Genomic DNA, 56,628 nt, shown 5'->3' on the forward strand with positions numbered 1-56,628 from the left:
GTAGGAGCCGGCTTGCTGGCGATGGCGTCCTTGAAAATGCCATCGCCAGCAAGCCGGCTCCTACGAAAGCGACACTGGCGCCATGTTTTTGAGGAAAAAAAAACGCCCCGAACCAGTCGGGGCGTTTTCATGTGCGGTTCAGCAGCGGGAAATTACTTGCCTTCCCAACGCTTCAGTACCAGCGTGGCGTTGGTGCCACCGAAACCGAAGCTGTTGCTCATCACGGTGTTGATGGTGGCGTTTTCGCGGGTCTTGGTCAGCACCGGCAGATCGGCCACTTCAGGGTCCAGTTCGTCGATGTTGGCGGAACCGGCAATGAAGTTGCCTTCCATCATCAGCATGCAGTAGATCGCTTCGTGAACGCCGGCGGCGCCCAGGGAGTGACCCGACAGGCTCTTGGTGGAGCTGATGGCCGGAGCCTTGTCGCCGAACACTTCACGCACACCTTTCATTTCCGCGACGTCGCCGACCGGAGTCGAAGTGCCGTGGGTGTTCAGGTAGTCGATCGGGGTGTCGACGGTGGACAGCGCCTGCTGCATGCAGCGGATCGCGCCTTCGCCACTCGGGGCAACCATGTCGTAGCCGTCGGAGGTCGCGCCGTAGCCGACGATTTCCGCGTAGATTTTTGCGCCACGGGCCAGAGCGTGTTCCAGCTCTTCAACCACGACCATGCCGCCACCACCGGCAATGACGAAACCGTCACGGTCAGCGTCGTAGGCACGGGAGGCTTTTTCCGGGGTGTCGTTGCGCTTGCTGGACAGGGCGCCCATGGCGTCGAACAGGAACGACTGGCTCCAGTGCTCTTCTTCACCGCCACCGGCGAAGACGATGTCCTGCTTGCCCATCTGGATCTGTTCCATGGCGGTACCGATGCAGTGAGCACTGGTGGCGCAGGCAGAAGCGATGGAGTAGTTCAGGCCCTTGATCTTGAACGGAGTGGCCAGGCAAGCCGAAACGGTGCTGCTCATGGTCCGCGTGACGCGGTATGGGCCGACGCGCTTGACGCCTTTCTCGCGCAGGATGTCCAGCGCTTCCATCTGGTTCAGGGTCGATGCGCCACCGGAACCGGCGATCAGGCCGGTACGCGGGTTGGACACCTGCTCTTCGGTCAGACCGGAGTCGGTGATGGCGTCTTTCATGGCCAGGTAGGCATAAGCTGCCGCGTGGCCGACGAAGCGATAGATCTTGCGATCGATCAGTTCTTCAAGGTTGAGGTCGATGGAGCCGGAAACCTGGCTACGCAGACCCATTTCGGCATATTCCGGGTTGAACCGGATGCCAGGGCGGCTTGCACGCAGGTTAGCGGAGACGGTCTCTTTGTCATTGCCCAGGCAAGAAACGATGCCCAGACCAGTGATAACGACGCGGCGCATGCGGATAACCCTTAGAAGTTGTCAGTGGAGGTGAACACGCCGACCCGGAGGCCTTCGGCGGTGTAGATTTCGCGACCGTCGACAGTCACCGAACCGTCGGCAATGGCCAGGTTCAGCTTGCCCTTGAGGACGCGCTTGATATGAATGTTATAGGTGACTTTCTTGGCGGTCGGCAGGACCTGGCCGAAGAATTTCACTTCGCCCGAACCCAGCGCACGGCCACGGCCCGGCAGGCCTTGCCAGCCCAGGAAGAAGCCGACCAGTTGCCACATGGCGTCGAGGCCCAGGCAGCCCGGCATCACCGGATCGCCTTCGAAGTGGCAGGCGAAGAACCACAGGTCCGGATTGATATCCAGCTCGGCGACCAATTCACCTTTGCCGTACTTGCCACCTTCTTCGCTGATCAGGGTGATGCGATCAACCATCAGCATGTTCGGGGCGGGCAGTTGCGCGTTACCTGGGCCGAACAGCTCACCGCGACTGCAGCGCAGCAGGTCTTCCCGGGTAAAGGCGTTTTGTTTGGTCATGCGAGCTCCTCAATAGTCCCATGCGGCAGGTGGGGCAAATCTTCCCGGCCGATCGAAGCGTTCATGCCTCGAACCGGCAGCCTACTCATAGACTATTGCGTTGTGGTGAAAGTCACAGCACCAAGGACATGAATGTACACTTGTGCACTGAAATTTTTATTCAAGCCCCTTTTCGGGCCTGTACGGGTGCCTAAGACTGCCGCACTTTCGCCTTTCACGCCAGTCGCAGATGGTCGAAAGGCCTGCACTACTGCACCCAACGTTGCAGAATTTGCTGCAGATCAGTGCGTTTGAACGGCTTGGCCAGGTAATCGTTCATCCCTGCCGACAGGCAGGCTTCGCGATCGCCCTGCAGGGCGTTGGCAGTCAGCGCGATGATCGGCAGGTCGGTGCAACCGGGCAGCTTGCGGATTTGCCGGGTGGCTTCGTAGCCATCGATGACCGGCAAGCGGCAATCCATCAGGATCGCTTCGAAAATCAGGCTCTCGGCACTGCGTACCGCCTGGGCGCCGTCGGCCACGACACTGACCTTGAAACCCAGGCTGCGCAACATGGCTTCGATGACCGTCTGGTTGACCGGATTGTCTTCGACCAGCAGCACATTGCGTCCTTCGCCGTTGCTGTTGCGCGGTTGCGCGCGTGGCGCCAGCGGCGGTTGTGTCTGCTGGTGCAGTGCCAGGGGAATTTCCAGGGTGAACACCGAACCGCGGCCTTCCTCACTCTGCGCACGCAGGGTGCCACCCATGCGTTCGGCGAGGGTGCGGGCAATCGGCAGGCCCAGCCCGGTGCCGCCGTAGCGCCTTGAAATGGAGCTGTCGGCCTGCTGGAACGCGTTGAACATCAATTCCAGGCTTTGCGCCGGAATGCCGATGCCGCTGTCGCGCACGGTGCAGGTGAACCACAGCAACTCGTGATCCAGCGATTGCCACTGTGCCTCGATGGTGACGCGGCCCTGTTCGGTGAACTTCAACGCATTGCCGACCAGGTTGACCAGAATCTGCCGGATACGCGTCGGGTCGCCCTTGACCTGCAGGCTGCGCATGTCGTCGGGGATCATCAGTTGCAGGTCGAGACCGCGTTGTGCGGCGCTGTGCTGGAACGACTGGGCGCAACTGCCGATCAGGTCGCTGAGGTTGAACGCAATGTGCTCCAGCTCCAGTTCCGAACGTTCGATCCGCGAGAAATCGAGGATGTCGTTGATGACCTTGAGCAGGTGCTCGGTGGATTCCGAGGCCAGCGCCGCGTACTCCACCTGTTCCTCGGTCATGTCGGTGGTTTCCAACAACTGCAGCATGCCCAGTACGCCATTCATGGGCGTGCGCAGTTCATGGCTCATCATGGCGAGGAAGTCGGACTTGGCGTTGTTGGCCTTTTCCGCTTCTTCGCGTGTCTGGATCAACTGCGCCATGGCTTGATGCTGTTCGCGGCTGGCCTGTTCGAGACCGCTGGCGAGGTTGTTGATGTGTTGCGACAACGCCCCCAGTTCGGCGTCGTCGACAATGGGCAGCGGTGTTTTGTAGTCGCCGTCCTGAATCGCCTTGACCGCATTGCCGATATCACGGATCGGTTGCGACAGGCTGCCCGCCAGACGCCGGGCCACGATGAAGGTAAACAGCAGGGCGAACAGCGCCAGAATCGCAGCCTTGAGGACGATTTCCTGCTGGCGACGGCTGAAGGCATCGTTGGACAGGCCGACGATCACCCGGCCCAGATAGTCTTCGGCGGGGGCCGCGCTGACGGTTTTGCTGCTCTGGAAAAAGTCATTGTGCAGCGCGATGCGCTGGAGCCGGATCGGTGCCTGGAATACTTCGAGTTGTTGCGCGCGGTTGTGGTGTTCGTTCGGTTGTTCGACGTACACCAGAACCCGGTTGGCGCTGTCCTGGATCTCCAGAAAGCTCACGTTGGGCGTGGCCAGCGTTGCCTTGAGCAAGGTTTCGAGCACTTCGCTGTTGCCCGAGATCACCCCGTATTCGGTGGCGGGGGCCAGTTGGTTGGCGATCAATTGGCCGGTGTGAGTGATTTCCTGACGCAGATCCTGAATGCGTACGAAGGTGAAGAAGCTGATCAGCAACAAGGTCAGCAGCAGGGCAGGGCCGAGGCTGATGAGTTGGGTGCGGGTGTTGATGTCCCAGCGACGGCGAAAGTTCATGGGCGGCGTTCTCCTTCAGCCAGCAACGTGGCGACAGACGCTTCGTTGATCTGCTCGATACCCAGGGAGCGCGCTACTTGCGGGTTGCTCGCGACTTTGAATCGCTGGGGATAATGGCTGCGCGGCCAGGTGGCCGGGGGCCGGTCGAGCAATTCGTTGAGTACCGCCAGCCAATCGTCCTGATCGCTATAGGTGCTGGCCAGGCTCCCGGCCTTGACGAATCCGGCGTTGGGTCCGATCAGCGCCACTTGGCGCGAGTAGCTGCTCAGCAGCAGGTTTTTTGCGGTTTGCGGGTTGTACAGGTCGGCGTCGTCCAGGCCCAGCAACACGTCGCTGTTCTTCAGCAAGGCCTGCAACGGACGACTGTCGTGAATGTTGTCCCAGCGCTGGGTGACCACCTCGAGACCCAGGGGGCGGGCGGCTTCACGCAGCTCAGCCAACAGGAACTCACTGTGGTTGTCGTAGAGCACGCCGATGCGTTTGGCTTGGGGTAACAGGGTGTGGGTCAAGCGCAACTGGCGATCCACGGGTGGATCGCTCCATAGCAGGCAAAGACGCGCAGGCAGCGTGTTGTTCAAGCGTTGCCGGGCTTGCAGGCGGCTGATGCGCAGCACCAGTGTCGCCGGGCCCTCGGCGTCCTGCAGGCGCCAGTCGAGGCTGGGCAGGTCGAGCAGTATCAAACGGATGTTTTCCGGCAACCTGTCGGGGATCGGCAAACTGGCCAGTGCCTGGAATCGTACGTTGTCGCTCGGTCGCAACTCGCTCAAGGCCTGGGTAAACGCCCGCACACCGGGGCTGTCTTCGGCCCCCGTGAGCAAAATGTCGGCGGCGTTACCCGCCGGGCTGCCGAACAACAGGCACAGCATGGCCAGCAACCGACCCAGGGACGGCATTTTCCAGGCCGGGCGATAACGCATCCTAAAGCTCCAGCTCCGCGCTGAAATACATCACGTGGCGCTGGTCATAGTTGTTGTCGTTGAAGGTGGCTGGCTGATTGTCCAACCGCTGCTGGAGCACTCCGGCCAGTTCCAGGCTGGCCTTGCCCAAGGCGATGCGTTTGGCAATGCGCGCATCGACCCGTTCGAAGCGATAGCCGTTGAGGGCGTCATCGCCATAATAGAAAAGCGCACTGTTCCAGCCTTGTCCCCAATCCCTCAGCCATCCGGCCGAACCGCTGTTGCGTGCGGTCTGCCTGGCATCCAGCGGGTTGCTGGCGTCGGCATCGACGTAGGCATAGGTCAATCGCAGGCGATCGAGGTTGCCGACACGCCAGTCCAGCTGGGTTTCGGCTCCCGTAAAACGCTCTTTGTTCGCATTGCTGGCGATGTACTGATTGTTGCGCAGTGGTTCGCTGATCATGCCGGTGATTTCGTCGTGGAACAGCTTCACGTCGAGCGCCAGCCCAGGCTCCGGAAAGTAGCCGTTGTAGCCCAGTTCCCGGGAGCGCATGTGCTCTTGATCAAGGTCGCCGGGGCCGCGGGTCCTGACGAAATAGCGGGCGCTGGACTGGCCAAAGGCGCCGGGCCTGAGGTTGGAGACCTGATAGCTCCAGTTGACGTTGTTCTCGAACATGTCCGGCGAACGCACAGCCTCGGAATACACCGCACGCAAGCCGTGGCGCGGATTGATCAGGTAGTTCACGGCCATGCGAGGTGTCAGCGAGCTGCCGATCAAGCGGGTGTCCTCGAACATGGCACCGCCCTGCAGCAGCCAGTGTTCGCTGGCGCGCCACTCGAACTGGCCGAACGCCCGCCAGATCGTGTCATCGAGAGTGCCATTGAAGTAGGTCTCGGAATCCGCCCGGTCGTAACGATAGTTCATGCCGCTGACCAGCCGCAGGTTATCGGCAAGGCTCAGGGTGTCCTGCAGTTCGAGGTCGTAGCGCGATTCCCGGGTGCTCTGGTCGATGTCGCCACAAACGGTCTGGCTCGCGCCGTTGCGCCATTGATCGAGTACCTGGTTGGCCACCGCCTGCTCGGCGGGTGTGCCGGCCGGCGCGCCACGGCCGATGAAGCGTGTGATGTTGCGGGCCAGCCGTTCGGTGTAGTTCGGGTTCAACTGCCAGAGTTCGGTCAGTTGCGGGCTGAACGACACTTCTGCGTCGCAGGCACGCCAGGTTTGCTGGCGATCCCAGTGTTGGGCCGAGCCCTGGATATAAAGGCTGTGGTCGGGATTGATGTCCAGATTCCAGCGCAATGAGCCGGCGTAGTCCTTGGCCGTGACGTCGGAGTCGTCGCCCGCGCGGGTAATCCCCGGGAACACCGGTCGGTAGGTATAGGGTCGCTGGTTGGTGCCGTCCTTGGCATTCAATTGCCAATCGAGGCTTTGCCGTTCGTCGAGGGCCTGGCTGACGGCCAGGTTGAAGCGATCGAGGCGGCGACTGTCATGATAGTCGGCTCCGGTTCGGTCAGTGTCGAAGCCGTCGTCCTGCTGGCCGGACAGGGACAGGCGCAAGTCACCGTCTTCCCAACCCATGCCCTGGCTGGCGTAAAAGTCGTTGATGCCGCGCTGGCCCCGGGTGACTTTCAGGCGCGTGCCGTGACTGTCGGCCGGCCGCCGGGTGATGATATTGACCACCGCCATCAGGGCGTTGGCGCCGTAGCTGACGGTATTCGGCCCGCGAAAGACTTCGATGCGCTCGATGTCCTCCATGGCCACCGGAATGTCACTCCAGTCCACCGTGGCCAGGCCGGCGCGATACACCGAGCGCCCGTCGATCAGCACTTGCATGCGCCGCGCTTGCGTCGCATTGGTGCCGTGGTAGTTCACCGCCGCCTGATTGCCGCTGATGTTGCCGACCATCATCCCCGGCACCAGTCGCAGCAGCTCGCTGATGTCGCGGGCACCACTGGCGTGGATCAGGGCGCTGTCGATCACCGTCATGCTTCCGGGAACCGCGGCCGGCGATTGCTTCAGGCGCGTGGCCGTGAGCACCTGCGGCAGCTGTTCGCTGTCCAGGAACAGATCGTCGGCCAGCAATGGCGAGCTGAACATCAGCGCCAGTACCAGAGGCGAATGCGGTGAAGGAGCCGACACAACACATCCCTGTCCATGATTGATGGCGCGCATGTTAACCGAGCCGAACGACTTTTCCATTCACGATGTCTGCATTTTCCTCGGCTTTATTGGTCTTCTTCCTACGGGTAGCTGTATTTGATGTCGGGGCTGGCCGCCGATGGGCTGCCCCGTATAATGCCGAGATCGCCACTGGTATGGATTAACGGATTGCATATGACTGAACAGCGCCCGATTGCGGTCCTGGGAGGCGGAAGTTTTGGAACCGCCGTGGCTAATCTGCTGGCCGAGAACGGGCATCAGGTCCTTCAGTGGATGCGTGACCCCGAACAGGCCGAGGCCATTCGGGTCAATCGCGAAAACCCGCGTTACCTCAAAGGCATCAAGATTCTGCCTGGCGTCACAGCGGTGACCGACCTGCAAGCCACCCTGGATGCCTGTGACCTGTGTTTCGTCGCATTGCCGTCCAGCGCACTGCGCTCGGTGCTGGTGCCGCACGCCGATCGCCTGACCGGCAAGATGCTGGTGAGCCTGACCAAGGGCATCGAAGCCCACACGTTCAAGCTGATGAGCGAAATCCTCGAAGAGATCGCCCCGCAGGCGCGCATCGGCGTCCTGTCCGGCCCCAACCTGGCCCGTGAAATCGCCGAGCATGCGCTGACCGCCACGGTGGTCGCCAGTGAAGACGAAGCGCTGTGCCAGCAGGTCCAGGCCGCGCTGCATGGCCGCACCTTTCGTGTGTACGCCAGCGCCGACCGTTTCGGCGTGGAGTTGGGCGGGGCGTTGAAAAACGTCTACGCGATCATTGCCGGCATGGCGGTGGCGCTGGGCATGGGGGAAAACACCAAGAGCATGCTGATCACCCGGGCATTGGCGGAAATGACCCGTTTTGCGGTGAATCAGGGCGCCAACCCGATGACCTTCCTGGGCCTGGCGGGCGTGGGCGATCTGATCGTGACCTGTTCGTCGCCCAAAAGCCGCAACTATCAGGTCGGCTTCGCCCTCGGCCAGGGCCTGAGCCTGGACGAAGCCGTCACACGCCTGGGCGAGGTCGCCGAAGGGGTCAACACCCTTAAAGTACTCAAGGCCAAGGCTCAGGAGGTTGGCGTGTACATGCCGCTGGTCGCCGGGCTTCACGCGATCCTGTTCGAGGGGCGCACGCTGGAGCAGGTCATCGGTCTGTTGATGCGTGGCGAGCCGAAAACCGACGTCGACTTTATTTCCACCAGTGGTTTCAACTAATCACGCTTGCCAGAAAAGCAGGGAGTTGCGCATGAACGATCCAAAAGTAGAAGCCCAATACGAGTCCATCCTCCTGCGCGCGTTGTGGATGATCGTCTTCGTGCTGGTGTGGCAAGTGGCGCAGTTCATCCTTGGCGCCGTCGTGCTGGTGCAGTTGATCTATCGTTTGTTCTATGGCGCCCCGAGCGCCAGCCTGATGAACTTCGGCGACAGCCTGAGCCAGTTTCTGGCGCAGATCGGCCGGTTCGGCAGCTTTCACAGCGACCAGAAGCCCTGGCCGTTCGCCGACTGGCCGACGCCGCGTACGCCGGAAGGTGAAGCGCCGCATGTCGTGGCACCGGCACCGCATCCGGCCCGAGATGAGGAACCCAAGCTATGAAACTCTGGGTATTGCGTCATGGTGAAGCTGTACCGCACGGCTCCCGTCCCCACGATTCGGAGCGGGAACTGACGGAAAACGGTCGCAAGGAAGTATTGAAAGTCGCCGCAGAGCTGGTGGGGCAGCCGCTGACCGGCATTTACGCCAGCCCGTACCGGCGAGCGCAGCAAACCGCGCAGCTGGTACGGGATGCATTGGGTTTCGAACCGGAAATCCGTACCGTCGAGTGGCTGACACCGGACACGGAGCCGGACAAGGTGGCCGAACAGATGGTCGCGGTCAGCAACGTGTTGCTGGTCAGTCACAACCCGCTGGTGGGGAATCTGCTGAGCTACCTGCAACATGGTGCCGGACATCCGCCAGAGAGGGTCAGCACTGCCGGTCTGGCGGAGCTCAAGGGTGATGAGCTGCTGGTCGGGTCGATGAAACTCGACAGCATCAAGCACCCGTAGCGCCGCTTTTCTGTGGGAGCGTGGCTTGCCCGCGAAGGCATCGACTCGGTTTACCTGAGGAACCGTGGCGCCTGCATCGCGGGCAAGCCACGCTCCCACAGGTACGACTCACCCCGAAGGTTTTGAATAAAATAGTCAACCAAGCACTTGCTTGGTTGACTACGCTTGCTCCAGACCAAAATCACAGGAGCGAGTCGCATGTCTGCTGCTTTTCGTTTGCCACTGGACGTTTTCTACGAGCGTGAGGCCCGTCATCCCCGCCAGCGCTTTCTGGTCCAGCCTGTGGGAGGCGGCCAGGTCGAGACCTTGACCTGGGCCGACGTCGGTCATCAGGCCCGTTGCGCGGCCCATTGGTTGCGGGCGCGGGAACTGCCGCAGGGCAGCCATATCGCCCTGATCTCGAAGAACTGTGCGCACTGGATCATTGCCGACCTGGCGATCTGGATGGCCGGCCACGTGTCGGTGCCGTTGTACCCCAACCTCACCGCCGAGTCGGTTGCCCAGGTGCTCGAACACTCGGAAGCGGCGCTGGCGTTCATCGGCAAGCTCGACGACTGGCCTGGCATGTCCCGTGGCGTCAGCCCCGACCTGCCGACCGTCAGCCTGCCCCTGCATCCGCCGGGCATGTTCGATTTCAGCTGGGCCGACCTGCAACGCAGCTCGCCGATCCAGGACAATCCCAAGCCTGGCGCCGATCAACTGGCGACCATCATTTACACATCCGGCACCACGGGCATGCCCAAAGGGGTGATGCACAGCTTCGGCAATCTGGGGTTCGCCACCACGCGTGGCACTTCGTTGTTCGGCCTCAACGAGTCGGACCGGTTGCTGTCCTACCTGCCGCTATGCCACGTTGCCGAGCGTATGTTCGTCGAACTGGCGTCGATCTATACCGGCCAGACGGTGTTTTTCGCCGAGAGCCTCGACACCTTTCTCACCGACCTGAAGCGTGCGCGCCCGACCGCGCTGTTTGGCGTGCCACGCATCTGGACCAAGTTCCAGATGGGCGTGTACAGCAAGATCCCGGCAAAACGCCTCGACTTCCTGCTCGGCCTGCCGATTATCGGCAAACGGGTCGGGCATAAGGTTCTCGCCGGATTGGGCCTGGATGCATTGCGCATTGCGCTGTCCGGCGCTGCGCCGGTGCCGCAGACCTTGTTGCTGTGGTACCGCAAGCTGGGGCTGGACGTGTTGGAGGTCTACGGCATGACAGAGAGCTGCGGTTATTCGCACATCTGCATGCCGGGCCAGAACAAACCGGGCTGGATCGGCAAGCCGTGCCCGGAAGTCGAAGTGCGGATCGCCGAGACGGGAGAGGTCATGGTGCGCAGTGGCGCGACCATGCTCGGCTATTTCAAGGAGCCGGAAAAAACCGCTGAAACCATTACCGAGGACGGCTTCCTGCGCACCGGCGACAAGGGCGAGGAGGACGCAGAAGGCAATCTGCGCCTGACCGGGCGCCTGAAGGAAATCTTCAAGACCAGCAAAGGCAAATACGTGGCGCCGGCACCGATCGAAAATCGCCTGGCCGTGCATTCGCGCATCGAACAGGTCTGTGTGGTGGGCGATGGCTTGAGTGCACCGCTGGGGTTGTGCGTGTTGTCGGCGGTCGGCCAGCAGGATGCCGGCGGGGTCGGGCGCGTCGGCTTGCATTCGAGCCTGGAAAAACTGCTGGAAGAGGTCAACGGCGCCCTCGACAAGCATGAACAACTGCGGCGCCTAGTGGTGGTCAAGGACAGCTGGGCCGTGGAAAACGGCTTTCTTACGCCGACCTTGAAGATCAAGCGCAACGTGATCGAAGCCGCTTACGGTGGGCGCTTCGAGGAATGGAGCGAGCGCAGCGAAGCCGTGCTGTGGCAGGATTGATCCACGAACAAAACCAACAAGGAAACTCTGCGATGAGCCTGTGGCGCACCACCCCGAACATCGAACAGTTGAACGCAATCCAGAAAAACACCATCGGCGAAGTGCTGGACATCCGTTTCGAAGCCTTCGACGAGGAGTCCCTGACCGCCAGCATGGTCATCGATCACCGCACCCATCAGCCTTACGGCTTGCTGCATGGCGGCGCCTCGGTGGTGCTGGCCGAATCGGTCGGCTCCATGGCCAGCTACCTGTGCATCGATGCCAGCAAGTTCTATTGCGTGGGCCTGGAAATCAACGCCAACCATTTGCGCGGCCTGCGCAGCGGCCGGGTGACGGCGGTGGCCAGGCCGATCCACATCGGCCGCACGACCCATGTCTGGGACATTCGCCTGACCAGCGATGAGGGCAAGGCCAGTTGCGTGTCGCGGCTGACCATGGCGGTGGTGCCGTTGGGTGAGGCACCGCCAGCGCGTTAAGGCAAGCTCGAAGCACGGGACCTGAACGCTATCATTGGAAGTGCGTTGTCAGTGGGTATGTCCGGGTGCCCGTTCCACAGGCTGTTCGCCTGGGTGAAGTGGTCCAGCACGAAGTCTGCATCGTCATATCTGAACAATGCGGCGATGCCGCGTTGAACATGTTGCCCCAAATACGTTCGCAGTTCTGTGAGGGTAGCCATTGCAGCAATGGCGCCCATCCGCAGATTGGGGTTGGCAATCGCGCCGGTCAGCGGGGTGGACATGAATGTCAGCGAGGCGGTCAAGCCTGAGCCGGCCGTGCGCGTAGCCCAGCCATACAGCACTTCCAGGCCATTCGGTCTGCTCAATGCATTAGTGCCCCGGGTGAAGGTGCCTCCGCGCCAGGCATTGATAATGACGATGGATACGCCATCAAGACCCTCGACGGCGGCATTGATGGCGACGTCTGACAGGGGCGGAAGCTCTTCGCGAATCATGCCGCCAGCGAACAGCAATCCGCCATAGACGCCTGTGCGCAGGGCACTTGCGACACCTGACGGCGGGAGTGAAAGTCTGGGGCCCAGTTCTGCGCTGATGCGTTGCCCTGTTTCCCGTGTCAGATTGCCGACCGCGCTGGTGATGAGGCTGACGGCTACTGCATTGAGGCTTTCAGGGTTGCTCCAATAGGAATAGAGCGGGGTAGCGGCACCTGCTGCCGCGCCGACCAACCCGCCGATGGCTGCGCCTGCCCACTGCGCAGCGCGGTTGTTGCTGTATCGGGAGGCGATGTTGCTTCCCGCGCCCACCCCCATGGATCCACCCGCGAATGCCCCGACCGTAGCGCCTGCAAGGGTCAGCGCCAGATTGGCGGCGGGGGCAACCGACCGGGCATCCGGATCATCCGTGGACGTGCTTGCCAGCTGCTCCAGTCCTTGTCCTGCAAAGTACCGGACAAAGCCACCGGCCAGGGCACTCACACCGTCGCGGCCAAGCGTCGCGGCGGCTGCACCGAACACCTCTCCCACGGTGATCAGCCCCTGAAGATCCACGTGCCCGATCGGATTGCCATGCACCATGGCATACAGGTTCAACCCATCGGCAATTCCCGCCGGGTCCGCGTTGAGCCAGCGTTGGCACCAGGGTACGTAATAGCGCAACCCGTAGTAGTACAACCCGGTGGCATCCCGCTCTTGACCGCAATAGCGCAGCGTCTTGTAGCTGGCTTCGAGCTTGTTGCGCCCGGTCCACCAGCAGGTCCCGCCGTAGGGGTAGTAACTTTCCCGGGAGATGAGCAGGGCTGTTTTGTCCAGCTCCAGAGCGCTGGAACCCAAATGATCGGTAAAACTGTAGCGATGCTGGTCCTGGGAGATTCCGGCTGGCGGTTCGGCCTGCCAGTGCAGGATTTGCACCGTACAGCGTCCGGCCTTGATCGTCAGGACGTGGAGCGTCTCTTCGGCAGAAATGCGCACTTCCATACCTGGCAAGTATCGTGTTTCGTGGGTGCGGATCAATGTGCCGGTGTAGGCCCGACGGATTTTTCGTTGACGCTGACCAGTGCCGTCGTACACATAGAACTCGCAATCGTCCGGTTCATCTTCACGCACCACCTGATCGACCTGCCGCAGTTGATTGCGCAGATCCCATTGCAGCGTTTGCCCCGGTTGAAGGCCGGTACGGTTGCCATTCGGGTCATGACCGAAGGCGATTTCCTGTTCGTCGGGCAGCTCGCCATTGGCTTTTTCGGGCAGGCTGCGATTGCTGAACCGTGCCACAGCCGTCAGTTCGGTGCGGCTGGCGCTGTCGGCCTGATGCTGCATGATCGTCAGGTTGCCGGCTTCATCGTAGGTGTACAAACGCGTGTAGTTCTCCAGCTGACCGGGGTCGGCAGCGCACTGGAAATCCGGCAGCTGTGGTCCACCCGCCGCGTTGCGTAGTTGCCGGCCACTGGCCTCGATCAGGCGGTAGAGGCTGTCGTAGCGATAGCGACTGACGGGTTCGATGCGCTGGTTGCGATGATAGTGAGTCGCTTCGGCGGCGTCGGTGATGCCTGTGACATTGCCCACCGCGTCATACTCATAAGTCAGATCCTGCAGGGCCGGTTGACCTGTTACATGGGCTTTCAGGTGTTGCAGTCGACCGTCCTCGGGCCGATAAGTCGCACATGAAACAACGCCGTTTCCCGCACGTTGCAGTTCGATCTGGGCGAAGGCGTTGTACCGGATATCCCGGACCAGTGTCGTTTCATCGGCCGGTCCGGCAAGCTTCACGCGGATTTCGCGCAGTTCGCCTGCGCAGGTATGAATGAACGTTTGCCGGTTGCCCAATGCATCGGTCTGGCTGACAGGCTCGCCGGCGGCGTTGCACTGAAGGCGCGTGATGGCTCGCTCGCTCTCCAGCAAGGCGTCGCGTTCAGGCTCTGATTCGGGCCAGTCCACCAGCCATTGCGGGTCGGCGATGAAGGCGCGGCCGTGTTGCAACGGCGTAGCGTTGAGACTGAACCCGGTGAAGAGCAGGGTGCCTGCGGTGTCGTCGTGCCGAATCAACTGACCGCGCAGGTTTCGGACGGCATCGGCCTCGGTACTGGCATAGGTGAACCGTGCGATACAACGTTCCGGTCCTTGCCACCCGCGCTCGAAACTGGCGACCGGGCGACACTGGAGATCATAGGCGACGCGACTCTGACTGAGTTTCTGATCCCATCCTTCAACACTTTGCCCATGGGCGCCGCGCAATCCCAGGCGCCAGCCCGCGTCGCTGTTTTGCGCAAGGATGACCGCGTCCGACAAACTGAAAACGTTCTGCTGATTGACTGCCGTTTGGCCGTCCTGATGTAAACGGAACAGGCGTGGATCACGACTGAGAATGGCGCGACCGGCGCCGTCATATTCCTGCTGAGTGATGCAAGGCTGCGGAGTCGACGCATTCTCGCGCCGCAGATACCCCACACCACGCACGCTCAGCCCGCGAGGGTCAAAAACCTGGATGGCCGGAGTGTTGGCGTGGGTCATCCTGAATGTGCTCATGGCTCGACAAATAGCCCTTCTTATCCACTTGATGCCGGTTGACAGTCAACTGTCAGAAGTAACAGGTGGCGCCCACGGTGGTGCCATAGCCACGGCAGGTCTGTCATCATTCCTGGCAGTTACGGTCATTGCTGCAAGATGTTTCTTTGCGGACAATCAGCCTTTGTTTCGCTCATGGATTTGCAGGTATGTCGCAACAGATCTTTTTCGCCCACGCCAACGGTTTTCCTTCGGGGACCTATGGCAAGTTGTTTGCGGCGCTGGCACCCGAGTTTCAGGTGACGCATCTGGAGCAGCACGCCCACGACCCGCGTTTCCCGGCGGACGACAACTGGTACAACCTGGTGGATGAGCTGATCCATCATCTGCAACAACAGGCCGAGCCCGTGTGGGGCGTCGGTCACTCCTTCGGTGGCGTGTTGCACCTGCATGCGGCCTTGCGCTGCCCCGAGTTGTATCGCGGGGTGGTGATGCTCGACTCGCCAGTGCTGACCCGAGCCGATCGATGGGTCATTCGTGCGGCCAAACGCTTCGGTTTCATTGATCGCCTGACCCCGGCCGGGCGCACCCTGGGCCGCCGAGAGGAGTTCGCCGACCTGGACAGCGCCCGCAAGTATTTTGCCGGCAAAACCCTGTTTCGCGGCTTCGACCCGGAGTGCTTCGATGCCTACCTGCAACATGGCTTGCACCGGGTCGACGACAAGCTGCGCCTGCGGTTCGATCCGGCCACGGAAATCAGCATCTATCGCGGCGTGCCGCACACGAGTCCAGGCAGCACCCGCAAGTTGCAGGTGCCACTGGCGGTGGTTCGCGGGCACAACAGCCGTGTGGTGATGCGCCATCACGCCAGTTCGGTCGACCGCCTGCCGTTGGGCGAGTCGTTGACCATGCCCGGCGGCCACATGTTTCCGCTCGAACGTCCCCTTGATACCGCACAAATGCTCAAAGGCCTGTTCCATCGTTGGGGCGGCCGTCGACAACAGGATTGCGCATGAGTCACGTCGTCGAAGAAGTCCGCCTGAGCCTGCCGCACATCGAACTGGCGGCGCACCTGTTCGGGCCTGAAGACGGTTTGCCGGTCATTGCCCTGCATGGCTGGCTGGACAATGCCAACAGCTTTGCCCGTCTGGCGCCGAAACTCAAAGGCCTGCGCATCATCGCCCTGGACATGGCCGGTCACGGTCATTCCGGCCATCGCCCGCCGGGCGCCGGCTACGCCATGTGGGACTATGCCCACGATGTGCTGCAGGTCGCCGAACAGCTGGGATTGAAGAAATTTGCGCTGATGGGACATTCGATGGGCGCGATCGCTTCGTTGATCATCGCCGGATCGATGCCCGAGCGGATCACCCACCTGGCGTTGATCGACGGCATCATTCCACCGACAGACAAGGGTGAAAACGCTGCCGAGCGCATGGGCATGGCTCTGCAGGCGCAACTGGATCTGCGGGAAAAGCGCAAACCGGTCTACGACACCCTCGACCGTGCCATCCAGGCGCGCATGAAAGGGTTGGTGGCGGTCAGTCGCGAAGCTGCCGAACTGCTGGCGCAGCGGGGGCTGATGCCGGTGCCGGGCGGTTACACCTGGCGCACCGACAATCGCCTCACGCTGCCGTCGCCACTGCGCCTGACCACGGAACAGGCCATGGCCTTCGTCCAGCGGATCAAATGTCCAGCAACACTGGTGGTCGCGGCTGACGGCATGCTCGCCAAACATCCTGAATTGCTGGAGCGTCTACCCTTTAGCCGTGTACAGCTGCCTGGCGGCCACCATTTGCACCTCAATGACGAAGCCGGTGCCGATCTTGTCGCAGACTGTTTCAATCGGTTTTTCGCCATTCCTTGACTTGCGCCGGGCAACTGTCGAGGCTTGGCGGGTTGAAAAGGGAGACAACCATGATAGATCTCTACACCGCTGCGACCCCGAATGGCCATAAGGTCTCTATCGTGCTCGAGGAACTCGGCCTGCCCTACACGGTGCATGCCCTGAGTTTCGACAAGAAGGAACAGAAGTCCGCGGACTTCCTCAAGATCAACCCCAATGGCCGGATTCCGGCGATTGTCGACCGTGCCCAGGCCATGCTGATCCGATGAGTCTATCCATGCGTTCATTCAGTCTGCTGGTGCTGTGCAGTTTCAGTCCCTTGTTGTTCGCCGCCGATGTTCCAGGCAGTCAGGACCTGCCGATAGTGCCGCGCATGGTCGACGCGCAGATTGTCGATTATCGCCCCGCCGCCGAGCTGGAGCGGATCTACCCCTTGGGTTCGATCCGCAAGATCAGTGGCCAGTTACGCTTCGACGGTCAGGTCAGCGCTCGCGGCAACGTCACGTCGGTGACCTACGAGTTGCCGCCGGAGCATTCTTCCCTCGAGGCGTTTACCGTTGCCCGTGAGGCTTTACAAAAGCAGGACGCCGGGTTGCTCTTCTGGTGCCAGGCGCGTGATTGCGGCGAAAGCAGCCTCTGGGCCAATGAAGTCTTCGGCAATGCCAAGCTGTACGGCGCCGACGATCAACAAGCCTATCTTCTGCTGCGCCTTGCCGCTCCACGGGAAAACACGCTCGTCGCGCTGTACGGCATTACCCGCGGTAATCGCAAAGCCTACCTGCATGTCGAACAGTTCGACGCTTCGGCACCGCTGGGCGAGTTGTTGCCGACCTCCGCGACTTTGCTGCGTGAACTCAAGAGCACCGGCGAGCTCGATTTTTCCACGTTGAACAGCGCCCCTGACGCGACCTGGCTGCGTTTGATTTCTCGCGGACTGAATCTGGACACCACTTTGCGGGTCAGTATTTCCGGAGCGAACGCCGAAGCCTGGCGTCAGGCCCTGATTACCCAGGGCGTGCGTGCCGCGCGGTTGGAAACCGGCAGTGCCGAAGGCTCTGGCCTGCACATCGAGCTATTGCGCTAGGCTGTACCGGGCGAACGTGCAGGCTGCGTTCGCCTACTCTTTTGCTGACTGACATTTTCGGGATTCTTGATGATCAATAACGATCGCCTGTTGGTGCAGATCCTGCTCGTGGTGCTGTTCGGCGCGAGCTTCTGGGTGATGGCGCCGTTCTGGTCGGCGATGTTCTGGGGCGCGGTCCTGGCATTTGCCAGTTGGCCGTTGATGCGCTTGCTGACCCGTTGGCTCAATGGCCGCGAGTCGCTGGCGGCGGCATTGTTGACGCTGGGCTGGATGGTGCTGGTCGCGGCACCGCTGGTGTGGCTGGGGTTCAACCTCGCCGATCATGTGCGTGATGCCACCGCATTCATCAAGGATGCGCAGGTCGAGGGGCTGCCCGAAGCACCGCACTGGTTGGGGGCGATTCCCCTGGTGGGCGAGCGGCTGGTCGGGATCTGGAACAGCATCGATGAGCAGGGCGCGGCGATGATGGTGTCGCTCAAGCCTTATCTGGGGCAGGTGGGTAACTGGTTGCTGGCGCGCAGCGCGCAGATCGGCGGCGGTATTCTCGAACTGACCCTGAGCATCGTCTTCGTGTTCTTTTTCTATCGTGACGGGCCGCGCCTGGCGGCGTTTGTCCACACGTTGCTGGAGCGGCTGATCGGTCAGCGGGCCGGCTACTACATCGAGCTGGTGGCGGGCACTGTACAGCGGGTGGTGAACGGCGTGATCGGCACGGCGGCGGCCCAGGCGATCCTCGCGCTGATCGGCTTCCTGATCGCTGGCGTACCGGGTGCGCTGGTGCTTGGCATCGTGACCTTCATGCTCAGCCTGATCCCGATGGGCCCGCCACTGGTATGGATTCCGGCGACCGCGTGGCTGGCCTGGAAAGGCGATTACGGGATGGCCATATTCCTCGGCATCTGGGGCACATTCGTCATCAGCGGCGTCGACAACGTGCTCAAGCCGTACCTGATCAGCCGTGGCGGTAACCTGCCGCTGGTCATCGTGCTGCTCGGGGTGTTTGGCGGGTTGATAGCCTTTGGTTTTATCGGCCTGTTCATCGGCCCGACATTGCTGGCGGTGGCCTACAGCCTGTTGATCGACTGGAGCAAGACTCAGGCACGGGTCGAGGATCGCCTGCCCTGAAACCTCCTTGCATCCATCAATGTAGGAGCCGGCTTGCTGGCGATGGCACTTCAAGACCGCCATCGCCGGCAAGCCGGCTCCTGCAATCCGATTCGCGAGCTTTTTGACTCAGGTCGCCACGTTCAGGTGTTTGCCCACGCTCGCCACGTTGTCCAGTGAGTATTGCTTGCTCAGGTTGGCGATCATTTTCTGCAATGCATCGTTGACGCGCGCCTGATCGGTGGTGCTGTCGGTGTTCTGTTCGCGACCGGCCTGCAGGGCCGCCTTGAGTTCGTCACTGCTGACGTCACCGCTGCTATCGCTGTCCAGCGCCTTGAGCAGCGCGGCACTGGTGTCGGTACTGGTCGACGAATTGCTGCTGGCACTGCTCAGGCCATTACTCAGCTCATCGCTGCTGATAACGCCATCGCCGTCGGCATCCAGCGCGCTGATCAGTGCGTCAGCGAGGTCGGTATTGGGTGCCATATCGCCCGGTGGAGGCGGCGGGGGCGCCATCGTGGCCATTTCTTCGCTACTCAGGCTGCCACTGCCATCGCTGTCGAGGTCGGTGAAATTCTTGCTCAGGCTGACCAGCAATCCGTCGTCGGATTTCTGCGACAAGGCACTTTCGAGTTCATCCTGATCGACCGTACCGTCGGTGTTGCTGTCGAGTCTGGCCAGCAGGTCCTTCTGGAATTGCTGGCTGCGAGCGCTATTGGATGTGCTGTTGGTGCTGGTGTAGTTCGAGTAATTGCTGCTGATGCTACCGATCATCGGGCTCACTCCCTGGAAAGATAAACCGGTGGTGTACCGGCTGATCCAGACTCAAGGGGCGAGTTGTCGCGGGTATGTGGAGTTTGTACCGAGTGGTACACACAAAAAAGTCGCTGAACCTGTGGGTGGCTCAGGTTCGCGGCAGGCGAATCAGCGCTGTCAGGCCACCACCGGGGGTTTCTTCCAGTGTCAGTTGGCCGCCCATTCGTTGCGCGGCTTCGCGGGCAATGGTCATGCCCAGTCCAACGCCACCGGAGTTGCGATTACGCGAGCCTTCAAGGCGAAAGAAGGGTTCGAACACGGCTTCACGTTGTTCGGCGGCGATACCCGGGCCATGGTCGATGACCCGAATCACCAGTTGTTCGCGCTGGTCCTCCAGAGTGATCAGCGCCTGTCCGGCGTAGCGCAGGGCATTGTCCATCAGGTTGTTGATGCAAGAACGCAAGGCCATCGGCTGAACCTGCAGGGGCGCGCAGTGGCCGCTGGCCTGGACGTTTGCGCCCTGGTCCTGGGCGTTTTCGCTCAGGGACTCCACCAGTGCCTGCACGTCCATCCACTGCGGGGCTTCGCTGGTGCGCTGTTCATGCAGGTAGGTGAGGGTGGCGTCGAGCATGCTGATCATGTCGTCGAGGTCCTGGCGCATCTGGCCTTGCAGCTTGTCGTCGTCGATTTTCTCCAGCCGCAGTTTGAGCCGTGACAGCGGCGTACGCAGGTCGTGGGACACGGCGCCGAGCATGCGTGAGCGCTGCTTGACCTGTTCCAGGATGCGCCGCTGCATTTTGTTGAACGTGTGCGCCGCCTGCCGTGCTTCCCGTGGCCCGGACTCTTCCAGTGGCGGGCTGTCGAGGTTTTCGCTCAAGCGCTCGGCCGCATCGCTCAGACGCTGGATCGGTCGACTCAGGAGTTTGGCGCCGTACCAGGCGGCAATGATCAGCGAGACCAATTGAAAGGTGAGCGGCACCAGGGGGCCGCCGAACCATGGCCGTGGTGGCCGCTTCTCGAAGCGCGGGTCCAGTGGCGGACGTGGCCCGTCCAGGCCTTCGGAAAACTCCGCAGGAGGCGGCGGTGGCGGTGGGCCGTAATGATGAAACCAGGCGAACGCCAGCAGGTGCGCGAGGATAATCGCCAGCAACAGCACGCCAAACAGGCGGCCGAACAGCGTATCGAAGCGCCCGCGCATCAGCCGATGTCTCGGGCATCGAACAGGTAGCCCTCGCCGCGAACGGTCTTGATCAACTGCGGAGCCTTGGGATCGTCGCCGAGTTTCTGGCGCAGGCGCGACACCAGCAGATCGATGCTGCGGTCGAAGGCTTCGATCGAACGACCGCGAGCGGCGTCCAGCAGTTGTTCGCGGCTGAGCACGCGACGCGGACGCTCGATAAATACCCAGAGCAGGCGGAATTCGGCGTTGGACAGCGGCACCACCAGGCCATTGTCGGCAATCAGTTGGCGCAATACGCTGTTCAGGCGCCAATTGTCGAAACGAATGTTCGCCCGCTGTTCGCTGCGGTCATCGCGCACCCGACGCAGGATGGTCTGGATTCGTGCGACCAGCTCGCGAGGCTCGAACGGCTTGGCCATGTAGTCGTCGGCACCGAGTTCGAGGCCGATGATCCGGTCGGTCGGTTCGCAGCGGGCGGTGAGCATCAGGATCGGAATGTCCGACTCGGCACGCAGCCAGCGGCACAGCGACAGACCGTCTTCACCGGGCAGCATCAGATCGAGCACCACCACGTCGAAATGCTCCGCCTGCATCGCCAGGCGCATCGCGGCACCATCGGTGACGCCGCTGGCGTGGATGTTGAACCGAGCCAGGTAGTCGATCATCAGTTCGCGGATCGGGACGTCATCGTCGACGATCAGGGCGCGAATGCTCCAGCGTTTGTCGTCGCCTGGCGTTTTTTGGTCGTCGTTCACGGGTGCTGGGGTGTTGTGCATGCGTGCGTTCATCTGCCAGATAGGCTGCCAACCACAAAGATAGGCTGCGAGGTTGTGGTTCCAGCATAGGCGTCCGGCCCTGAGGCGGGAAGTGCTGTTGTAAGGACCCGTTGCGGTTGCCGAGGGTAGCGGGCGCGGGTGTTGCGGGCGTGTCATGTGTGTATCGAACTCGACACAATGGCTTCAGGGGCTAGTCTTGCCTGAGCCGTCTCGACGATTTACCGATCATCGGGTCCCGCAGCGGCGCTGGTTCCGCTACAATGCGCGCCGATTTCGACTTGCCTGAGAGCCCACTCATGTCCGCCTGCCAGACTCCTATCATCGTCGCCCTGGATTTCCCTACCCGTGACGCCGCACTGAAGCTGGCCGATCAGTTGGACCCGAAGCTGTGCCGGGTCAAAGTCGGTAAGGAACTGTTCACCAGCTGCGCCTCGGAAATCGTCGGCACCCTGCGCGACAAGGGCTTCGAAGTGTTCCTGGACCTCAAGTTCCACGACATCCCGAACACCACCGCGATGGCCGTCAAGGCGGCTGCGGAAATGGGCGTGTGGATGGTCAACGTGCATTGCTCCGGCGGTCTGCGCATGATGGCCGCGTGCCGTGAAGTGCTGGATCAGCGCAACGGTCCGAAACCGCTGTTGATCGGCGTGACCGTATTGACCAGCATGGAGCGTGAAGACCTGGCGGGCATCGGCCTGGACATCGAGCCACAAGAGCAGGTGCTACGCCTGGCCGCCCTGGCGGAGAAAGCCGGGATGGATGGCCTGGTGTGCTCGGCCCTGGAAGCCCAGGCGCTGAAAACCGCGCACCCGTCGCTGCAACTGGTAACTCCGGGGATTCGCCCGGCGGGCAGCGCCCAGGACGATCAGCGTCGTATCCTCACCCCGCGTCAGGCGCTGGATGCCGGTTCCGACTATCTGGTGATCGGCCGTCCGATCAGCCAGGCGGCAGATCCGGCCAAGGCACTGGCTTCGGTTGTGGCCGAATTGGCTTAAACACCAACCCTGTAGGAGCGAGCCTGCTCGCGATGGTCGTCAACGATGGCGCGCATATCATGGATAAACGCGGTGTCTTTGAGTTCTTCGCGAGCAGGCTCGCTCCTACAAGGGCTGTGTCAGACCTTCAGTACCAGCTTTCCGAAATTCTCCCCGCTGAACAATTTCATCAGCGTTTCCGGGAAGGTCTCCAGTCCTTCGACGATGTCTTCCTTGCTCTTGAGTTGGCCCTTGGCCATCCAACCGGCCATTTCCTGAGCGGCGCTGGCGTATTGGGCGGCGTAGTCCATCACCACAAAACCTTCCATGCGCGCACGGTTGACCAGCAGTGACAGGTAGTTGGCCGGTCCCTTGACCGCTTCCTTGTTGTTGTACTGGCTGATGGCTCCGCAAATCACCACGCGGGCTTTCATGTTCAGACGGCTCAACACCGCATCAAGGATGTCGCCACCCACGTTATCGAAATACACGTCGACGCCTTTCGGGCACTCGCGCTTGAGGCCGGCGAGGACGTCCTCGTTCTTGTAGTCGATAGCGCCATCGAAACCCAGTTCATCGATCAGGAACTTGCACTTGTCCGCGCCGCCGGCGATGCCGACGACACGGCACCCTTTGATCTTGGCGATCTGCCCGGCGATGCTGCCCACGGCGCCGGCCGCACCCGACAACACCACGGTGTCGCCGGTCTTCGGAGCGCCGACGTCGAGCAGGGCAAAGTACGCGGTCATCCCGGTCATGCCCAATGCGGACAGGTAACGTTCAAGAGGTGCCAGTTTCGGATCGACCTTATAGAAACCTCGTGGCTCGCCGAGGAAATAATCCTGCACACCAATGGCGCCATTCACGTAGTCCCCGACCGCGAACCCCGGGTTGTTCGAGGCAATGACCTTGCCTACACCCAAGGCGCGCATGACTTCACCCAGGCCTACCGGCGGGATGTAGGACTTGCCTTCGTTCATCCAGCCGCGCATGGCCGGGTCCAGGGACAGGTATTGGTTTTCGACCAGGATCTGACCCGCCGCCGGTTCGCCGACCGGTACTTCCTGGTAAGTGAATGTCTCGCGGGTCGCCGCGCCAACCGGACGTTTGGCGAGCAGGAATTGGCGATTGGTCAGGGAGGTCATGGGGCAGGCACTCAAAGTGAATGAAGCCTTGTTGATAGCCCGTCAGCGCCGATGCCGCAAGTTCGGCTGATGCGGCGAATGCATGCTGATCCAGTGCAGTGATAGTTGGTACGGAAGTTCCATCACTGCAACTCATGGGGGCCCAACCGGAGTCTTGATAGTGCTGCCGTGTTCAAGACCGTCATGGCTAGACTGGTCCTGCGCGATCTTCCGCTTTCATCTCTTCGAGGACATAACAATGAGCATGACGTTTTCCGGCCAGGTGGTCGTGGTGACAGGCGGGGCCGCCGGTATTGGCCGCGCGACCGCACAGGCATTCGCCGCCGAGGGCCTGAAGGTCGTGGTTGCCGATATGGACGCGGCGGGCGGAGAGGGCACGGTGGAGCTGATTCGTACGGCCGGTGGCGAAGCGACCTACGTGCGCTGCAACGTTACCCTGGAAAGCGATGTAAAAAACCTGATGGATGAGGTGATCAATACTTACGGTCGTCTCGACTATGCCTTCAACAATGCCGGCATCGAAATCGAGAAAGGCAAGTTGGCCGAAGGTACGCTCGATGAGTTCGACGCGATCATGGGCGTCAACGTCAAAGGCGTGTGGTTGTGCATGAAATACCAGCTGCCGTTGCTACTGGCGCAAGGGGGCGGCGCGATCGTCAATACGGCATCGGTGGCCGGCCTTGGGGCCGCGCCGAAAATGAGCATCTACGCAGCCTCCAAGCATGCGGTGATCGGTCTGACCAAGTCGGCAGCCATCGAGTACGCGAAGAAAAAGATCCGGGTCAACGCCGTGTGCCCGGCGGTGATCGACACCGATATGTTCCGTCGTGCTTATGAAGCCGACCCGAAAAAAGCCGAGTTCGCCAACGCCATGCACCCGGTCGGTCGCATCGGCAAGGTCGAAGAGATCGCCAGCGCGGTGCTGTACCTGTGCAGCGATGGCGCGGCGTTCACTACCGGCCATTCGCTGGCGGTGGATGGTGGCGTTACTGCCTTTTAACAAGTGACGCACCGCCGCTCCCGCAGGTTTTTTGGTTTCACAAAGGGATCGGGCAATGTGTTGCAAATGATTAGTTCGAATGTTTTTGGCGGCGTTGTCGCACATGCCTTCGAATACTCCTGTGATTAACTGTTTGTCGCAAAAAAAACAGGAGTTTGCTTGCTCATGGAGTTGAGAATCGACCGACAGGCGCTGGTGCCCGTCGTACAGCAAATTGTCGATGCGCTGACCTGCTGGCTTCAGTCCAGTGGGATGTCGCCCGGTACGCGCCTGCCTTCGGTGCGACAGATAGCTCGGATCAATTTGCTCAGTCAGTCAGCCGTCGCTCAGGCGTGTGAGCGTCTGGTGACGCAGGGAGTGCTGGCGTCAGGCCATGGGCCTGGCTATAGGGTTGCCAATCCGGCATTGGCCACGGGGGCAAGGCGAGAGTCTGCGTGGTTCGAGGGGACGGAGCCCGAGTGTGGGGCTTTGTCGGATGGGTTGAGGCTGGGCTGTGGCGGGCTGCCTGAAAGCTGGCGCGAGACCGACGATTTGATTTACGCGATCCAGCAAGTCAGTCGTACCGATACGGCCAGCCTGTTCAACTACAGCACGCCGCTGGGTTCGCCAGCCTTGCGACAACAGATACTCAAGCGCCTCAGGCAGCTGGACATCCGCGTGCAGGACAACCGGATCATGACCACCGCAGGTGCCAGTCAGGGCCTGGACCTGATTGTGCGGACACTGTTCAAGCCCGGTGATTGTGTGGTCGTGGAGAGTCCCGGTTATCCGGTGTTGTTCGATCTGCTCAGGCTGCACGGCATTCAAATGGTCCATGTGCCGCGAACGCCGCGCGGGCTGGACGTGGAGGCGCTCGAATCGGTGCTGGTCGAGCACCGGCCTCAAGGGTTGCTCATCAATAGCTTCTATCACAACCCCACCGGAACCAGTCTGGCGCCGGTGGTGGCGCGCCGCGTGCTGCAGTTGGCGAGGAGTTTTGGCGTGCAGGTGATCGAAGACGACGTTTATGCGGACTTGCGCAGCGGTTCCGGTACGCGACTGGCTGCGCTGGACGACAGCGTGATTTATGTGGGCAGCTATTCCAAGACCCTCAGCAGTTCGCTGCGGGTCGGTTTTGTGGTGGCCGGTTGCGCAGTCATTGCGCGGCTGGCCGAGGTCAAGATGATCACCGGCATGGGAGCCTCGCGGTTTTGCGAGTCGGTGCTGGCGTGCCTGTTGGCCAATGGTGCCTACGGCAAACTGGTGCAACGCCAGCGCCAACGTTTGAACAACGACCGGCTGGCGGTGCTGCAAATGCTCGAGGACGCCGAGTGGGAGGTTTTCGGCAAGCCGGCGGGAGGCTTGTTCATCTGGGCGCGTTCACAAATGTCGGACTACGATCAGGTGCGGGCCCAGGCGCGGCGTCTGGGTGTATTGCTGTCGTCGAAGACGGCCTTCAACCCCTCGGGTGAAGCCAGTGACTGGCAGCGTATCAACGTGGCCTATGCCTGCGACTCGCGTGCCCGTGCGTTCTTTCAGGCCACTGCTCGGGATCGACCTCAAGCGTTCTGAAAACGACGCTGGCGTAGCTTTTTGCCATTATTCCGGCGTCAGAGCCTTGTGTTGCTACTGGCCCGTTGCGAATCTGCGTCTACAGACTTTGGCAGGGGACTAAGTGCAAATGATTTCGGCCGTGCAAGGACGTTTTGCCAACCTCGGTATGGCGAAAAAACTGGGTGTCGGGTTTGTCCTGGTGCTGTTGTTGACTGCACTGGTGGCAGGCATTGGCGTCTGGTCCCTGCAAACCATCAGTCAGCGCTTCGACGGGCTCAAGCAGATGTCATCGCTCAACAGCGGTTTGCTCAAGGTACGGCTGCTGGAGCAGGAGTACGCCTTGCACGGCAATCCGAAAACCGTCGATGCCCTGCACGAGGGCGTCGATGGTCTGATCGCCCTGGCCAGCCAGCTCAAGGCCGCGTCGGCGGCCAACGTACCGGTGATGAATGATGTCGAACAGTCCCTGGGGGCCTATCGCAAGGCCTTCGACGAGTTTGTCTCGCTCACCCAGGCCAAGGACCTGGCGCTGGAAATGGCCAGTTGGTCGGTGTCCAGCGTGGCCAACAATCTGGATGTACTGCAATCCGGGCTCGCCGATGACGGCGCCTATACGCTCAAGGACTCCGAGGGCAAGGACGGTGCGCAATTCATCGAACAGGCCAGTCAGGTCAGCCAGGTTTCACGCCTGATGCTGCAAGCCATGAATGAAGCGCGCGTGCGTCTGGATCAAAGCCGCAAGAGCGACGACAGCGCCGGGCAGGGCAAGATCGAACAGGCCAGCCAGGCCCTGGCCCAGGCCGAGCAGCTCAAGACCACGGTCAAGGACGAGGGTTACCAGACCGTGCTCAACGAGGTGGCGGGTCATATCGCCAGTTTCAGTGAAAAACTCTCCGAGTACACCGGCCTGCTGGAACAGGAAAAAACCGTCTATCAACAATTGCACCAGCGTGCCGCCCAAGTGGTCGAGCGCGTGGATCAGGCTTATGTCGCGCAAGACCAGGCGATGCAGGCCGAACTGAAAAAGAACTCGATGCTGATCCTGGCCTCTTCCGCCCTGGCGTTGCTGGTCGGGCTGGTTGCCGCGTGGTTCATCACCCGCGTGATCGTGGCACCGCTGCGCAGTGTGATTCATGTGGCGCAGCAGATTGCCTCGGGGGATTTGAGTGCGACCATTGACGTGACCCGGCGTGACGAAATCGGCCAGTTGATGCAGGCAATGCAGCAAATGGGCGCGGGTCTGAGCCAAATTGTCAGTGGCTTGCAGGCGGGTATCGAACAGTTGGCCAGTTCCGCCCAATCGCTGTCGGCGGTCACTGAACAGACCAACCTCGAAGTCAGTACGCAGAAGGAAGAAACCGAACAGGTCGCCACCGCGATGAATCAGATGACGGCCACGGTGCATGATGTCGCGCGTAACGCAGAGGAAGCCGCCCAGGCTGCGCAAACAGCTGACGGCAAGGTTGAAACGGGTCAGCAGGTGGTGCGCCAGAGCATGGCGCGGATCGAACAGCTGGCGGATTCGGCGTCCTCGGCCAGTTCGAGCATCGAAAGCCTGAGTGCAGAAATCCAGAACATCGGCACGGTCTTGAGTGTGATCAAAAGCGTGGCGGAGCAAACCAACCTGCTGGCGCTGAACGCCGCAATCGAGGCGGCCCGGGCTGGCGAGCAGGGCAGGGGCTTTGCGGTGGTGGCCGATGAAGTGCGCGCACTGGCCAGGCGAACCCAGCAATCGACCGAGGAAATCGAACGCTTGGTCAGCGCTTTGCGCTCGGCGGCGCACTCGTCGGTGCAGCAGATCCAGAGCAGTGGCGAGTTGGTGAAGCTGGCGGTCAGCGATGCCTTGCAGACCGAGAGCGCGCTGGGCAGCATTGCGGCGGCGGTCTCGTTGATCCAGCAGATGAACCAGCAGATTGCCGCGGCGGCCGAGGAGCAGAGCTCGGTGGCTGAAGAGATCAACCGCAGTGTCACCAGCATTCGCGCCAGTGCCGATCAGTCATCGCTGGCAATGCAGGGCAATGCGGCGTCCAGTATCGAGTTGGCACAACTGGGCGTTGAACTGAAGGGTATGGTGGGGCATTTCAGGCTGTAGGAGCGAGCTCGCTCCTACAGGTTTTCGCTGATCAGTCGTAGATCACTTTCTTCTTCCAGTCTGCGTCCGCCTCGACATCCTTGAGGCCTTCGGTCAACTGGTTGACCTCGCCTTCGACCGGTGCAATGCGATCCATGACCTGGTCATTGGCGCGGGCCAGGAGTTTTTCCAGGTACTCCAGTTGCTCGGCGTAGACCTGTGGCTCCTGTTGCTTGCGCAGGTATTGCACGCCGCGTTCGAATGCCAGGCGAGCCTGCCCGGGCTGGTTCTGTTGCAGGGAATGCTGGCCGAGGTTGTTGAAGAACTCGATGTGCAGCAGCACGAGAATGTGGCGCACCTCGCGGATCCAGCGTTTGGCTTCGTTCGGCGCCAGGAAGCCGTCCTGTGCCGCGCGGGTGATCTGGCCGTGCAGGGCTTCGAGCAGGAAGCGCACATCCTTGGCCTTGGCTTCGGTCTGGATCGGTGCCGGCGGATTGTTGACCGGGATCGATTCACCCTGGCCGACAAGGGTTTCCAGTTCGGCGATCCGTGCCTTGAGGTTGGCGCTGGATTTTTCCAGGTTGAGCAGGCGCTGGCAGACGTTCATTTCCAGGCGAGCCAACAACAGTTTAAGTGCCGGGGTCATCAACTGGCCGGGAAAAGTCTCGGTGATTTCGCCGCAGCGTCGCAGGCGATCGTTGAGCTCGATCTTGGTACGGGCCTTTTCCAGCTTGTTGTTTTCCACTACATGGTTCATGTAGCCAATGGCGATCAACAGCGCGATCCCGGCTACTACTAGCAGGGTGATCATGAGTGGCGTCACCGGTAAGACCTCTTTTTAGGGTACGCATGCGAGTTTAGTGGCTTGGCATATGAGCGCCTAGGCCCGCATGACGGGTTGGATCGGACATGCCTGCGCCTATATCGGCCGCAGCCGCGCTTCCATAAATGGTGGCACGCGATATACAGATTGCCATCACTGGTGGACTATAACGTCTTGGCGGGTGTCAGAATATAGGCGTCAAACGCCGGGCAGCGGAAAAACCGCAAAGGCGTCCAAAAGCATGGCGAAGTCATTGATTTAAATAAATTTATATCAGGGGGTTGACGACCTCTCAATCCATCCATAGAATGCGCGCCACTTGCAGCGTAAAGCACACAGCGAAACGAAGCAGGGAGTGAATGTTGTAGCGTGTCCCCTTCGTCTAGTGGCCTAGGACACCGCCCTTTCACGGCGGTAACAGGGGTTCGAGTCCCCTAGGGGACGCCAATGCGGGAATAGCTCAGTTGGTAGAGCACGACCTTGCCAAGGTCGGGGTCGCGAGTTCGAGTCTCGTTTCCCGCTCCATTTTTAAACAGCGTTGCTTTCGGGCAGGGCTGAGTGAAACCAGAACCAAGTCTTCGGATGCGGATCTGGGCACCGAAACACACACCATGTGTTCCGGGCAGCGTGTCCCCTTCGTCTAGTGGCCTAGGACACCGCCCTTTCACGGCGGTAACAGGGGTTCGAGTCCCCTAGGGGACGCCATTTGCGGGAATAGCTCAGTTGGTAGAGCACGACCTTGCCAAGGTCGGGGTCGCGAGTTCGAGTCTCGTTTCCCGCTCCATATTTAACAAAAACGCCGCTCATTGAGCGGCGTTTTTGTTTGTCCTCGATTTATGCTCGACGCAAAAAAAGGCCCGCCATTCTGACTGGGCGGGCCTTTTGCGTTTCGGGTAATGCTTGCATCGCCCGGTGTTCAGTCCACGTGGTAGTGGACGGACAGCGTGCCTTTCTTTTGCGAAAGAGCGTTGATCTTGACCGCGCCCAAATCTTTCAGACTGCGAACGTGGGTGCCGCCGCAACCGTAGGCAGGCAGTTCGCCGAAACCGATTTCCCTGGCGCCTTCACGCAGCGAGGTCAGGCGCGGCAGGTCCTGGTCGATCCACTGGCCGATGCCATGCTCGATCGCCTGGGCCTCAACGTCCTGGGCTGAACTGCCCGGCTTGAATTGCACACGGCCTTCCCCAGGCCAGTGATGCGCCTTGATCGGCATCCAGCCCATGGCTTGTACAAAGTGGCCGATCAAATGCCCGGCTGAATGCATGCGCGTATTGAACAACCGGCGCTGCTCGTCGACGCGGATCTGCGTCATCCCGGTTTTTACCGGTTGGTCGACAAAATGAATGATCCGTTCGGGATCCTGCACCACTCGCAGTACCTGGCTTTCGCCGATCCAGCCAGTGTCACAAGGCTGTCCGCCGCCTTGAGGGTGGAACAGGGTAGCGCGCAGTACCACGGCAAATTCGTCTTCGCAGGGGGTGCATTCCAGGACTTCCACGTTGGCCTTGAGCTCATCACTATGGAAAAAAAGGCGCAGCGTCATATTCCAGGCTCGTATTGATAATCTGTTTTTATTATAGAAAGCCTGTAAATGCGTGATAATCCGGGCAAACATCAAAGGACTGTTGCGCTGTGAGCATAAATCTTCCGCTGCCGCTGCTGGGTGAAATGGCGATTTTCGTCAAGGTTGTCGAGACCGGCAGTTTTTCCGAGGCGGCTCGCCAGCTGGGTACTTCGCCCTCGGCGGTAAGCCGGAGCATTTCGCGTCTGGAAAAGGCGCTCGCCACGCGACTACTGCAACGAACCACGCGCAAGTTGCGCCTGAGCGACGGTGGCGAAGAGGTGTTCAAGCGTTGCCAGGAAATGGTCAATGCCGCCCGGTCAGTGATGGAGATCAGTGGTCAATTCACGGATGAACCCGAGGGCCTGGTGCGTATCAGCGTGCCGAAGGCGGTTGGCCGGATCGTGATCCACCCGCACATGCCGGAGTTCTTGCGCCGTTATCCCAAGGTGGATGTGGAGCTGTTGCTTGAGGACCGCCAGGTCGACTTGATCGATGATCATGTCGACCTGGCGATTCGCATCACCGACCGGCCGCCTGCGGGGCTGGTGGGGCGGCAGCTGCTGACCATCGATCATTTGCTGTGCGCCACTCCGCAGTATCTGGCCGAACACGGTACGCCGACTCACCCCCACGACTTGCTCAACCACAGTTGCATTTACCTGGGCGAAACCCCGAGCGATGCGCGCTGGAAATTCAAGAAAGGCAGCAAGGCGGTCACCGTCGGCGTGCGTGGACGCTACGCCGCCAATCACACCGGCGTACGTTATGGCGCGGTGTTGCAGCACATCGGGATCGGCAGCCTGCCGTACTTCACCGCACGGCATGCTTTGGAGAAGGGCTTGATGGTGCAAGTGTTGCCGGACTGGACCTTCCTCGCGTCCTATCACGGCGGTGCCTGGCTGCTGCATTCGCCAACCCGCTACCTGCCGCCCAAACTGCGGGTGTTGATCGATTACCTGGTGGAGTGTCTGGCGAAGGAGCCGACGCTGGGCAAGCCCGGCAAGTCGAATGGGCCGGGTTGGTCGCCATCGGAGTATGAGCTGCCGGAGAGTGACGGCTTGTTCTGAACGAAAAGCAGGTTCTTCACGCAATCCTGGAAAACCGTAGGAGCCGGCTTGCCGGCGATGGACTCGAGTGCGCCGCGTTTACCCAGTCTGCACGCGTCATCGTTGACGTCCATCGCGAGCAGGCTCGCTCCTACAAGGGGCCGCGTGAGCTCCAAACCAAAAAAGGCCCGCATGTTCAACCATGCGGGCCTTTTTTGCATGACCGATCGGGGATCAGTGCTTGCTGTCCTGGTTCGACAACGCCAGCAGCTGCTTTTCCTGATTCCAGTCGAAAGGTTCGTCGTTCTGTTCGGCTTCGAAGCGCCGCTCTTCCAGGGCCTGGTACAGGTCGATTTCATCATCGGGCATGTAATGCAGGCAGTCACCGGCGAAATACCACAGCAGGTCGCGTGGCACCAGATGGGCGATTTGCGGGTAGCGAGTGATGACCTGGCACAGGATGTCCTGGCCCAGGTACTGGCTTTCGATCGGATCGATCGGCAGTGACGCGAGCAGTTCGTCGAAGCGCTCAAGGAACAAGGCATGACTTTCGTCGGGAACCTGCTCGGCCTCACCTACGGCGACCAGGATGCTGCGCAGGTGGTCGAGTAAAACGAGATGATCGGCAACGATGTTGGACACGAGATAAGTCCTCAAGAGCAAAACGGGCGCGGGAGTATAAAGCGCCCGCGCCCGTTTTTACATGTTTGAAGGGATCAGCGGACTTTTCCTGCGGCCAGTGTCAAAGCCTCTTGGTCAAAGTCATCGACATCGATCACCTTGCGCCGCGCCGCCTCGGCTTCACGCAGGGTTTGCGCTTCCACCGGCTGCAGCACGCCAGCCTCGAGCGCGGCATCGATCAGCGACTCGCCGGCCACCGTTTTGACCTGGCCGCTCTTGAGTGCCACATGCAGTTTTTTCTGCAGCGGCTGTGCCGCGCCCAGCAGATCGCAGGCGTGCTGCAATGCGCCGACCGGATCGTCGCTCGCTTGTGGGCGATAGCAACCCAGGAGCAGTTCCTCCAGGGCCGGGTCGCCCTTGGCGCGGCCGATCAACGCAGCGACTTCGGCTCCGAGTTTGTCCGATGGCCCTTTGTGCCGGCGCCCGAACGGGAACACGATCACCCGCAACAGGCAGCCGACGACTTTGTTCGGGAAGTTGTTCAGCAGCTCATCCATGGCCCGTTCCGCCTGGCCCAGGCTTTCTTCCATGGCCCAGCTCACTAATGGTGTCATGTACTGCGGTGAGTCGAGGTCGTTGTAGCGTTTGAGCGCGGCCGAGGCCAGGTAAAGGTTGCTCAATACGTCACCCAGCCTTGCGGACAGACGCTCCCGGCGTTTCAGTGCACCGCCCAGCAACATCATGCTGAGGTCGGCGAGCAGGGCGAAAGCCGCCGCCTGACGATTGAGTGCGCGGAAGTAACCCTGGCTGAGCTTGTCGCCCGGGATGTGTTCCAGGTGCCCGAAACCGAGATTCAGCACCAGCGTGCTGGCGGCATTGCTCACGGCAAATCCGATGTGCTTGAGCAGCAGGTCATCGAACTCTCTGAGCGCCTGATCCTTGTCTTCACGACCGGCCAGGGCCATTTCCTTGAGCACGAACGGATGGCAGCGAATGGCGCCCTGGCCGAAGATCATCAGGTTGCGCGAGAGAATGTTCGCGCCTTCGACAGTGATGAAAATCGGCGCGCCGTTCCATTTGCGCCCCAGGTAATTGTTCGGCCCCAGGATGATTGCCTTGCCGCCGTGCACGTCCATGGCATCGCTGATGCAGTCGCGGCCGCGCTCGGTCAGGTGGTACTTGAGAATCGCCGACAGCACCGACGGTTTCTCGCCCAGGTCGACCGCGTTGGCGGTGAGCATGCGGGCGGCGTCCATCATCCAGGCGTTGCCGCCGATGCGGGCCATGGCTTCCTGAATACCTTCGAAAGCGGCAATCGGCACGTTGAACTGCTCGCGAATCTGAGCGTATTGGCCCGTCACCAGACTGGTGAACTTGGCCATGCCGGTGCCCACCGCCGGCAGGGAAATCGAACGTCCGACCGACAGGCAATTCATCAGCATCATCCAGCCTTTGCCGAGCATTTCCTGGCCACCGATGAGGAATTCCAGCGGGACGAACACGTCCTTGCCGGAGTTCGGGCCGTTCATGAACGCCGCGCCCAACGGCAGATGCCGGCGGCCGATCTCGACACCGGCGGTGTCGGTCGGAATCAGCGCCAGGCTGATGCCCAGGTCTTCCTTGTCGCCCAGCAGGTGATCCGGATCGTAGGCCTTGAAGGCCAGGCCGAGGAGGGTAGCGACCGGGCCGAGGGTGATGTAGCGCTTTTCCCAGTTCAGGCGCAGGCCGAGCACTTCCTGACCCTCCCACTCACCTTTACAGATCACTCCGGAGTCCGGCATGCCGCCGGCGTCGGAGCCGGCCAGAGGGCCGGTCAGGGCAAAGCACGGGATGTCGTCGCCGCGGGCCAGGCGTGGCAGGTAATGATGGCGTTGTTCGTCGGTGCCGTAATGCAGCAGCAGTTCGGCCGGGCCGAGGGAGTTGGGGACCATCACGGTGGAGGCGAGGTCGCCACTGTGGCTCGCCAGTTTCATCGCCACTTGCGAGTGGGCATAGGCGGAGAAGCCCTTGCCGCCAAACTCCTTGGGGATGATCAGGGCGAAAAAGCCGTTGTCCTTGATGAAGGTCCAGACTTCGGGCGGCAGGTCCATGGTTTGACCAAGCTGCCATTCATTGACCATGGTGCAGAGTGTTTCGGTCGGACCGTCGATGAAAGCCTGTTCTTCTTCGTTCAATTGCGCCTTGGGATAGGACAGCAGTTTGCTCCAGTCCGGGCGACCGCTGAACAGTTCACCGTCCCACCACACCGTGCCGGCGTCGATGGCGTCGCGTTCGGTTTGCGACATCGGCGGCAGGGTCTTCTGGAACCAGCTGAACATCGGTGCACTGAACAATTTTCGACGCAGGTCGGGCAGCAGCAGTGGCGCGGCGACGGCGGCGATCAATACCCATAAAACCAGCAACAACCAGCCCGGCGCGCGACTGAACGCGCCCATCGCCACGACATAGACGGCCACGATGACCAGGGCGGGCAGCGGGGCCATGCGACGGTGGGCCAGATAAGCAATCCCGACCAGCAGAACCAGTATCCACAACAGCAGCATATTCATTCCTCCGTGAAACCAGGGCGAACCAACCCTCGAAGCTTAGACGGCATCCGCAAAAGAGGCTGGTTAGAGCGATGTGATCGGAATCGCGGGGGATCCCGGATGATTTTCCTGCGGCAGATGGCGCCGCACGCGTGGCAAAAGCGTTTGTCGAGCGAGCGGCAAAGCGCCCAATTTTGGCCGAAACGTCGTTATCTCTGTGCTCAAGTGCTCGCTAGACTCGGGGCTTCCCCAGGAGATTGTTCTCATGCACGAGTATCTGAGCCCCGGCCGCTTCATCGATAGTGACCACCCGTCCGTGGTGGAGTTCGCCGAAAAACACCGAGGCGCCAGTCGCGATCCGCTTGAGCAGGCGATCAGTCTCTATTACGCCGTGCGCGAAGCGGTGCGCTACAACCCGTACACCTTCAGTCGCGATCCACTGACCCTGCGCGGCAGTTATGCGCTGGCGGCCGGGGAGAGTTACTGCGTGCCCAAGGCCACGTTGCTGGCCGGTGCCGCGCGGCACTGCGGGATTCCCGCGCGGATCGGCCTGGCGGACGTGCGCAACCACTTGTCGACGCCACGGCTGCTTGAATTGCTCAAAAGCGACATGTTCGCCATGCACGGCTACACCGAGTTTTATTTGCAGGGTCGCTGGATCAAGGCGACACCGGCGTTCAACCGCAAACTCTGCGACCTGTTCAATGTTGCACCGCTGGAATTCGACGGGACCAACGACAGCGTTTTTCATCCCTACAACCGCGATGGCGCGAAGCTGATGGAGTACCTGGTCGATCATGGACAGTTCGCCGACGTCCCTGAAGCGTTCTTTTTCGAGCATCTGGAAAAATGCTATCCGCACCTGTTCGGTGAGCAGCAGCAACCGCTGCTGGGTGATATGCAGAGCGATTTGAGTCGCGCCTGATCCGGCGTATGCTGCCTGCCCACTTACCGAAAAAGAGGCGGTCATGCTGAAGATCTGGGGTCGGAAAAACTCGTCGAATGTCAGAAAACCATTGTGGGCCGCCGAAGAACTGGGACTGGCCTACGAGGCCATCGATGCCGGTGGCGCCTTTGGTGTCGTCGATACGCCCGAGTACCGCGCGATGAACCCCAACGGTCGGGTGCCGGTGATCGAAGACGATGGCTTCGTGTTGTGGGAATCCAACGCTATCGTGCGTTACCTGATGGCCCGCCACGCCGCCGATACGGCCTGGTATCCGGCGGACCTGCAGACCCGCGCCACCGCGGACAAGTGGATGGACTGGACCACCTCGAGCTTTGCCGGCCCGTTCCGTACGGTGTTCTGGGGCGTATTGCGCACTCCGGCAGACCAGCAGGACTGGGCCGCCATCCAGGCGGCGATCAAGGAATGCGAGACACTGCTGGCGATGGCCGACCAGGCGTTGGCGAACACGCCCTACCTCTCCGGCGACCAGATCGGCATGGGCGACATTCCCCTGGGCAGTTTCATTTATGCCTGGTTCGAGATGCCGATCGAGCGCGCGCCGCAACCTCATCTGCAGGCCTGGTACGCACGGTTGAAACAGCGTCCGGCTTACCGGAAGGCCGTCATGACCGCGTTGACTTAATACTCACTATCGACACGCTTGACTGTACTTGTGTGGCGGCGACAAGCACCATTGTGTCAGTTCGTTGCGGTTGTATTGTTCGCCGCCGCCCATACTTATCCCTTTCTTCCCTTCTTGGTGCGTAAATCAGATATGAGTTCCGCTCTGTCCATCCGGCAGCTAACCAAAACCTACGGCAACGGTTTCCAGGCCCTGAGTGGTATCGATCTGGATGTCGCCGAAGGTGACTTTTTCGCCTTGCTCGGCCCCAACGGCGCCGGCAAATCCACGACCATCGGTATTCTCTCGACCCTGGTGAACAAGACCAGCGGCACCGTGAATATCTTCGGTCACGACCTGGATAAAAATCCTGCGCAGCTCAAGCGCTGCATCGGCGTGGTGCCTCAGGAATTCAACTTCAACCAGTTCGAAAAGACCTTCGACATCGTCGTGACCCAGGCCGGCTACTACGGCATCCCGGCGAAAATCGCCAAGGAACGCGCCGAACAGTACCTGACCCAGCTCGGCCTGTGGGACAAGAAGGACGTGCCGTCGCGTTCGCTGTCCGGCGGCATGAAGCGGCGCCTGATGATCGCCCGCGCGCTGGTCCATGAACCGCGCCTGCTGATCCTCGACGAACCGACTGCCGGGGTGGACATCGAACTGCGTCGCTCGATGTGGAGTTTCCTCACCGAGCTGAACCAGAAGGGCATCACCATCATCCTCACCACCCACTACCTGGAGGAGGCTGAGCAGCTGTGCCGCAACATCGGCATCATCGACCACGGCACCATCGTCGAGAACACCAGCATGAAGCAGTTGCTCAGCCAATTGCATGTGGAAACGTTCCTGCTGGACATGAAGAACACGTTGCAAGTGGCGCCGCAGTTGCTCGGCTACCCGTCCCGCCTGATCGACAGCCATACCCTGGAAGTCCAGGTGGACAAGTCCATGGGCATCACCGCGCTGTTCACCCAGCTGGCACAGCAGAACATCGAAGTGCTGAGCCTGCGTAACAAAACCAATCGCCTCGAGGAGTTGTTCGTGTCCCTGGTGGAGAAAAATCTGTCGAAGGTGGCGGTATGAGTTCCGAGCTGCGCCCCAACCTCATTGCCCTCAACACCATCGTTTACCGTGAAGTCCGGCGTTTCACCCGGATCTGGCCGCAGACCCTGCTGCCACCTGCGATCACCATGGTTTTGTACTTCGTGATCTTCGGTAATCTGATCGGTCGGCAAATCGGCGACATGGGTGGCTTCACTTACATGGAGTACATCGTGCCGGGGCTGATCATGATGTCGGTGATCACCAACTCCTACGGCAACGTGGTGTCGAGTTTCTTCGGCAGCAAGTTCCAGCGCTCCATCGAAGAACTGATGGTCTCGCCGTTGTCGCCGCACACCATCCTGATCGGCTACACCCTGGGTGGCGTGCTGCGCGGGTTGATGGTCGGGATCATCGTGACCCTGCTGTCGCTGTTCTTCACCCATTTGCAGGTACATCACCTGGGCGTAACCGTTCTGGTGGTGGTGCTGACCGCGACGATCTTCTCGCTGCTGGGCTTCATCAACGCCGTGTTTGCGCGCAACTTCGATGACATTTCGATCATCCCGACGTTCGTACTGACGCCGCTGACCTACCTGGGCGGGGTGTTCTATTCGATCTCGCTGTTACCGCCGTTCTGGCAGACCGTGTCGCTGGCCAACCCAGTGCTGCACATGGTCAACGCATTCCGCTATGGCATCCTCGGCGTGTCGGATATCCGCATCAGTATTGCGATTACGTTCATGCTGGTGGCGACCGTGGTGCTTTACCTCGGTTGTGCGCGGTTGCTGGTCAGTGGGCGCGGGATGCGTACCTGACCGTAGGAGCTGGCTTGCCAGCGATGGCGTCAGCCCGGACACCGCAAAAAAAAACGGCCTCCACATGGAGGCCGTTTTGCATTCTCACATCCGGCTCTTCTTGCGCCGCTTCCATTGCCTGGCCACCCACCAGCGCCAATACGCCATCACCAGGAAATAGGACAGCGCACCGAGTACCAGCCCCGTGACGACCGAACCCAACAGGAACGGTTGCCACAAGGTCGAGATTTCACCCGTGATCCATTCCCAGGTCAGCGAGTCCGGCAAATGCCGGGCGGGAACGTCCATCAACCAGGCACCGGTCTGGTAGGTGCAGAAGAATACGGCAGGCATGGTGATCGGGTTCGTCAGCCAGACCAGGCTCACGGCAATCGGCATGTTGCCGCGCACGATGATGGCGAGGATTGCCGCCAGCAACATCTGCAGGGGGATCGGCAGGAACGCCGCGAACAGGCCAACCGCCATGGCTCGGGCAACGGAGTGGCGGTTGAGATGCCACAGGTTCGGGTCATGCAACAGCGTGCCGAGAAAGCGTAAGGACTTGTGTTCCCTGATGCTCAACGGATCTGGCATGTAACGTTTGAATAAGCGCCGGGGCATAAGGCTTCTCGGTCGGTCAGGGTGGCAAGTATGTCTGGATTCCATGAACTGCCCATTCAGACTTTGTGACAATTATTAACGGCGTGTGCGCGACGGGCGGGCTAAGCCTTGGAGGGGACTCTCAAGGACGGGCTTATGCGCACAGGGATGATGGCGCTGGCGTTGGGTCTGTTGACCTTGCGTTTTTTACCGGCATTACCGCCGGTCTGGTTGTGGCTGGCGATGCCGGTGGCGGGATTGATGTTGCTGCCGTTCAGGACGTATCCGCTGGCGTTTTACCTGTTCGGCTTGAGTTGGGCCTGCGCGAGTGCGCAGTGGGCGCTGGATGACCGGTTGCCGCCGGCGCTGGACGGGGAGACCCGCTGGATCGAAGGGCGGGTCACAGGCTTACCCCGGTATGACGACGGTGTGGTGCGATTCGAAATGGCCGACATCGAGTCCCGGCGTACCCGGCTGCCGCGACAAATGCGCCTGGCCTGGTATGGCGGGCCGACCGTGCAGAGCGGGGAGCGCTGGCGTCTGGCAGTCAAGTTGAAGCGTCCGGTCGGGCTTCTCAATCCGCAGGCCTTCGACTACCAGGCCTGGTTGCTGGCGCAACGCATCGGGGCGACGGGGGCGGTCAAGTCAGGTGAACGTCTGGCTCCGGCCCAATGGGCCTGGCGCGATGGAATCCGCCAGCGCTTGATGATGGTGGATGCCCAAGGACGCAGCGGCGCGCTGACGGCGTTGGTACTCGGCGACGGCGCCGGGCTGAGTCGCGAAGACTGGCAGGTATTGCAGGACACCGGCACGGTGCATCTGCTGGTTATTTCCGGGCAGCACATCGGATTGCTGGCGGGCGTTGTGTATCTGCTGATCGCCGGCCTGGCCCGCGTTGGCTGGTGGCCGAGCCGCCTGCCCTGGTTGCCTTGGGCGTGCGGCCTGGCATTCGCCGCGGCGCTCGGTTACGGGATGCTGGCCGGGTTCGGGGTGCCGGTGCAACGCGCCTGCCTGATGCTCGGCCTGGTGTTGTTGTGGCGTCTGCGCTTCCGCCATCTCGGTGCATGGTTGCCGCTGTTGCTGGCACTCAACGGCATTTTGCTGCTGGAGCCGCTGGCGAGCCTTCAGCCTGGTTTGTGGCTGTCTTTCGCGGCCGTGGCAGTCTTGATATTGACCTTCGGCGGCCGGTTGGGCCCCTGGCGTTGGTGGCAAGCCTGGACCCGCGCCCAGTGGCTGATTGCAATCGGCCTGTGCCCGTTGTTGCTGGCCTTGGGGTTGCCCATCAGCCTCAGCGGGCCGCTGGCCAACTTGTTCGCGGTGCCCTGGATCAGTCTGGTGGTCCTGCCACCGGCGTTGCTCGGAACCCTGTTGCTGCCGGTGCCCTACGTGGGTGAGAAATTGCTTTGGCTGGCGGGCGGCCTGATCGACGGGTGGTTCCGGGTGCTGGGGCTGGTCTCCGGTCAGGTTCCCGCGTGGATGCCCACGGCGGTCCCGTCATGGGCCTGGGTAATCGGTGCCATGGGCGCGTTTTTGCTCTTGCTGCCGCGAGGCGTGCCGATGCGTTCGTTGGGGTGGCCGATGTTGTTGATGCTGGTTTTTTCGCCCAGGCCGATGTTGCAGCCAGGCATGGCCGAAGTCTGGCAACTGGATGTCGGCCAGGGCCTGGCGATCCTGGTTCGCACGCGGCATCACACCTTGCTGTACGACGCCGGTCCGCGTTTCGGTGAGCTCGATCAGGGCGAGCGGGTGGTACTGCCGGCGTTGCGCAAACTGGGGGTGAAAGGCGTCGACCTGATGCTCATCAGCCACGCCCATGCCGACCACGCCGGCGGTGCCCGGGCGATTGCCAAGGGCTTGCCGGTGAACCGGGTGGTCAGTGGTGAACCGTCAGACCTGCCTGCGCAGTTGCAGGCCGAGCGCTGTGAAAGCGGTCGGCAATGGACCTGGGATGGCGTCGATTTCCAGCTCTGGCACTGGCCATTGGCCGGCGACAGCAACCAGAACTCTTGTGTCCTGCTGGTCGAGGCCAATGGCGAACGGTTGCTGTTGAGTGGCGACATAGACGCCGCCGCCGAGAGAGCCCTGCTGGGCAGTCCGTTGGCTGTCCCCATCGATTGGCTGCAGGCACCGCACCACGGCAGTCGCAGTTCATCGTCCGGGGCCCTGCTGGATGTCCTGCAACCCAAAGCTGCGCTGATCTCCCGCGGGCAGGGCAATTCCTTTGGCCATCCGCATGCGACGGTGATCGCGCGTTATCAAAAACGCGGAATGGCGATCTACGACAGCGCCGATCAAGGTGCCATTCGTCTGCAACTGGGGCGCTTCGAGGTGCCTTGGTCAATGCGTCAGGAACGGCGTTTCTGGCGCGATCCGCCGCCCCCGGAGCAATAACCGAGCGTTATGAACGCCCAGCCGGATGTGGCATCACGGACTTCGGTGCTTGCACCCCCTATGTTAGAGTGACGCACTTTTTCGAGGGGACTGTCACTGTGTGGGAATTGGTCAAATCCGGCGGCTGGATGATGCTGCCGATCATTCTGAGTTCCATCGCGGCCATGGCCATCGTTGCCGAGCGTCTCTGGACGCTGCGCGCCAGTCGCGTGACCCCGGAGCACTTGCTCGGGCAGGTCTGGGTCTGGATCAAGGACAAACAGCTCAATAAAGACAAACTCAAGGAACTGCGCGCCAATTCGCCTTTGGGCGAGATCCTTGCGGCCGGCCTGGCCAACTCCAAGCATGGTCGCGAGATCATGAAAGAGTGCATCGAGGAGGCCGCGCAACGGGTCATCCATGAGCTCGAACGCTACGTCAACGCCCTGGGCACCATTGCCGCCATGGCGCCATTGCTCGGCCTGCTGGGTACGGTGTTGGGCATGATCGATATTTTCAGCGCATTCACAGGCAGTGGCATGACCACCAACGCCTCGGTACTGGCCGGTGGTATTTCCAAGGCACTGATCACCACGGCTGCGGGCCTGATGGTGGGTATCCCTGCGGTGTTCTTCCACCGTTTCCTGCAACGCCGGATCGATGAACTGGTGGTCGGCATGGAGCAGGAAGCGATCAAGCTGGTCGAGGTGGTGCAGGGCGACCGTGATGTGGACCTGTCCGGGAGCAACGCGTGAAATTCCGCCGCAAACCACGGGAAACGGTGGACATCAACCTCGCGTCGCTGATCGACGTGGTGTTCATCCTGCTGCTTTTTTTCGTCGTGACCACCACCTTCACCCGTGAAACCCAGCTGCGCGTCGATCTGCCGGAAGCGGTCAGCGGCACGCCTGCCGATGATCAGGGCAAGGCTTTGGACATCACCATCAGTGCCGACGGTGTGTTCTCGGTGAACAACCAGATCCTGCCGAAAAGCGACCTGGCCTCGCTGATGGACGCACTGCAAAAGGAAGCCAACGGCGACACCAACCGGCCGCTGTCCATCAGCGCTGACGGCAAAACTGCGCATCAGTCCGTGATAACTGCCATGGATGCGGCCGGCAAACTCGGTTTCAGTCATTTGCGCATGACCACCATCGAGGCGGCGCCTCCCGCGCCCTGATGGCCATGTCCGATCGATTGCTCGCCGCGTGGTACGCAGGTCATCCGGCCCTGAAGCTGTTGCAGCCACTGGAATGGCTGTACCGGCGCGTGGTGATGAACAAGCGCAAGCGCTTTCTGGCGGGCGAGGGCGAGATCTATCAGCCGCCGGTGCCGCTGATCGTGGTCGGCAACATCACCGTGGGCGGCACCGGCAAGACGCCGCTGATCCTGTGGATGATCGAGCACTGCCAGCGCAGCGGCCTGCGGGTTGGCGTGGTCAGCCGCGGCTACGGCGCCAAACCGCCGCAATTGCCATGGCGGGTTGAAGCTGAACAAAGCGCCGACATCGCCGGCGACGAGCCGTTGCTGATTGTCCAGCGCACGGGCGTGCCGCTGATGATCGATCCCGATCGCAGCAACGCCGTCAAAGCCTTGCTGGCCAGTGAGCCGTTGGACCTGATCCTGTCCGACGACGGCATGCAGCACTACCGCCTGGCCCGCGACCTGGAGCTGGTGCTGATCGACGCCGCCCGGGGCCTGGGCAACCGCCGTTGCCTGCCTGCCGGGCCATTGCGCGAGCCGGTCGAGCGCCTGCAAAGCGTCGACGCGGTGCTCTATAACGGGGCTGCGACCGACCGCGAGGATGGATTTGCCTTTCAGTTGCAGCCCACCGCACTGGTCAATCTGCGCAGCGGCGAACGGCGCTCCCTCGAGCATTTTCCCGGCGGCCAGGCCCTGCACGCGGTGGCCGGCATCGGCAATCCGCAACGTTTCTTCAAGACCCTCGAAACGCTACACTGGCAGCCGGTTCCACATGCGTTTGCCGACCACGCCGAATACAGCGTGCAGGCTTTGAATTTCACGCCGTCGTTGCCTTTGGTGATGACGGAAAAGGACGCGGTGAAATGCCGTGCCTTTGCCGCCGCCGACTGGTGGTACCTGGCGGTCGATGCCGTGCCGTCACCGGCCTTCGTGGCCTGGTTCGACACACAACTGATGCGCCTGCTGCCGGCTCGTTTGTTGCCTTAACTCCGTTTTTTCCAGGGAATGCACATGGACACCAAATTGCTCGATATCCTCGCTTGCCCGGTCTGCAAAGGCCCGCTCAAGCTCAGCGCCGACAAGACCGAGCTGATCAGCAAGGGCGCAGGCCTGGCCTACCCGATTCGCGACGGCATCCCGGTGATGCTCGAATCCGAAGCGCGCACCCTGACCACCGACGAGCGCCTGGATAAATGACCACAGCCTTTACCGTCGTCATTCCATCGCGTTACGCCTCCACCCGCCTGCCGGGCAAGCCGCTGCTGCTGATCGCCGGCAAGCCGATGATCCAGCATGTCTGGGAACAGGCGAGCAAAAGCAGTGCCGCGCGAGTGGTGGTTGCCACCGACGACGCGCGCATCGTCGAGGCCTGCAATGGCTTTGGTGCCGAAGTGGTGCTGACCCGCGAGGATCACAATTCCGGCACCGATCGCCTGGCCGAAGTCGCGATGAAGCTGGGCCTGGCGCCCGATGCCATCGTGGTCAACGTCCAGGGCGACGAACCGCTGATCCCGCCGAGCGTGATCGATCAGGTCGCCGCCAACCTGGCCGCCCACGCGCAAGCGCGCATGGCCACCCTGGCCGAGCCGATCGAAGACGCGCAAACCCTGTTCAATCCCAACGTGGTCAAGGTCGTCAGCGACCTCAATGGCCTGGCGCTGACGTTCAGTCGCTCCACCTTGCCCTGGGCGCGGGATGCTTTCGCCGTGAACCCTGAGCAGTTGCCGGAAGGTGTGCCGTACCGCCGCCACATCGGCATCTATGCCTACCGCGCCGGATTCCTGCAGGATTTCGTCAGCTGGGGCCCCTGCTGGCTGGAAAACACCGAGTGCCTGGAGCAGCTGCGTGCCCTGTGGCACGGCGTGCGGATCCACGTGGCCGACGCACTGATCGCGCCGCCCGCCGGCGTCGATACCGCTGAAGACCTTGAGCGCGTTCGTCGCCTGCTGGAGGCGTGATGCGGGTTCTGTTTGTCTGCCTGGGCAACATCTGCCGCTCTCCCACGGCCGAAGGCGTGCTGCGGCACAAGCTGCGTGAAGCGGGGCTGGCCGATCAGGTCGAAGTCGCCTCCGCCGGCACCGGCGACTGGCATGTCGGCAAGGCGCCGGACAAGCGCAGCCAGGCCGCGGCAAAGCTGCGCGGTTATGATTTGTCCGCCCAGCGCGCGCAACAAGTCAGCCGCGCCGATTTCGCCACCTATGACCTGATCCTGGCGATGGACAACAGCAACCTGCGCAACCTCAAGGCCCTGCAACCGGCCAAGGGCAAGGCAGAGCTTGATTTGTTCCTGCGCCGTTATCAGTCGCCAGTCGATGAAGTGCCGGATCCGTATTACGACGGCGACCAAGGCTTCGAGCAGGTGCTGGACCTGATCGAGCACGCCAGCGATTTGCTGGTGATCGAATTGAAGGGACGGTTATGAGTTTGCAGGTCAGGTCGCAGGTTTCGCTCAAGCCGTTCAACAGCTTTGGCGTGGATGTCCAGGCGCGGTTGTTTGCCGAGGCCCATAGCGACGCCGATGTGCGTGAAGCCCTGGCCTATGGGCTGGAGCACAAGGTGCCGGTACTGGTGATTGGCGGCGGCAGCAACCTGTTGCTGACGGCGGATATCGATTCACTGGTGCTGCGCATGGCCACTCGCGGGATTCGCCTGCTCAGCGATGACGGCAGCAAGGTGGTGATCGAAGCGGAGGCGGGCGAGCCCTGGCATCCGTTCGTGCAACACACGCTGGCGGCGGGGTTGTCCGGCCTGGAAAACCTCAGCCTGATTCCCGGCACCGTCGGCGCGGCGCCAATGCAGAACATCGGCGCCTACGGGGTCGAGATCAAGGACGTGTTCGCCGGCCTGACCGCCCTCGATCGACAGAGCGGCGAACTGCGCGACTTCACGTTGCAAGAGTGCAACTTCGCTTACCGCGACAGCCTGTTCAAGCAGGAGCCTGGGCGCTGGTTGATCCTGCGTGTGCGTTTTGCCCTCGACCGCGGCGCTCATCTGCATCTGGAATACGGACCGGTGCGTCAGCGCCTGACCGAACAAGGCATCGAGCATCCGACCGCCACCGATGTCAGCCAGGCCATTTGCAGCATCCGCAATGAAAAGCTTCCGGACCCGGCCGTACTCGGCAATGCCGGCAGCTTCTTCAAAAACCCCCTGGTGTCGGCAGCGCTGGCGGCACGGCTCAAGGGCGAATACCCGGACCTGGTGGCCTATGCGCAACCCGACGGGCAGATGAAACTGGCTGCCGGCTGGTTGATCGAGCGGGCAGGGTGGAAGGGTTTTCGTGAAGCCGACGCGGGTGTTCACAAGCTGCAGGCGCTGGTGCTGGTCAACTACGGCGGCGCAACGGGCCTGCAATTGCTGAACCTGGCGCAACGCATCCAGAAAGACATTTCGGAGCGTTTCCATGTCGACCTGGAAATGGAACCGAACCGGTATTGAGCTAAGCTTTCAGGACGGATCAAAAAGCCCTGCACGATGTTTATCGTGCAGGGCTTTTTTTTGGCTTTCTCTGGTTTGGAGATCATTTCATTTTCGACCAAGACGCGGTCTCTTGTAGGAGCCGGCTTGCTGGCGATGGTCGTCAACGATAACGCGTATAACCCGGATAAAACGCGGCGCACTGGAGTCCATCGCCGGCAAGCCGGCTCCTACAGGTATTGCGGTGTTTCCCGGAATGTTAATGCTCGGTTAACTTAGTCGGCTAACGATGCCCACTCCTGTTTCACCAAAGGCCCGGTGCAGACGTCTGCGTCCGCACAAGAGAGCCTATTAGCCTGAGTCGATCTGCGTGCGACCCTACGTCGCAAAGCCTGAGATCCAGCGGCAGATTGCTCGACCCCATAACTCAAGAAATATGCGGGCGTGCCCATGATTACCCTGAAGCTCAATGGTCAAGACCATCAACTCGACGTCACCGAGGACATGCCGCTGCTCTGGGCGATCCGCGACGTGGCCGGTTACAACGGCACAAAATTCGGCTGCGGCATGGGCCTGTGCGGCGCCTGCACCATTCATATCGAAGGGGCTCCGGCACGCAGTTGCATCACGCCCATCGGTGCCGTCGTCGGGCAGAATGTCAGCACCATCGACAACCTGCACGCCGACCCGGTCGGCAAAGTCGTGCAGCAAGCCTGGCTCGACACGGCGGTCGCCCAATGCGGCTTCTGCCAGGGCGGGCAGATCATGTCGGCGACAGCGCTGCTCAAGACCCATCCGAACCCGAGCGACGAGCAGATCGAAGAAGCCATGGTCGGCAACATCTGCCGCTGCGGCACCTACAACCGCATCAAGACCGCCATCCGCCAGGCCTCCACCCACCTGAAGGAGGTCAAGGCATGAACCGCTTACCGAATGATTTCGCCCTGAGCAACCTCAGTCGCCGTGGCTTTCTCAAAGGCGTGGGCGCCACCAGTGCGCTGGTATTGGCGGCAAGCTGGGGCTGGCAAGACGCTTTTGCCGAGGACAAAGAGAAAAAGTTCGGCGCCGACGGCATGCCGCACGGTTGGGTCGACGACCCGAAAGTCTATGTGAGCATCGCCGCCGATGGCACGGTAACCGTAATCTGCAACCGTTCGGAGATGGGCCAGGGCGTGCGTACCAGCCTGACCATGGTGGTGGCCGATGAACTGGAGGCCGATTGGGCTCGGGTCAAGGTACAGCAGGCCCCCGGCGATGAAGTACGCTTCGGCAACCAGGACACCGACGGCTCGCGCAGCATGCGCCATTGGTACGAACCGATGCGTCGTTGCGGGGCGGCTGCGCGTGCCATGCTGGAACAGGCCGCCGCTGATCAGTGGAAAGTGTCGGTCGGCGAATGCCATGCGCAACTGCATAAAGTCATCCATAAACCCTCGGGCCGCGAACTCGATTATGGCGTGCTCGCCGCCGCTGCCGGCGCCTTGGCCGTGCCGGCGCGTGACAGCCTGAGGCTCAAGCAGCCCTCGGAGTTTCGCTACATCGGCAAGGAAGGCACCAAGGCCATCGATGGTGAGGACATCGTCAATGGCCGTGCGGTGTACGGTGCCGACGTGCATTTCGACGGCATGCTCTACGCGACCATTGCGCGGCCCGCGGTGTATGGCGGCAAGGTCAAGAGCTTCGATGGCAGCGCGGCGATGAAAGTCCCCGGCGTGGTCAAGGTGCTGCAGATCGAGAGCCGGCCCTTGCCTTCGGAGTTTCAACCGCTCGGCGGTATCGCCGTGGTGGCGAACAACACCTGGGCGGCGATCAAGGGCCGCGAGGCGCTGAAAATCGAGTGGGACGACGGCCCCAACGCCAGCTACGACTCCATCGCTTACCGCAAGGAGCTCGAAGCCGCCTCGCTCAAACCCGGCAAGGTGGTGCGCAATACCGGCAATATCGATGAGGCCATGAGCAGCGCCGACAGCACGCTGGAAGCCTCCTATTATTTGCCGCATTTGTCGCAGTCGCCGATGGAACCGATGGTCGCCATTGCGCGGTTCAAGGACGGTGCGTGTGAAGCCTGGGGCCCAAGCCAGGCGCCGCAGGTCACCCGGGAGCGGATCGGTGAGCGCCTGGGCCTGCCGTTCGACAACGTCACGTTCAACGTGACCCTGCTGGGTGGCGGGTTCGGGCGCAAGTCCAAGCCTGACTTCATCATTGAAGCCGCCATCCTCGCCAAGGAATTTCCGGGCAAGGCGGTGCGGGTGCAATGGACCCGCGAAGACGACATCCACTGTTCCTACTTCCATACCGTTTCGGCCGAATACCTCAAGGCCAGTCTGAACAAGGACGGACTGCCGTCCGGTTGGTTGCACCGTACGGTGGCGCCGAGCATCACCGCATTGTTTGCGCCGGGCATGAACCATGAGGCAGCGTTCGAGCTGGGCATGGGATTCACCAACATGGCGTATGCGATTCCCAACATTCGCCTGGAAAACCCCGAGGCAACGGTGCACACCCGGGTCGGCTGGTATCGCTCGGTGTCGAACATTCCCCACGGCTTCGCGATCCAGAGCTTTATCGATGAACTGGCGCACAAGGCCGGGCAGGATCCGCTGAAGTATCAGGTCAGATTGCTCGGCCCGGACCGCAAGATCGATCCGCGCACCTTGAGTGAAGAGTGGAACTACGGCGAATCCCCCGAGCGTTATCCGATCGACACCGCGCGTCTGCGCACGGTACTGGAGACCGCCGCCAAGGCCGCCGGTTGGGGGCGTGAGCTGCCCAAGGGGCGCGGCCTGGGCCTGGCGGTGCATTACAGCTTCGTGACGTATGTGGCGGCGGTGATCGAGGTGGAGGTGAAGGACGACGGCACGCTGGTGGTGCACAAGGCTGACATCGCCGTCGATTGCGGGCCGCAGATCAACCCCGAGCGGATTCGCGCGCAATTCGAAGGCGCCTGTGTCATGGGCCTGGGGAATGCGGTGCTGGGGGAAATCAGCTTCAAGGATGGCAAGGTCCAGCAGGATAACTTCCACATGTACGAGGTGGCGCGCATGTCCCTGGCGCCGAAAGAGGTGGCCGTGCATCTGGTGACGCCGCCGGGCGAGGTGCCATTGGGTGGTGTGGGTGAGCCGGGCGTGCCACCGATTGCGCCGGCCCTGTGCAATGCGATCTTTGCCGCCACCGGCAAGCGCATTCGCAATTTGCCGGTTCGTTATCAACTGTCGGGCTGGCAGAAGGCCGAAGCCTGATGGACAGCGCCGATCTGAACGTCCTGCGCAGCGTGTTGTCATGGCATCGCGCCGGCCAGCGGGTGGTGTTGTACAGCGTGGTCGAAACCTGGGGCACGGCGCCCCGGGCGCCCGGCGCCATGCTCGCCCTGCGCGAAGACGGCATGGTGATCGGTTCGGTCTCGGGCGGGTGTGTCGAAGATGACTTGATCGCCCGGCTGCACGACGGGCGCCTCGCGCGCGACGGGCCGCCGGTGCAACTGATCACCTACGGCGTGACCCGCGAGGAAGCCGCACGTTTCGGCCTGCCCTGCGGTGGCACCTTGCGCTTGACCGAGGAGCGTATCGACGATGGGGACTGGGTCGAGCATTTGCTCGCCCGTTGCGAGGCCCATGAAATCGTCGCCCGTGAACTGAACCTGGCCACCGGCAAAGTGCTTTTGCAGCCGGCCGGTAAAGCTGACGTGTTGACGTTCGACGGCCAGACCTTGCGGGCGATCTACGGCCCGCGCTGGCGCTTGCTGTTGATCGGCGCGGGGCAACTGTCGCGTTATGTGGCGGAAATGGCCCGCCTGCTGGATTTCGAGGTGCTGATTTGCGATCCGCGTAGCGAATTTGCCTATGGCTGGGAAGAGCAGCACGGACGATTCGTTGCAGGCATGCCGGATGACGCGGTATTGAGTATCCACACCGATGAGCGCACGGCCATCGTGGCCTTGACCCATGATCCACGTCTGGACGACATGGCGTTGCTCACCGCCCTGGATTCCAGGGCTTTTTACGTCGGGGCGCTGGGGTCGCGAGTCAACAGCCAGAAGCGCCGGGAAAACCTGGCTCAACTGGGTTTGTCGCAAGCGGCGATTGACCGCTTGCATGGTCCGATCGGTTTGCACATCGGCAGTCATAATCCAGCGGAAATTGCCTTGTCGCTCATGGCGGAAATCGTCGCGGTCAAAAACGGCATCGAATTGAAGCAGAAGAAAGTCTTGCAGGAGAGGGTATGAGCAAGTCAATTGGCGTCATCGTGCTGGCGGCAGGGCAGGGCAGTCGGTTTCGTCAGGTGGCGGGCGCCGAAAAGGATAAATTGCTGGCCGATTGCACCGGTCGCGATGGTGCGGTGCGGTCTGTCATCGAACACACATTGGTCAATCTGCCGGTCGCACTGGACAAGCGCGTATTGGTGACGACCGCTGACCGTCCGCAAGTGGTTCGCATGGCTCAGGCCTATGGCTGCGAGATCGTGCTGATCGAGTCGACGGGTATGGGCGACAGCATTGCCGCCGGGGTCGCTGCCTGCAAGCAACTCGATGGCTGGCTGATGGTGCTGGGGGATATGCCGTTCATCCTGCCGTCCAGTATCGAACAAGTGGTGGCGGGTATTGGCGATGACCGTATCAGCGTGCCCGTGCAGAGCGGTGAGTATGGGCATCCGGTCGGGTTCGGACGGGACTTCGCGGCGGGGTTGATGGCGTTATCTGGGGATCGCGGGGCCAAGCCGCTGTTTGCCCAGGGGCGGGTGGTTGAGGTTGCAGTGGATGATCCCGGTGTGTTGTGGGATGTGGATGTACCTGACGCGTTGAATTTCAGGTCCGCTTAGCTCACCTGTAGGAGCGAGCCTGCTCGCGATAGCGGTGGATCAGCTAGCATCAATGTTGAATGTGATTCCGCTATCGCGAGCAGGCTCGCTCCCACAAGGGATTGCTGTGAAGTCCGGATATAAAAAAAGCCCCGCCTGGATCACCAGGCGGGGCTTTTTAGTGGCCGATGGAATCAGACGAGAGGTTTAGGCTCGTGCTCTTTTTCCTCGGCTTGCTCGTGTTGCTCTACCGCTTCCTGAACGGAGCGCGGCGCTTCGTGGATCACCGACTCAACCGGCTCGGCAGCCACTTCGGCGGCCGGTGCAGGTTCGGCGGCGACAACCGCTTCAACCGGAGCAGCAGCGGCAGCCAGTTCAGCTTCCTTCTGCAGACGCTCGGCTTCACGCTTGCGACGACGCACTTCACGTGGGTCGTTAGGCGCACGGCCACTTGGCGTCAGGGCGCTGGCAGGAGCAGCTTCGACTTCCGGAGCCGGTGCTTCGGCAACGACCGGCGCATCAACGACTGGCGCTTCAACCACCGGCGCTGGAGCCGGCTCTGCAGCAGCAACCACCGGCTCGGAAACCATGGCTTCAGCTACTTGGGTCTCGGCAGCAGGCGCTGGTGTTTCAGCGACAGCCGGCTCGGCTACCCAGTTGAAAGCCGTTTGCTCTTCACGCACTTCGCGAACGGTTTCAGACACGCTTTCGACGACGGCTTCTGCAGCCTCCGCAGGTGCTTCAACCACTGGAGTCAGCTCGGCGGCAGCTTCAACGACAGGTTGTGCTTCCGGCGCTGGCGCTACTTCGATTTCCGGCGACGCAGTGACTTCGACGGGTGTGGTCGCTTCCACGACTGGCGCTTCGACTGGAGCGGTTTCCAGGGTGGCGGCAGTGGCACGTTCGGCTTGCACATTGGCTTCAGCTTCGGCTGGAGCACTGATCACGCTGCTGGCAACGGCTGCGGTCACAGCCAGGCCGGCGGCCAGATCGGCAGTGCTTGGCGCTTCAGCGTTTTCGCCGGACTCGGACTCTTCCGAACCTTCGATCACGTTGCCATTGGCATCACGCTGACGCTCGCGACGGTTGCTGCGACGACGCTGGCCACGGGAGCGGCGACGTGGACGATCGCCTTCGGCGCCTTCCTGACCGTCTTCCTGCGCTTGTTCTTCGCTGGTGGTCAGCTCTTCTTCGGCAGCGGCGGCAGCAGCTTGCTCGGCACGTGGCTGACGTTCTTCACGCGGTGGGCGTGGCGCGCGTTCTTCACGTGGCTGGCGAGCCGGACGCTCTTCAGCCGTTGCGGTAGCGGTATCAGCAGCGACAGCGGCAGCGGCCGGGGTGGCATCCAGAGGCTCGCGCAGTTCACGAACGCGTTCTTCGCGCTCGCCACGTGGCTTGCGGTCTTCACGCGGGGCGCGCGGTGCACGTTCTTCACGTGGAGCGCGTGGTGCGCGTTCTTCGCGGGCTACTGCCGGGGTTTCTTCACGGGTCTCGCGAGGCTCGCGCACTTCGCGTGGCTGACGCTCTTCACGCGGCTCACGTGGAGCACGTTCTTCACGCGGTGCACGTTCTTCGCGAGGCTTGCGCTCTTCATCGCGGCGACCGTTACGGTTGCGGCTCTGCTGGCGACCGTTGCGACGCTCTTCGTTGCGGGCCGGGCGCTCGGTGGTCGCAGGCTTTTCAACCACGGCCGGAGCAACGGGCTCTTCCTTGGTGGCGAACAGGCTCACCAGCGACTTCACCAGACCTTTGAACAGGCTTGGCTCCGGTACGGCGACCGGGGCAGGGGCCGGAGCGGCGACTTCGGTCGGAACCGGAGCGTTGGCACGGGCCGGAGCGGTCTTGACTGCGGCTTCCTGGCGAACCAGGGTGCGGGTCGCGGCGGCAGGCTGGACTTCTTCGACTTCGGCAGCGGCAGCGGCGATTTCGTAGCTGGACTGGTTGGTCGCGGCTTCCGGGCTGTCATCACGCAGGCGCTGAACTTCGAAGTGCGGCGTTTCGAGGTGATCGTTCGGCAGGATGACGATACGGGCACGGGTGCGCAGTTCGATCTTGGTGATCGAGTTGCGTTTTTCGTTGAGCAGGAACGCAGCCACCGGGATCGGCACTTGTGCGCGAACTTCGGCGGTACGGTCTTTCAGGGCTTCTTCTTCGATCAGGCGCAGGATCGCCAGGGACAGCGATTCAACGTCACGGATGATGCCGGTGCCGTTGCAACGCGGGCAGACGATGCCGCTGCTTTCGCCCAGGGACGGACGCAGGCGCTGACGGGACATTTCCAGCAGGCCGAAGCGCGAGATGCGACCGACTTGCACGCGAGCGCGGTCGGCTTCCAGGCATTCGCGGACTTTCTCTTCCACGGCGCGCTGGTTCTTGGCAGGGGTCATGTCGATGAAGTCGATGACGATCAGGCCGCCGATGTCGCGCAGGCGCAACTGACGGGCGATTTCTTCGGCGGCTTCAAGGTTGGTCTGCAGTGCGGTTTCTTCGATGTCGCTGCCTTTGGTGGCGCGCGCCGAGTTGATGTCGATGGACACCAGGGCTTCGGTCGGATCGATCACGATGGAGCCGCCGGAAGGCAGTTCGACTACGCGCTGGAAAGCGGTTTCGATCTGGCTTTCGATCTGGAAACGGTTGAACAGCGGGACGCTGTCTTCGTAGAGCTTGATCTTGCTGGCGTACTGCGGCATCACCTGGCGGATGAAGGTCAGGGCTTCGTCCTGGGCTTCGACGCTGTCGATCAGCACTTCGCCGATGTCCTGGCGCAGGTAGTCGCGGATCGCGCGGATGATCACGTTGCTTTCCTGGTAGATCAGGAACGGCGCGGCGCGGTCCAGCGAAGCTTCCTTGATGGCGGTCCACAGTTGCAGCAGGTAGTCGAGGTCCCACTGCATTTCTTCGCTGCTGCGGCCAAGGCCGGCAGTGCGCACGATCAGACCCATGTCGGCCGGGGCTACCAGGCCGTTCAGCGCTTCACGCAGTTCGTTGCGCTCTTCGCCTTCGATGCGACGGGAAATACCGCCGGCACGCGGGTTGTTCGGCATCAGCACCAGGTAACGACCGGCCAGGCTGATGAAGGTGGTCAGGGCGGCGCCCTTGTTGCCACGTTCTTCTTTTTCGACCTGAACGATGACTTCCTGGCCTTCGCTCAGGACGTCCTTGATGTTGACGCGACCTTCCGGGGCTTTCTTGAAGTATTCGCGGGAGATTTCTTTGAGGGGCAGGAAGCCGTGGCGCTCAGAGCCGAAATCGACAAAGGCAGCCTCGAGGCTTGGTTCGATGCGAGTAATCCGGCCTTTATAGATGTTGGCCTTCTTCTGCTCGCGTGCACCGGATTCGATGTCCAGGTCGTAGAGGCGCTGGCCATCTACCAGTGCAACACGCAACTCTTCGGGTTGAGTTGCGTTAATCAGCATTCTTTTCATGTAGTACCGTCGGTTTCCGGGCTGCCGGAAACGGCGTTCGGCACACACGACTTCTCACGGTCGGTGTCAGGTGCGTCGGGAGTGGTTGGCCATTTCCCGTGTCCAGCGAAGTCCGGCCAATGTGGGCCTTCAATCGCGACGTACGCGTCCTGCTTGCTGTGGCTACTTAAGCACTCAGTCAGGAGGAGGAATCAACCAGCGGCTGTGGACGAGATGAAGCGTCTTGAGAAAACCTGTTGCTACACAGTCCGGCGGTTGTGCATCTCCACCCTACACGTATCCCTGATAATTCGGGTGCTGCCGCGCGCAGAATCCGCAGCGGGTTGGCATTTACCGTGAGCTCCGAAAGGGGAGGTCACGCATCATGGCTAATTTAGGCGTTGTTTCCGATGCCTTCGCTCGGGGTCATTCGCAGCTGACTGCACTTTGTGAACTGGCCGTGAATATGGCTCGCAAAACGAGTGAAAACTCTGCTTTGTGGCGTGATTCAGGCCTCATGTCACCTGCGCTCGTTACACCTGCAAACTCCACCGTTACGTAGCGAAAGCCCCGTAGGACGGCCTCGCGTCCTGGTGAATTGCGTTGGTCAGGGCCGGTTTTTGACCGTTGGTCCGCTGTCCAGGCCGCTTTTGGCGGCGTTCGCGACTATAGCAGCAATGATTAAGTGCTTCAATTCCATAAAAAATTGTTATCATCCGCGCCATGACGACGACTACCCCCCCGACTCCAGGCGTACAACTGCTTGAGGTCTCGCCGGAATATGCCGGCCAGCGTATTGATAATTTCCTTCTCGCCCGACTCAAAGGCGTGCCCAAGACCTTGATTTACCGCATTTTGCGCAAGGGCGAAGTGCGCGTGAACAAAGGTCGGATCAAGCCCGAGTACAAGCTGCAGGCGGGCGATATCGTGCGCGTGCCGCCGGTTCGTGTGCCTGAGCGCGACGAGCCGGTGCCACTGGCACAAGGCCTGCTGCAGCGCCTCGAAGCCTCGATTGTCTTCGAAGACAAGGCGCTGATCGTGATCAACAAGCCTTGCGGCATTGCGGTTCATGGCGGTAGCGGCCTGACGTTCGGAGTGATCGAAGCCTTCCGTCAGTTGCGCCCCGATTGCAAGGAGCTCGAGCTGGTTCACCGTCTCGACCGTGACACCTCCGGCCTGTTAATGATCGCCAAGAAGCGCAGCATGTTGCGCCACTTGCATACGGCGTTGCGCGGCGATGGCGTCGATAAGCGCTATATGGCGCTGGTTCGCGGTAACTGGGCGTCCTCGATCAAGCAGGTACGAGCGCCTCTGGGCAAGAGCAATCTGCGCTCCGGCGAGCGTATGGTCGAGGTCGACGAGGAGGAGGGCAAGGAGTCCGTGACCGTATTCAAGGTCCTGCGCCGTTTTGGCGACTTTGCCACCTTGATCGAAGCCAAGCCGATTACCGGTCGTACTCACCAGATCCGTGTCCATACCCTGCACGCCGGGCATTGCATCGCTGGCGACACCAAGTATGGCGAAGAAGGTTTCAGCAAGGAAATCCGTGACCTGGGCGGCAAGCGCCTGTTCCTGCACGCCTACATGCTGACCGTGCCGCTGCCCGATGGCGGTGAGCTGAAGCTGCAGGCGCCGGTCGACGAGATGTGGGCCAAGACCGTGGAGCGTTTGAGTGCGCCCATCTGATTGCAAACTGCTGATTTTCGATTGGGACGGCACGCTGGCCGATTCCATTGGCCGGATAGTCGAGGCGATGCACGTTGCCTCGCAGCGTTCCGGGTTTGAGCGGCGTGATGACTTTGCCGTCAAGGGCATCATTGGCCTGGGCTTGCCGGAAGCGATCCGCACCCTGTATCCCGAGATTGATGATGCCGAGCTGATCGCGTTCCGCGAGCATTATGCCGAGCACTACATTGCGTCGGAGGCCGTGCCTTCGCCGCTTTTCGAGGGCGTGGTCGAGTCGCTCGAGGCATTTCGCGCCGAGGGTTATCATCTGGCCGTGGCGACCGGCAAGGCCCGTCGCGGGCTGGATCGGGTGTTGAAGTCCCATGGCTGGGAGGATTTTTTCGATATCACCCGCGCTGCCGACGAGACCGCCAGCAAGCCCCATCCGCTGATGCTCGAGCAGATTCTCGCGCATTGCGAAGTTCGCCCGGAACAGGCGTTGATGGTCGGGGATTCGTCCTTTGATTTGCAGATGGCGCGCAACGCCGGCATGGGCTCGGTGGCTGTCAGCTATGGTGCTCAATCGATCGAAGCATTGAAGTTGTATGAGCCGCGACTGGCCATCGACCGTTTTTCAGAATTGCATGCCTGGCTGAGTCAGCGGGCTTAACCGGTTGTTTGTGGGGTAATGGCATGACCGACGAATGGAAGGCGCCCGCGAAGGCGAGCGCAGAGAGCGGTGACGACAAAAGCTGGAAGCTGCTGGAAAAGACGCTGCTGGCCAGCGTGCAGGAGCAGCGCCGGTCCCGCCGCTGGGGAATATTCTTCAAGTTGCTGACGTTTGTGTACCTGTTCGGCGCCATTGCGCTGTTTTCGCCGCTGATGGACATGGAAAAGGCCGCTACCCGCAGCGCCAATTACACGGCGTTGATCGACGTGACCGGCATGATTGCCGACAAGGAGCCGGCCAGCGCCGACAATATCGTTGGCAGCCTGCGCGCGGCCTTCGAGGACGAGAAGGTCAAGGGCGTCATCCTGCGCATCAACAGCCCGGGCGGCAGTCCGGTGCAGTCGGGTTACGTCTACGACGAGATCCGTCGCCTGCGCGGCCTGCACCCGGATATCAAGCTGTATGCGGTCATTTCCGACCTCGGGGCTTCCGGTGCCTACTACATCGCCAGCGCGGCGGACCAGATCTACGCCGACAAGGCGAGCCTGGTCGGCTCCATCGGTGTGACAGCGGCCGGTTATG

49 protein-coding genes, 4 tRNA genes and 2 pseudogenes (1 of these 55 only partly in view) are annotated in these 56,628 nt (G+C 61.4%); 39 read left to right on the top strand and 16 right to left on the bottom strand.

Features of this window, described 5'->3' with window-relative positions; all coding sequences use genetic code 11:
* Nucleotides 1–152 precede the first annotated feature (152 nt).
* The 5 genes from fabB to EI969_RS09375 form a co-directional block, all read right to left on the bottom strand.
* Nucleotides 153–1,373, bottom strand: coding sequence for a beta-ketoacyl-ACP synthase I (fabB, locus tag EI969_RS09355; protein WP_007974551.1), 1,221 nt, complete (start codon nt 1,371–1,373; stop codon nt 153–155).
* Between the two features lie 11 nt (nt 1,374–1,384).
* Complete coding sequence (gene fabA, locus EI969_RS09360) at nt 1,385–1,900, bottom strand: 3-hydroxyacyl-[acyl-carrier-protein] dehydratase FabA (protein ID WP_003227150.1); 516 nt, start codon at nt 1,898–1,900, stop codon at nt 1,385–1,387.
* Between the two features lie 247 nt (nt 1,901–2,147).
* Entirely contained in the window at nt 2,148–4,049 is a 1,902-nt protein-coding gene (locus tag EI969_RS09365) for an ATP-binding protein (RefSeq protein WP_160387277.1), read from the bottom strand.
* Nucleotides 4,046–4,966, bottom strand: coding sequence for an ABC transporter substrate-binding protein (locus EI969_RS09370; RefSeq protein WP_160387279.1), 921 nt, complete (start codon nt 4,964–4,966; stop codon nt 4,046–4,048). Before EI969_RS09370 ends, EI969_RS09365 begins: the two co-directional genes overlap by 4 nt.
* 1 nt (nt 4,967) lies before the next feature.
* Nucleotides 4,968–7,043 carry a TonB-dependent siderophore receptor gene (locus EI969_RS09375; protein ID WP_256678290.1) on the bottom strand — a complete coding sequence of 692 codons (2,076 nt, stop codon included), beginning with the start codon at nt 7,041–7,043 and terminating at the stop codon, nt 4,968–4,970.
* A gap of 237 nt (nt 7,044–7,280) precedes the next feature.
* On the opposite strand from EI969_RS09375, the gene EI969_RS09380 reads away from it, so the two are divergent.
* The 5 genes from EI969_RS09380 to EI969_RS09400 all read left to right on the top strand — a co-directional run bounded on the left by EI969_RS09380 (nt 7,281) and on the right by EI969_RS09400 (nt 11,479).
* Nucleotides 7,281–8,306, top strand: a complete 1,026-nt coding sequence (locus tag EI969_RS09380) for an NAD(P)H-dependent glycerol-3-phosphate dehydrogenase (RefSeq protein WP_160387281.1) — start codon at nt 7,281–7,283, stop codon at nt 8,304–8,306.
* 31 nt (nt 8,307–8,337) lie between these two features.
* Nucleotides 8,338–8,685 (top strand): DUF4389 domain-containing protein, encoded by a 348-nt coding sequence (locus tag EI969_RS09385; protein WP_160387283.1) that lies wholly within the window; start codon nt 8,338–8,340, stop codon nt 8,683–8,685.
* Nucleotides 8,682–9,137: a phosphohistidine phosphatase SixA gene (sixA, locus tag EI969_RS09390; RefSeq protein ID WP_160387285.1), complete on the top strand. Its 456-nt coding sequence runs from the start codon at nt 8,682–8,684 to the stop codon at nt 9,135–9,137. Before EI969_RS09385 ends, sixA begins: the two co-directional genes overlap by 4 nt.
* Before the next feature lie 198 nt (nt 9,138–9,335).
* On the top strand, nt 9,336–11,003 hold the full coding sequence (locus EI969_RS09395) for an AMP-binding protein (RefSeq protein WP_160387287.1): 1,668 nt from the start codon (nt 9,336–9,338) through the stop codon (nt 11,001–11,003).
* A gap of 32 nt (nt 11,004–11,035) precedes the next feature.
* The gene (locus EI969_RS09400; RefSeq protein ID WP_160387289.1) at nt 11,036–11,479 is read left to right on the top strand and encodes a hotdog fold thioesterase; all 444 of its coding nucleotides are present in this window, start codon (nt 11,036–11,038) and stop codon (nt 11,477–11,479) included.
* Here EI969_RS09400 and EI969_RS09405 read toward each other — a convergent pair.
* Nucleotides 11,476–14,466: an RHS repeat domain-containing protein gene (locus EI969_RS09405; RefSeq protein ID WP_160387291.1), complete on the bottom strand. Its 2,991-nt coding sequence runs from the start codon at nt 14,464–14,466 to the stop codon at nt 11,476–11,478. The two genes, EI969_RS09400 and EI969_RS09405, sit on opposite strands and share 4 nt — an antisense overlap.
* A 203-nt stretch (nt 14,467–14,669) precedes the next feature.
* Here EI969_RS09405 and EI969_RS09410 point away from each other — a divergent pair, with 203 nt between their 5' ends.
* The 5 genes and pseudogenes from EI969_RS09410 to EI969_RS09430 all read left to right on the top strand — a co-directional run bounded on the left by EI969_RS09410 (nt 14,670) and on the right by EI969_RS09430 (nt 18,515).
* Nucleotides 14,670–15,476, top strand: a complete 807-nt coding sequence (locus EI969_RS09410) for an alpha/beta fold hydrolase (protein WP_160387292.1) — start codon at nt 14,670–14,672, stop codon at nt 15,474–15,476.
* The gene (locus EI969_RS09415; RefSeq protein ID WP_160387294.1) at nt 15,473–16,327 is read left to right on the top strand and encodes an alpha/beta hydrolase; all 855 of its coding nucleotides are present in this window, start codon (nt 15,473–15,475) and stop codon (nt 16,325–16,327) included. Before EI969_RS09410 ends, EI969_RS09415 begins: the two co-directional genes overlap by 4 nt.
* Before the next feature lie 50 nt (nt 16,328–16,377).
* A pseudogene (locus tag EI969_RS09420) lies at nt 16,378–16,551 on the top strand (glutathione S-transferase N-terminal domain-containing protein); the annotation flags it as partial.
* 32 nt (nt 16,552–16,583) lie between these two features.
* Nucleotides 16,584–17,390: a DUF4892 domain-containing protein gene (locus EI969_RS09425; protein WP_160387296.1), complete on the top strand. Its 807-nt coding sequence runs from the start codon at nt 16,584–16,586 to the stop codon at nt 17,388–17,390.
* Nucleotides 17,391–17,459: 69 nt separating this feature from the next.
* Nucleotides 17,460–18,515, top strand: coding sequence for an AI-2E family transporter (locus EI969_RS09430; RefSeq protein WP_160387298.1), 1,056 nt, complete (start codon nt 17,460–17,462; stop codon nt 18,513–18,515).
* A gap of 108 nt (nt 18,516–18,623) precedes the next feature.
* Here the strand turns inward: EI969_RS09430 and xopAW are convergent, their stop codons facing one another.
* The 3 genes from xopAW to EI969_RS09445 form a co-directional block, all read right to left on the bottom strand.
* A complete protein-coding gene (gene xopAW, locus EI969_RS09435; protein ID WP_160387300.1) occupies nt 18,624–19,268 on the bottom strand; it encodes a XopAW family type III secretion system calcium-binding effector in 645 nt (214 codons plus the stop codon).
* Between the two features lie 130 nt (nt 19,269–19,398).
* Nucleotides 19,399–20,448 (bottom strand): HAMP domain-containing sensor histidine kinase, encoded by a 1,050-nt coding sequence (locus EI969_RS09440; RefSeq protein WP_160387302.1) that lies wholly within the window; start codon nt 20,446–20,448, stop codon nt 19,399–19,401.
* On the bottom strand, nt 20,448–21,206 hold the full coding sequence (locus EI969_RS09445; protein ID WP_160387304.1) for a response regulator: 759 nt from the start codon (nt 21,204–21,206) through the stop codon (nt 20,448–20,450). Before EI969_RS09445 ends, EI969_RS09440 begins: the two co-directional genes overlap by 1 nt.
* Nucleotides 21,207–21,502: 296 nt before the next feature.
* Here EI969_RS09445 and pyrF point away from each other — a divergent pair, with 296 nt between their 5' ends.
* Complete coding sequence (gene pyrF / locus EI969_RS09450) at nt 21,503–22,201, top strand: orotidine-5'-phosphate decarboxylase (protein ID WP_160387306.1); 699 nt, start codon at nt 21,503–21,505, stop codon at nt 22,199–22,201.
* Nucleotides 22,202–22,320: 119 nt separating this feature from the next.
* Here the strand turns inward: pyrF and EI969_RS09455 are convergent, their stop codons facing one another.
* Complete coding sequence (locus EI969_RS09455; protein ID WP_160387307.1) at nt 22,321–23,325, bottom strand: NADP-dependent oxidoreductase; 1,005 nt, start codon at nt 23,323–23,325, stop codon at nt 22,321–22,323.
* A gap of 238 nt (nt 23,326–23,563) precedes the next feature.
* Here EI969_RS09455 and EI969_RS09460 point away from each other — a divergent pair, with 238 nt between their 5' ends.
* From EI969_RS09460 to EI969_RS30955, 4 genes and pseudogenes are all read left to right on the top strand, one after another.
* Nucleotides 23,564–24,325: an SDR family oxidoreductase gene (locus tag EI969_RS09460; RefSeq protein WP_160387309.1), complete on the top strand. Its 762-nt coding sequence runs from the start codon at nt 23,564–23,566 to the stop codon at nt 24,323–24,325.
* Between the two features lie 165 nt (nt 24,326–24,490).
* Nucleotides 24,491–25,876, top strand: a complete 1,386-nt coding sequence (locus EI969_RS09465) for a PLP-dependent aminotransferase family protein (protein ID WP_160387311.1) — start codon at nt 24,491–24,493, stop codon at nt 25,874–25,876.
* 1,015 nt (nt 25,877–26,891) lie between these two features.
* A pseudogene (locus EI969_RS30950) lies at nt 26,892–27,092 on the top strand (HAMP domain-containing protein); the annotation flags it as partial.
* Nucleotides 27,087–27,950 carry a methyl-accepting chemotaxis protein gene (locus EI969_RS30955; protein ID WP_371925913.1) on the top strand — a complete coding sequence of 288 codons (864 nt, stop codon included), beginning with the start codon at nt 27,087–27,089 and terminating at the stop codon, nt 27,948–27,950. The pseudogene EI969_RS30950 and the gene EI969_RS30955, both read left to right, overlap by 6 nt.
* Nucleotides 27,951–27,981: 31 nt before the next feature.
* Here the strand turns inward: EI969_RS30955 and EI969_RS09475 are convergent, their stop codons facing one another.
* Nucleotides 27,982–28,740, bottom strand: a complete 759-nt coding sequence (locus EI969_RS09475) for a hypothetical protein (RefSeq protein WP_178120610.1) — start codon at nt 28,738–28,740, stop codon at nt 27,982–27,984.
* Between the two features lie 383 nt (nt 28,741–29,123).
* Between EI969_RS09475 and EI969_RS09480 the strand changes: the two genes are divergently transcribed.
* From EI969_RS09480 to EI969_RS09495, 4 genes are all read left to right on the top strand, one after another.
* Nucleotides 29,124–29,199 (top strand) — tRNA-Glu (locus EI969_RS09480).
* Between the two features lie 2 nt (nt 29,200–29,201).
* Nucleotides 29,202–29,277: transfer RNA gene (locus EI969_RS09485), tRNA-Gly, on the top strand.
* 104 nt (nt 29,278–29,381) lie between these two features.
* Nucleotides 29,382–29,457, top strand: a tRNA-Glu gene (locus EI969_RS09490).
* Nucleotides 29,458–29,460: 3 nt separating this feature from the next.
* Nucleotides 29,461–29,536, top strand: a tRNA-Gly gene (locus EI969_RS09495).
* A 132-nt stretch (nt 29,537–29,668) separates the two neighbouring features.
* Here the strand turns inward: EI969_RS09495 and EI969_RS09500 are convergent.
* Complete coding sequence (locus EI969_RS09500; protein WP_160387315.1) at nt 29,669–30,295, bottom strand: alanyl-tRNA editing protein; 627 nt, start codon at nt 30,293–30,295, stop codon at nt 29,669–29,671.
* An 89-nt stretch (nt 30,296–30,384) separates the two neighbouring features.
* On the opposite strand from EI969_RS09500, the gene EI969_RS09505 reads away from it, so the two are divergent.
* Complete coding sequence (locus tag EI969_RS09505) at nt 30,385–31,383, top strand: LysR family transcriptional regulator (protein WP_160387317.1); 999 nt, start codon at nt 30,385–30,387, stop codon at nt 31,381–31,383.
* A gap of 213 nt (nt 31,384–31,596) precedes the next feature.
* Here the strand turns inward: EI969_RS09505 and EI969_RS09510 are convergent, their stop codons facing one another.
* Both EI969_RS09510 and EI969_RS09515 read right to left on the bottom strand, forming a co-directional pair.
* Complete coding sequence (locus EI969_RS09510) at nt 31,597–32,004, bottom strand: PA2817 family protein (protein ID WP_150754013.1); 408 nt, start codon at nt 32,002–32,004, stop codon at nt 31,597–31,599.
* 74 nt (nt 32,005–32,078) lie between these two features.
* On the bottom strand, nt 32,079–34,526 hold the full coding sequence (locus EI969_RS09515) for an acyl-CoA dehydrogenase (protein ID WP_160387319.1): 2,448 nt from the start codon (nt 34,524–34,526) through the stop codon (nt 32,079–32,081).
* A gap of 250 nt (nt 34,527–34,776) precedes the next feature.
* On the opposite strand from EI969_RS09515, the gene EI969_RS09520 reads away from it, so the two are divergent.
* From EI969_RS09520 to EI969_RS09535, 4 genes are all read left to right on the top strand, one after another.
* On the top strand, nt 34,777–35,436 hold the full coding sequence (locus tag EI969_RS09520; RefSeq protein ID WP_160387321.1) for a transglutaminase family protein: 660 nt from the start codon (nt 34,777–34,779) through the stop codon (nt 35,434–35,436).
* Between the two features lie 43 nt (nt 35,437–35,479).
* Nucleotides 35,480–36,103 (top strand): glutathione S-transferase family protein, encoded by a 624-nt coding sequence (locus EI969_RS09525; RefSeq protein WP_160387323.1) that lies wholly within the window; start codon nt 35,480–35,482, stop codon nt 36,101–36,103.
* A 132-nt stretch (nt 36,104–36,235) separates the two neighbouring features.
* Nucleotides 36,236–37,168 (top strand): ABC transporter ATP-binding protein, encoded by a 933-nt coding sequence (locus EI969_RS09530; RefSeq protein ID WP_108215331.1) that lies wholly within the window; start codon nt 36,236–36,238, stop codon nt 37,166–37,168.
* On the top strand, nt 37,165–37,944 hold the full coding sequence (locus EI969_RS09535; RefSeq protein WP_160387325.1) for an ABC transporter permease: 780 nt from the start codon (nt 37,165–37,167) through the stop codon (nt 37,942–37,944). Before EI969_RS09530 ends, EI969_RS09535 begins: the two co-directional genes overlap by 4 nt.
* 84 nt (nt 37,945–38,028) lie before the next feature.
* Here the strand turns inward: EI969_RS09535 and EI969_RS09540 are convergent, their stop codons facing one another.
* Entirely contained in the window at nt 38,029–38,544 is a 516-nt protein-coding gene (locus tag EI969_RS09540) for a DUF2062 domain-containing protein (RefSeq protein ID WP_160387327.1), read from the bottom strand.
* A gap of 135 nt (nt 38,545–38,679) precedes the next feature.
* On the opposite strand from EI969_RS09540, the gene EI969_RS09545 reads away from it, so the two are divergent.
* From EI969_RS09545 to EI969_RS09600, 12 genes are all read left to right on the top strand, one after another.
* On the top strand, nt 38,680–40,914 hold the full coding sequence (locus EI969_RS09545; RefSeq protein ID WP_160387329.1) for a DNA internalization-related competence protein ComEC/Rec2: 2,235 nt from the start codon (nt 38,680–38,682) through the stop codon (nt 40,912–40,914).
* Between the two features lie 98 nt (nt 40,915–41,012).
* Nucleotides 41,013–41,648 carry a MotA/TolQ/ExbB proton channel family protein gene (locus tag EI969_RS09550; RefSeq protein WP_150717462.1) on the top strand — a complete coding sequence of 212 codons (636 nt, stop codon included), beginning with the start codon at nt 41,013–41,015 and terminating at the stop codon, nt 41,646–41,648.
* Nucleotides 41,645–42,073: a biopolymer transporter ExbD gene (locus EI969_RS09555; RefSeq protein WP_160387331.1), complete on the top strand. Its 429-nt coding sequence runs from the start codon at nt 41,645–41,647 to the stop codon at nt 42,071–42,073. Before EI969_RS09550 ends, EI969_RS09555 begins: the two co-directional genes overlap by 4 nt.
* Nucleotides 42,073–43,083 (top strand): tetraacyldisaccharide 4'-kinase, encoded by a 1,011-nt coding sequence (lpxK, locus tag EI969_RS09560; protein WP_160387333.1) that lies wholly within the window; start codon nt 42,073–42,075, stop codon nt 43,081–43,083. Before EI969_RS09555 ends, lpxK begins: the two co-directional genes overlap by 1 nt.
* A gap of 24 nt (nt 43,084–43,107) precedes the next feature.
* Nucleotides 43,108–43,293 (top strand): Trm112 family protein, encoded by a 186-nt coding sequence (locus EI969_RS09565; protein ID WP_003179363.1) that lies wholly within the window; start codon nt 43,108–43,110, stop codon nt 43,291–43,293.
* The gene (gene kdsB, locus EI969_RS09570; RefSeq protein ID WP_160387335.1) at nt 43,290–44,054 is read left to right on the top strand and encodes a 3-deoxy-manno-octulosonate cytidylyltransferase; all 765 of its coding nucleotides are present in this window, start codon (nt 43,290–43,292) and stop codon (nt 44,052–44,054) included. Before EI969_RS09565 ends, kdsB begins: the two co-directional genes overlap by 4 nt.
* On the top strand, nt 44,054–44,518 hold the full coding sequence (locus EI969_RS09575) for a low molecular weight protein-tyrosine-phosphatase (RefSeq protein WP_160387337.1): 465 nt from the start codon (nt 44,054–44,056) through the stop codon (nt 44,516–44,518). Before kdsB ends, EI969_RS09575 begins: the two co-directional genes overlap by 1 nt.
* Complete coding sequence (murB, locus tag EI969_RS09580) at nt 44,515–45,534, top strand: UDP-N-acetylmuramate dehydrogenase (RefSeq protein WP_160387338.1); 1,020 nt, start codon at nt 44,515–44,517, stop codon at nt 45,532–45,534. Before EI969_RS09575 ends, murB begins: the two co-directional genes overlap by 4 nt.
* Nucleotides 45,535–45,963: 429 nt before the next feature.
* Nucleotides 45,964–46,434 carry a (2Fe-2S)-binding protein gene (locus EI969_RS09585; protein WP_160387340.1) on the top strand — a complete coding sequence of 157 codons (471 nt, stop codon included), beginning with the start codon at nt 45,964–45,966 and terminating at the stop codon, nt 46,432–46,434.
* Complete coding sequence (locus EI969_RS09590) at nt 46,431–48,752, top strand: xanthine dehydrogenase family protein molybdopterin-binding subunit (RefSeq protein WP_160387342.1); 2,322 nt, start codon at nt 46,431–46,433, stop codon at nt 48,750–48,752. The genes EI969_RS09585 and EI969_RS09590 overlap by 4 nt, the downstream gene beginning before the upstream one ends.
* Complete coding sequence (locus EI969_RS09595) at nt 48,752–49,735, top strand: XdhC family protein (RefSeq protein WP_160387344.1); 984 nt, start codon at nt 48,752–48,754, stop codon at nt 49,733–49,735. Before EI969_RS09590 ends, EI969_RS09595 begins: the two co-directional genes overlap by 1 nt.
* Nucleotides 49,732–50,328, top strand: a complete 597-nt coding sequence (locus EI969_RS09600; protein ID WP_160387346.1) for a nucleotidyltransferase family protein — start codon at nt 49,732–49,734, stop codon at nt 50,326–50,328. Before EI969_RS09595 ends, EI969_RS09600 begins: the two co-directional genes overlap by 4 nt.
* 173 nt (nt 50,329–50,501) lie before the next feature.
* Here the strand turns inward: EI969_RS09600 and rne are convergent, their stop codons facing one another.
* Nucleotides 50,502–53,732: a ribonuclease E gene (gene rne / locus EI969_RS09605; RefSeq protein WP_160387348.1), complete on the bottom strand. Its 3,231-nt coding sequence runs from the start codon at nt 53,730–53,732 to the stop codon at nt 50,502–50,504.
* A gap of 702 nt (nt 53,733–54,434) precedes the next feature.
* Between rne and rluC the strand changes: the two genes are divergently transcribed.
* The 3 genes in view from rluC to EI969_RS09620 are tightly spaced (at most 23 nt apart) and all read left to right on the top strand, a layout consistent with a single transcriptional unit that may run on beyond the window.
* The gene (rluC, locus tag EI969_RS09610; protein WP_160387350.1) at nt 54,435–55,397 is read left to right on the top strand and encodes a 23S rRNA pseudouridine(955/2504/2580) synthase RluC; all 963 of its coding nucleotides are present in this window, start codon (nt 54,435–54,437) and stop codon (nt 55,395–55,397) included.
* Entirely contained in the window at nt 55,384–56,046 is a 663-nt protein-coding gene (locus EI969_RS09615) for an HAD-IA family hydrolase (RefSeq protein ID WP_160387351.1), read from the top strand. Before rluC ends, EI969_RS09615 begins: the two co-directional genes overlap by 14 nt.
* A 23-nt stretch (nt 56,047–56,069) precedes the next feature.
* A protein-coding gene (locus EI969_RS09620) for a S49 family peptidase (protein WP_160387353.1) crosses the window boundary here: on the top strand, nt 56,070–56,628 show its 5' portion. 431 nt of this gene lie beyond the right edge of the window; only the first 559 of its 990 coding nucleotides appear in the window; its start codon is at nt 56,070–56,072; its stop codon lies off the right edge, out of view.

This window comes from Pseudomonas sp. PB101, assembly GCF_009764265.1.
In the GTDB taxonomy this organism is placed as follows: Bacteria; Pseudomonadota; Gammaproteobacteria; order Pseudomonadales; family Pseudomonadaceae; genus Aquipseudomonas.

Bases quoted from the DNA above. Each gene is read 5' to 3' on its own strand.
- fabB (WP_007974551.1), bottom strand. From the start codon at position 1,373: ATGCGCCGCGTCGTTATCACTGGTCTGGGCATCGTTTCTTGCCTGGGC.
- fabA (WP_003227150.1), bottom strand. From the start codon at position 1,900: ATGACCAAACAAAACGCCTTTACCCGGGAAGACCTGCTGCGCTGCAGT.
- EI969_RS09365 (WP_160387277.1), bottom strand. From the start codon at position 4,049: ATGAACTTTCGCCGTCGCTGGGACATCAACACCCGCACCCAACTCATC.
- EI969_RS09370 (WP_160387279.1), bottom strand. From the start codon at position 4,966: ATGCGTTATCGCCCGGCCTGGAAAATGCCGTCCCTGGGTCGGTTGCTG.
- EI969_RS09375 (WP_256678290.1), bottom strand. From the start codon at position 7,043: ATGTTCAGCTCGCCATTGCTGGCCGACGATCTGTTCCTGGACAGCGAA.
- EI969_RS09380 (WP_160387281.1), top strand. From the start codon at position 7,281: ATGACTGAACAGCGCCCGATTGCGGTCCTGGGAGGCGGAAGTTTTGGA.
- EI969_RS09385 (WP_160387283.1), top strand. From the start codon at position 8,338: ATGAACGATCCAAAAGTAGAAGCCCAATACGAGTCCATCCTCCTGCGC.
- sixA (WP_160387285.1), top strand. From the start codon at position 8,682: ATGAAACTCTGGGTATTGCGTCATGGTGAAGCTGTACCGCACGGCTCC.
- EI969_RS09395 (WP_160387287.1), top strand. From the start codon at position 9,336: ATGTCTGCTGCTTTTCGTTTGCCACTGGACGTTTTCTACGAGCGTGAG.
- EI969_RS09400 (WP_160387289.1), top strand. From the start codon at position 11,036: ATGAGCCTGTGGCGCACCACCCCGAACATCGAACAGTTGAACGCAATC.
- EI969_RS09405 (WP_160387291.1), bottom strand. From the start codon at position 14,466: ATGACCCACGCCAACACTCCGGCCATCCAGGTTTTTGACCCTCGCGGG.
- EI969_RS09410 (WP_160387292.1), top strand. From the start codon at position 14,670: ATGTCGCAACAGATCTTTTTCGCCCACGCCAACGGTTTTCCTTCGGGG.
- EI969_RS09415 (WP_160387294.1), top strand. From the start codon at position 15,473: ATGAGTCACGTCGTCGAAGAAGTCCGCCTGAGCCTGCCGCACATCGAA.
- EI969_RS09425 (WP_160387296.1), top strand. From the start codon at position 16,584: ATGCGTTCATTCAGTCTGCTGGTGCTGTGCAGTTTCAGTCCCTTGTTG.
- EI969_RS09430 (WP_160387298.1), top strand. From the start codon at position 17,460: ATGATCAATAACGATCGCCTGTTGGTGCAGATCCTGCTCGTGGTGCTG.
- xopAW (WP_160387300.1), bottom strand. From the start codon at position 19,268: ATGATCGGTAGCATCAGCAGCAATTACTCGAACTACACCAGCACCAAC.
- EI969_RS09440 (WP_160387302.1), bottom strand. From the start codon at position 20,448: ATGCGCGGGCGCTTCGATACGCTGTTCGGCCGCCTGTTTGGCGTGCTG.
- EI969_RS09445 (WP_160387304.1), bottom strand. From the start codon at position 21,206: ATGCACAACACCCCAGCACCCGTGAACGACGACCAAAAAACGCCAGGC.
- pyrF (WP_160387306.1), top strand. From the start codon at position 21,503: ATGTCCGCCTGCCAGACTCCTATCATCGTCGCCCTGGATTTCCCTACC.
- EI969_RS09455 (WP_160387307.1), bottom strand. From the start codon at position 23,325: ATGACCTCCCTGACCAATCGCCAATTCCTGCTCGCCAAACGTCCGGTT.
- EI969_RS09460 (WP_160387309.1), top strand. From the start codon at position 23,564: ATGAGCATGACGTTTTCCGGCCAGGTGGTCGTGGTGACAGGCGGGGCC.
- EI969_RS09465 (WP_160387311.1), top strand. From the start codon at position 24,491: ATGGAGTTGAGAATCGACCGACAGGCGCTGGTGCCCGTCGTACAGCAA.
- EI969_RS30955 (WP_371925913.1), top strand. From the start codon at position 27,087: ATGGGCGCGGGTCTGAGCCAAATTGTCAGTGGCTTGCAGGCGGGTATC.
- EI969_RS09475 (WP_178120610.1), bottom strand. From the start codon at position 28,740: ATGATCACCCTGCTAGTAGTAGCCGGGATCGCGCTGTTGATCGCCATT.
- EI969_RS09500 (WP_160387315.1), bottom strand. From the start codon at position 30,295: ATGACGCTGCGCCTTTTTTTCCATAGTGATGAGCTCAAGGCCAACGTG.
- EI969_RS09515 (WP_160387319.1), bottom strand. From the start codon at position 34,526: ATGCTGCTGTTGTGGATACTGGTTCTGCTGGTCGGGATTGCTTATCTG.
- EI969_RS09520 (WP_160387321.1), top strand. From the start codon at position 34,777: ATGCACGAGTATCTGAGCCCCGGCCGCTTCATCGATAGTGACCACCCG.
- EI969_RS09525 (WP_160387323.1), top strand. From the start codon at position 35,480: ATGCTGAAGATCTGGGGTCGGAAAAACTCGTCGAATGTCAGAAAACCA.
- EI969_RS09530 (WP_108215331.1), top strand. From the start codon at position 36,236: ATGAGTTCCGCTCTGTCCATCCGGCAGCTAACCAAAACCTACGGCAAC.
- EI969_RS09535 (WP_160387325.1), top strand. From the start codon at position 37,165: ATGAGTTCCGAGCTGCGCCCCAACCTCATTGCCCTCAACACCATCGTT.
- EI969_RS09540 (WP_160387327.1), bottom strand. From the start codon at position 38,544: ATGCCCCGGCGCTTATTCAAACGTTACATGCCAGATCCGTTGAGCATC.
- EI969_RS09545 (WP_160387329.1), top strand. From the start codon at position 38,680: ATGCGCACAGGGATGATGGCGCTGGCGTTGGGTCTGTTGACCTTGCGT.
- lpxK (WP_160387333.1), top strand. From the start codon at position 42,073: ATGGCCATGTCCGATCGATTGCTCGCCGCGTGGTACGCAGGTCATCCG.
- EI969_RS09565 (WP_003179363.1), top strand. From the start codon at position 43,108: ATGGACACCAAATTGCTCGATATCCTCGCTTGCCCGGTCTGCAAAGGC.
- kdsB (WP_160387335.1), top strand. From the start codon at position 43,290: ATGACCACAGCCTTTACCGTCGTCATTCCATCGCGTTACGCCTCCACC.
- EI969_RS09575 (WP_160387337.1), top strand. From the start codon at position 44,054: ATGCGGGTTCTGTTTGTCTGCCTGGGCAACATCTGCCGCTCTCCCACG.
- murB (WP_160387338.1), top strand. From the start codon at position 44,515: ATGAGTTTGCAGGTCAGGTCGCAGGTTTCGCTCAAGCCGTTCAACAGC.
- EI969_RS09585 (WP_160387340.1), top strand. From the start codon at position 45,964: ATGATTACCCTGAAGCTCAATGGTCAAGACCATCAACTCGACGTCACC.
- EI969_RS09590 (WP_160387342.1), top strand. From the start codon at position 46,431: ATGAACCGCTTACCGAATGATTTCGCCCTGAGCAACCTCAGTCGCCGT.
- EI969_RS09595 (WP_160387344.1), top strand. From the start codon at position 48,752: ATGGACAGCGCCGATCTGAACGTCCTGCGCAGCGTGTTGTCATGGCAT.
- EI969_RS09600 (WP_160387346.1), top strand. From the start codon at position 49,732: ATGAGCAAGTCAATTGGCGTCATCGTGCTGGCGGCAGGGCAGGGCAGT.
- rne (WP_160387348.1), bottom strand. From the start codon at position 53,732: ATGAAAAGAATGCTGATTAACGCAACTCAACCCGAAGAGTTGCGTGTT.
- rluC (WP_160387350.1), top strand. From the start codon at position 54,435: ATGACGACGACTACCCCCCCGACTCCAGGCGTACAACTGCTTGAGGTC.